General features: G+C 41.8%; 49 protein-coding genes (2 of these 49 cut by a window edge). 17 read left to right on the forward strand and 32 right to left on the reverse strand.

Annotated features, from left to right (window positions below):
• The 3 genes from CCS02_RS00555 to CCS02_RS00565 form a co-directional block, all read right to left on the reverse strand.
• Nucleotides 1-93, reverse strand: partial view of an efflux RND transporter periplasmic adaptor subunit gene (locus CCS02_RS00555; protein WP_100635273.1) — the 5' portion only. It extends 1,098 nt beyond the left edge of the window; 93 of the gene's 1,191 nt are visible here — the first part of the coding sequence; its start codon is at nt 91-93; its stop codon lies off the left edge, out of view.
• Nucleotides 93-1,469 (reverse strand): TolC family protein, encoded by a 1,377-nt coding sequence (locus CCS02_RS00560; protein ID WP_100635274.1) that lies wholly within the window; start codon nt 1,467-1,469, stop codon nt 93-95. The genes CCS02_RS00555 and CCS02_RS00560 overlap by 1 nt, the downstream gene beginning before the upstream one ends.
• Before the next feature lie 226 nt (nt 1,470-1,695).
• Nucleotides 1,696-3,120: an aminotransferase-like domain-containing protein gene (locus tag CCS02_RS00565; protein ID WP_072837788.1), complete on the reverse strand. Its 1,425-nt coding sequence runs from the start codon at nt 3,118-3,120 to the stop codon at nt 1,696-1,698.
• A 246-nt stretch (nt 3,121-3,366) separates the two neighbouring features.
• Here CCS02_RS00565 and CCS02_RS00570 point away from each other — a divergent pair, with 246 nt between their 5' ends.
• The 5 genes from CCS02_RS00570 to CCS02_RS00590 all read left to right on the forward strand — a co-directional run bounded on the left by CCS02_RS00570 (nt 3,367) and on the right by CCS02_RS00590 (nt 6,258).
• On the forward strand, nt 3,367-3,573 hold the full coding sequence (locus CCS02_RS00570) for a hypothetical protein (protein ID WP_100635275.1): 207 nt from the start codon (nt 3,367-3,369) through the stop codon (nt 3,571-3,573).
• Nucleotides 3,570-4,178, forward strand: a complete 609-nt coding sequence (locus tag CCS02_RS00575) for a LysE family translocator (protein WP_012069165.1) — start codon at nt 3,570-3,572, stop codon at nt 4,176-4,178. The genes CCS02_RS00570 and CCS02_RS00575 overlap by 4 nt, the downstream gene beginning before the upstream one ends.
• A 22-nt stretch (nt 4,179-4,200) precedes the next feature.
• Nucleotides 4,201-4,539 carry a GIY-YIG nuclease family protein gene (locus CCS02_RS00580; RefSeq protein ID WP_100635276.1) on the forward strand — a complete coding sequence of 113 codons (339 nt, stop codon included), beginning with the start codon at nt 4,201-4,203 and terminating at the stop codon, nt 4,537-4,539.
• Nucleotides 4,540-4,622: 83 nt separating this feature from the next.
• The gene (locus CCS02_RS00585) at nt 4,623-5,003 is read left to right on the forward strand and encodes a VOC family protein (RefSeq protein WP_100635277.1); all 381 of its coding nucleotides are present in this window, start codon (nt 4,623-4,625) and stop codon (nt 5,001-5,003) included.
• Between the two features lie 130 nt (nt 5,004-5,133).
• Entirely contained in the window at nt 5,134-6,258 is a 1,125-nt protein-coding gene (locus tag CCS02_RS00590; protein ID WP_100187423.1) for a glycosyltransferase family 4 protein, read from the forward strand.
• 47 nt (nt 6,259-6,305) lie between these two features.
• Here CCS02_RS00590 and CCS02_RS00595 read toward each other — a convergent pair whose 3' ends face one another.
• The 5 genes from CCS02_RS00595 to CCS02_RS00615 form a co-directional block, all read right to left on the reverse strand.
• On the reverse strand, nt 6,306-8,261 hold the full coding sequence (locus CCS02_RS00595) for a RecQ family ATP-dependent DNA helicase (RefSeq protein ID WP_100635278.1): 1,956 nt from the start codon (nt 8,259-8,261) through the stop codon (nt 6,306-6,308).
• Nucleotides 8,258-9,265 carry a serine/threonine protein kinase gene (locus CCS02_RS00600; RefSeq protein ID WP_100635279.1) on the reverse strand — a complete coding sequence of 336 codons (1,008 nt, stop codon included), beginning with the start codon at nt 9,263-9,265 and terminating at the stop codon, nt 8,258-8,260. The genes CCS02_RS00595 and CCS02_RS00600 overlap by 4 nt, the downstream gene beginning before the upstream one ends.
• Nucleotides 9,266-9,356: 91 nt before the next feature.
• Nucleotides 9,357-10,622 (reverse strand): response regulator, encoded by a 1,266-nt coding sequence (locus tag CCS02_RS00605; RefSeq protein ID WP_100187426.1) that lies wholly within the window; start codon nt 10,620-10,622, stop codon nt 9,357-9,359.
• 281 nt (nt 10,623-10,903) lie between these two features.
• Nucleotides 10,904-12,154 (reverse strand): response regulator, encoded by a 1,251-nt coding sequence (locus tag CCS02_RS00610; protein WP_100635280.1) that lies wholly within the window; start codon nt 12,152-12,154, stop codon nt 10,904-10,906.
• Between the two features lie 173 nt (nt 12,155-12,327).
• Complete coding sequence (locus CCS02_RS00615) at nt 12,328-12,978, reverse strand: 2OG-Fe dioxygenase family protein (protein WP_100187428.1); 651 nt, start codon at nt 12,976-12,978, stop codon at nt 12,328-12,330.
• A 411-nt stretch (nt 12,979-13,389) separates the two neighbouring features.
• Between CCS02_RS00615 and CCS02_RS00620 the strand changes: the two genes are divergently transcribed.
• Nucleotides 13,390-14,961 (forward strand): methyl-accepting chemotaxis protein, encoded by a 1,572-nt coding sequence (locus tag CCS02_RS00620; RefSeq protein WP_100635281.1) that lies wholly within the window; start codon nt 13,390-13,392, stop codon nt 14,959-14,961.
• Between the two features lie 102 nt (nt 14,962-15,063).
• Nucleotides 15,064-16,881 carry an ABC transporter transmembrane domain-containing protein gene (locus CCS02_RS00625; protein WP_100635282.1) on the forward strand — a complete coding sequence of 606 codons (1,818 nt, stop codon included), beginning with the start codon at nt 15,064-15,066 and terminating at the stop codon, nt 16,879-16,881.
• Here CCS02_RS00625 and glgX read toward each other — a convergent pair.
• The 4 genes from glgX to CCS02_RS00645 form a co-directional block, all read right to left on the reverse strand.
• Nucleotides 16,878-18,917 carry a glycogen debranching protein GlgX gene (glgX, locus tag CCS02_RS00630; protein WP_100635283.1) on the reverse strand — a complete coding sequence of 680 codons (2,040 nt, stop codon included), beginning with the start codon at nt 18,915-18,917 and terminating at the stop codon, nt 16,878-16,880. The two genes, CCS02_RS00625 and glgX, sit on opposite strands and share 4 nt — an antisense overlap.
• 62 nt (nt 18,918-18,979) lie before the next feature.
• Nucleotides 18,980-21,175, reverse strand: a complete 2,196-nt coding sequence (gene glgB / locus CCS02_RS00635; protein ID WP_100635284.1) for a 1,4-alpha-glucan branching protein GlgB — start codon at nt 21,173-21,175, stop codon at nt 18,980-18,982.
• 26 nt (nt 21,176-21,201) lie between these two features.
• A complete protein-coding gene (locus CCS02_RS00640) occupies nt 21,202-24,327 on the reverse strand; it encodes a glycoside hydrolase family 15 protein (RefSeq protein ID WP_100635285.1) in 3,126 nt (1,041 codons plus the stop codon).
• Between the two features lie 351 nt (nt 24,328-24,678).
• On the reverse strand, nt 24,679-26,295 hold the full coding sequence (locus CCS02_RS00645; RefSeq protein ID WP_100635286.1) for a methyl-accepting chemotaxis protein: 1,617 nt from the start codon (nt 26,293-26,295) through the stop codon (nt 24,679-24,681).
• Nucleotides 26,296-26,529: 234 nt separating this feature from the next.
• Between CCS02_RS00645 and CCS02_RS00650 the strand changes: the two genes are divergently transcribed.
• Together CCS02_RS00650 and CCS02_RS00655 are read left to right on the forward strand one after the other, a co-directional pair.
• Nucleotides 26,530-26,928: a YqaA family protein gene (locus tag CCS02_RS00650; RefSeq protein WP_232617137.1), complete on the forward strand. Its 399-nt coding sequence runs from the start codon at nt 26,530-26,532 to the stop codon at nt 26,926-26,928.
• 68 nt (nt 26,929-26,996) lie between these two features.
• Nucleotides 26,997-27,710 (forward strand): SPOR domain-containing protein, encoded by a 714-nt coding sequence (locus CCS02_RS00655; RefSeq protein WP_100187436.1) that lies wholly within the window; start codon nt 26,997-26,999, stop codon nt 27,708-27,710.
• Between the two features lie 99 nt (nt 27,711-27,809).
• On the opposite strand, the gene CCS02_RS00660 is transcribed toward CCS02_RS00655, so the two are convergent.
• From CCS02_RS00660 to CCS02_RS00690, 7 genes are all read right to left on the reverse strand, one after another.
• Nucleotides 27,810-29,162 carry a YdgA family protein gene (locus CCS02_RS00660; protein WP_100635287.1) on the reverse strand — a complete coding sequence of 451 codons (1,353 nt, stop codon included), beginning with the start codon at nt 29,160-29,162 and terminating at the stop codon, nt 27,810-27,812.
• Nucleotides 29,163-29,383: 221 nt separating this feature from the next.
• A complete protein-coding gene (locus tag CCS02_RS00665) occupies nt 29,384-30,655 on the reverse strand; it encodes a TRAP transporter large permease (protein WP_012069183.1) in 1,272 nt (423 codons plus the stop codon).
• Nucleotides 30,655-31,218, reverse strand: a complete 564-nt coding sequence (locus CCS02_RS00670; RefSeq protein ID WP_012069184.1) for a TRAP transporter small permease — start codon at nt 31,216-31,218, stop codon at nt 30,655-30,657. Before CCS02_RS00670 ends, CCS02_RS00665 begins: the two co-directional genes overlap by 1 nt.
• Nucleotides 31,219-31,287: 69 nt before the next feature.
• The gene (locus CCS02_RS00675) at nt 31,288-32,277 is read right to left on the reverse strand and encodes a TRAP transporter substrate-binding protein (protein ID WP_100635288.1); all 990 of its coding nucleotides are present in this window, start codon (nt 32,275-32,277) and stop codon (nt 31,288-31,290) included.
• A gap of 63 nt (nt 32,278-32,340) precedes the next feature.
• Nucleotides 32,341-33,306: a hydroxymethylglutaryl-CoA lyase gene (locus tag CCS02_RS00680; protein WP_012069186.1), complete on the reverse strand. Its 966-nt coding sequence runs from the start codon at nt 33,304-33,306 to the stop codon at nt 32,341-32,343.
• 9 nt (nt 33,307-33,315) lie between these two features.
• Nucleotides 33,316-34,551, reverse strand: a complete 1,236-nt coding sequence (locus CCS02_RS00685; RefSeq protein ID WP_100635289.1) for a CaiB/BaiF CoA transferase family protein — start codon at nt 34,549-34,551, stop codon at nt 33,316-33,318.
• Between the two features lie 121 nt (nt 34,552-34,672).
• On the reverse strand, nt 34,673-35,560 hold the full coding sequence (locus CCS02_RS00690; RefSeq protein ID WP_012069188.1) for a LysR family transcriptional regulator: 888 nt from the start codon (nt 35,558-35,560) through the stop codon (nt 34,673-34,675).
• A gap of 186 nt (nt 35,561-35,746) precedes the next feature.
• Here CCS02_RS00690 and CCS02_RS00695 point away from each other — a divergent pair, with 186 nt between their 5' ends.
• A complete protein-coding gene (locus tag CCS02_RS00695) occupies nt 35,747-36,427 on the forward strand; it encodes a hypothetical protein (RefSeq protein WP_100187439.1) in 681 nt (226 codons plus the stop codon).
• 39 nt (nt 36,428-36,466) lie between these two features.
• Here CCS02_RS00695 and CCS02_RS00700 read toward each other — a convergent pair whose 3' ends face one another.
• Nucleotides 36,467-37,264, reverse strand: coding sequence for a transglutaminase domain-containing protein (locus tag CCS02_RS00700; protein ID WP_012069190.1), 798 nt, complete (start codon nt 37,262-37,264; stop codon nt 36,467-36,469).
• A gap of 284 nt (nt 37,265-37,548) precedes the next feature.
• Between CCS02_RS00700 and CCS02_RS00705 the strand changes: the two genes are divergently transcribed.
• Entirely contained in the window at nt 37,549-38,937 is a 1,389-nt protein-coding gene (locus tag CCS02_RS00705) for an MATE family efflux transporter (protein WP_100635290.1), read from the forward strand.
• A 220-nt stretch (nt 38,938-39,157) separates the two neighbouring features.
• On the opposite strand, the gene CCS02_RS00710 is transcribed toward CCS02_RS00705, so the two are convergent.
• Nucleotides 39,158-40,021: a LysR family transcriptional regulator gene (locus CCS02_RS00710; protein WP_100635291.1), complete on the reverse strand. Its 864-nt coding sequence runs from the start codon at nt 40,019-40,021 to the stop codon at nt 39,158-39,160.
• Nucleotides 40,022-40,157: 136 nt separating this feature from the next.
• Here CCS02_RS00710 and CCS02_RS00715 point away from each other — a divergent pair, with 136 nt between their 5' ends.
• Complete coding sequence (locus tag CCS02_RS00715) at nt 40,158-40,559, forward strand: carboxymuconolactone decarboxylase family protein (protein WP_100187442.1); 402 nt, start codon at nt 40,158-40,160, stop codon at nt 40,557-40,559.
• Between the two features lie 80 nt (nt 40,560-40,639).
• On the opposite strand, the gene CCS02_RS00720 is transcribed toward CCS02_RS00715, so the two are convergent.
• Nucleotides 40,640-42,253 (reverse strand): NAD(P)/FAD-dependent oxidoreductase, encoded by a 1,614-nt coding sequence (locus CCS02_RS00720; RefSeq protein WP_100635292.1) that lies wholly within the window; start codon nt 42,251-42,253, stop codon nt 40,640-40,642.
• Between the two features lie 222 nt (nt 42,254-42,475).
• Here CCS02_RS00720 and CCS02_RS00725 point away from each other — a divergent pair, with 222 nt between their 5' ends.
• Entirely contained in the window at nt 42,476-43,303 is an 828-nt protein-coding gene (locus CCS02_RS00725) for a 5'-nucleotidase, lipoprotein e(P4) family (protein WP_100635293.1), read from the forward strand.
• 103 nt (nt 43,304-43,406) lie between these two features.
• On the opposite strand, the gene CCS02_RS00730 is transcribed toward CCS02_RS00725, so the two are convergent.
• The 3 genes from CCS02_RS00730 to CCS02_RS00740 form a co-directional block, all read right to left on the reverse strand.
• Nucleotides 43,407-44,843 (reverse strand): SLC13 family permease, encoded by a 1,437-nt coding sequence (locus tag CCS02_RS00730; RefSeq protein ID WP_100635294.1) that lies wholly within the window; start codon nt 44,841-44,843, stop codon nt 43,407-43,409.
• 57 nt (nt 44,844-44,900) lie between these two features.
• Nucleotides 44,901-45,839: an N-acetyl-gamma-glutamyl-phosphate reductase gene (gene argC, locus CCS02_RS00735; protein WP_100187445.1), complete on the reverse strand. Its 939-nt coding sequence runs from the start codon at nt 45,837-45,839 to the stop codon at nt 44,901-44,903.
• Between the two features lie 165 nt (nt 45,840-46,004).
• Complete coding sequence (locus tag CCS02_RS00740) at nt 46,005-47,225, reverse strand: MFS transporter (RefSeq protein WP_100635295.1); 1,221 nt, start codon at nt 47,223-47,225, stop codon at nt 46,005-46,007.
• Nucleotides 47,226-47,387: 162 nt separating this feature from the next.
• Between CCS02_RS00740 and CCS02_RS00745 the strand changes: the two genes are divergently transcribed.
• On the forward strand, nt 47,388-47,756 hold the full coding sequence (locus CCS02_RS00745; RefSeq protein WP_100635296.1) for a Fis family transcriptional regulator: 369 nt from the start codon (nt 47,388-47,390) through the stop codon (nt 47,754-47,756).
• A 41-nt stretch (nt 47,757-47,797) separates the two neighbouring features.
• Here the strand turns inward: CCS02_RS00745 and CCS02_RS00750 are convergent, their stop codons facing one another.
• From CCS02_RS00750 to aguA, 4 genes are all read right to left on the reverse strand, one after another.
• On the reverse strand, nt 47,798-49,666 hold the full coding sequence (locus tag CCS02_RS00750; protein WP_072837818.1) for a cation:proton antiporter domain-containing protein: 1,869 nt from the start codon (nt 49,664-49,666) through the stop codon (nt 47,798-47,800).
• Between the two features lie 95 nt (nt 49,667-49,761).
• Nucleotides 49,762-50,289: a menaquinone-dependent protoporphyrinogen IX dehydrogenase gene (hemG, locus tag CCS02_RS00755; protein WP_100635297.1), complete on the reverse strand. Its 528-nt coding sequence runs from the start codon at nt 50,287-50,289 to the stop codon at nt 49,762-49,764.
• 214 nt (nt 50,290-50,503) lie between these two features.
• Nucleotides 50,504-51,481 carry a GTPase RsgA gene (gene rsgA, locus CCS02_RS00760; protein ID WP_072837820.1) on the reverse strand — a complete coding sequence of 326 codons (978 nt, stop codon included), beginning with the start codon at nt 51,479-51,481 and terminating at the stop codon, nt 50,504-50,506.
• Between the two features lie 293 nt (nt 51,482-51,774).
• A complete protein-coding gene (gene aguA, locus CCS02_RS00765) occupies nt 51,775-52,884 on the reverse strand; it encodes an agmatine deiminase (protein WP_072838061.1) in 1,110 nt (369 codons plus the stop codon).
• Nucleotides 52,885-53,347: 463 nt separating this feature from the next.
• Here aguA and CCS02_RS00770 point away from each other — a divergent pair, with 463 nt between their 5' ends.
• On the forward strand, nt 53,348-53,620 hold the full coding sequence (locus CCS02_RS00770) for a hypothetical protein (RefSeq protein ID WP_012069204.1): 273 nt from the start codon (nt 53,348-53,350) through the stop codon (nt 53,618-53,620).
• 70 nt (nt 53,621-53,690) lie between these two features.
• Here the strand turns inward: CCS02_RS00770 and CCS02_RS00775 are convergent, their stop codons facing one another.
• Nucleotides 53,691-55,040 (reverse strand): sigma-54 interaction domain-containing protein, encoded by a 1,350-nt coding sequence (locus CCS02_RS00775; protein WP_100635298.1) that lies wholly within the window; start codon nt 55,038-55,040, stop codon nt 53,691-53,693.
• A gap of 166 nt (nt 55,041-55,206) precedes the next feature.
• On the opposite strand from CCS02_RS00775, the gene CCS02_RS00780 reads away from it, so the two are divergent.
• Complete coding sequence (locus tag CCS02_RS00780) at nt 55,207-55,677, forward strand: hypothetical protein (RefSeq protein ID WP_100187450.1); 471 nt, start codon at nt 55,207-55,209, stop codon at nt 55,675-55,677.
• A gap of 54 nt (nt 55,678-55,731) precedes the next feature.
• Here CCS02_RS00780 and CCS02_RS00785 read toward each other — a convergent pair whose 3' ends face one another.
• Together CCS02_RS00785 and hisA are read right to left on the reverse strand one after the other, a co-directional pair.
• The gene (locus CCS02_RS00785; RefSeq protein WP_100187451.1) at nt 55,732-56,532 is read right to left on the reverse strand and encodes a hypothetical protein; all 801 of its coding nucleotides are present in this window, start codon (nt 56,530-56,532) and stop codon (nt 55,732-55,734) included.
• A 197-nt stretch (nt 56,533-56,729) separates the two neighbouring features.
• The gene (hisA, locus tag CCS02_RS00790) at nt 56,730-57,491 is read right to left on the reverse strand and encodes a phosphoribosylformimino-5-aminoimidazole carboxamide ribotide isomerase (RefSeq protein WP_100187452.1); all 762 of its coding nucleotides are present in this window, start codon (nt 57,489-57,491) and stop codon (nt 56,730-56,732) included.
• A gap of 137 nt (nt 57,492-57,628) precedes the next feature.
• Here hisA and arfB point away from each other — a divergent pair, with 137 nt between their 5' ends.
• Nucleotides 57,629-57,671 carry the 5' portion of an alternative ribosome rescue aminoacyl-tRNA hydrolase ArfB gene (gene arfB / locus CCS02_RS00795; protein ID WP_100187483.1) on the forward strand. 371 nt of this gene lie beyond the right edge of the window, so only the first 43 of its 414 coding nucleotides appear in the window; the start codon lies at nt 57,629-57,631; its stop codon lies beyond the right edge, outside the window.

Here is a 57,671-nt window from a genome sequence, read left to right on the forward strand (position 1 = left end):
CTGTGTTTCAATAGCATGGATAACATAAAAGTAGACACCTGCTATTGCAGCACCAGCCAACAATAAGGTTATCCATTGAGAAAGATATTTCATTAAGGTTTTACTCCAAGCCCGAGTGCGAGCCCCAAATCAACTCTGTTTGATAGGTGCTGATAAATTAAATTGTCCAATTGTGCTTCTAAGTCAAAAGCAGTGGTTTGCGCATTGATTAAGTCATTCAGTTCGACCAAACCTGTGCGGTATTTTTTCTCGTATTGAGTGAGGTTCTTTTTGGCGCTAAAAAGTGCTTCATTAATGTGGCGGACTTGCTGTGATAGGACGCGTTCTTGCCCCAAGGTATTTTCTACTTCGTTGACGGCAGTGAGCAGTGTGTCACGGTAATCTTGATAGGCTTGAGCAGTTTTGAGTTTGGCGATTTCTGCAGCGGCTTTTAGTTGTCCACCTTGATAGAGTGGCTGAGTTATTTGTGCTAGCAAAGACCAAATAGGCGAACCAAACAAAGCCGCTCTTGGCGATGCTGCTGTTTCGCTTAGTGTTGCGCTTAGGCTGATGCTGGGAAGCATGTCTTTATAGGCTACAGAGGTATTTAAATCGGCGGCTTCAATAGTCAAATACGCAGCTTTTAAATCCGGTCTGCGTTGTAAGTTTTGTTGTGGTAGGTCGCTTAATGTAAGGCTGACATTGGGGTAGTTTTGGTTGGTAATGAAACTCAAACTATCTGTTTTGCCTAAGTAAAGTTGCAGGTTGCGTATTTCAATAGCTAGGTTTTCTTTGTATTCCACTAGGTCAGCTTTAGATTGAGAAGTGGAAGTACGAGATTCGTCTAGTTCTTCTAAGTTGCCAAGTCCATTTTTAAAACGTTTTAGAATTAATTGCTCGTTTGCTTCTAACAGTTTTAGGCGTTTCTGCTCAATATCAATGGCATGTTGTTTCGCAGTAATAGCCAGCCAAGTTTTAACTACATTAGCAACTAAGGTGTCACGGCTGGCTTGATATAAGGCCTCGTCACTGGCAAGCGTTTTGGCCGAAGCTTGTTCTGCTTGAGCGAGTTTTTGCCATAAATCGGCCTCCCAACTAATGCTTAAACTGGCTTTGTAGTCGGTATTGCTGCCTTCTGATTTGTTACCAGAAAAGCCTGCTTCGACGCTAGGTAGAGAATCGCCCTGTTGGCTTTTTAAACTCCATAAACTGGCTTGTAGAGTCAGCTGCGTTTTTTGCAAACTAGGATTCGCTTCTAGAGCTTGGGTAATTAGGCTATTTAGTTGTTCATCTTGTATCAAATCTGTTAAATAGCTTGCAGGAACGACGTTGTCCATTGTTTGCCATTGGGAAGTTTTAGTCTTGCTCGTTGAATCTAGTTCCTGTTGCGCTAATTCAGCGTAGTCTTTGCGTTTCTCTGTATTACTACAGGCCGCTAATACCAGACTGAGGCAGAGCAACCCTATATTTAAAAAAGGCCGGTTGAGCATTTAATATGTCCTAGTAAAAGAGCTGAATCAGTGACGTTTTTTTACACGCTATATTTTTAATATAAGAAAAGTAAGTCGTTGGATTATTACGTTTTTGGATCAAGGCTTTAAGTGTATTTGCGTTTCTTTACAGTTTACCTATCTAGCTGAGAGCAATTACAGATAAAGCAATTACTTATTAGACTGCTTTATCTGTATTTTTTACGTCATGATAAGATTATTTGGTTCACCCTGCTTTTGCCCGTTGTTCGAAATTTTGCAAAATCATTGCTAAGGTTTTGATTGCCCACTCGCGCCTTTCCATACTTTGCTCACTGAAGTTAAGTCTAAAGCAATTACGATACTTACCAGTTGCAGAAAAAAGCGGGCCGGGTGCAAAGCCTACACCTTCTTCGCGGCAGCGTTCAATTAGCTTCATGCTGTCAATACTGGGATGAAGCTCTACCCATAAGATAAAACTACCGACAGGGTAGCTAACTCTGGTGTCACTGGGTAAATAGTTTTTTATCACGCTAAGTAAATGGTCTCGCTGTTGCTCGTAGTCTTGTCTCATTTTGCGGATGTGCTTAGCGTAGCCTCCTAAGCGAATAAACTTCGCAATGGCAAGCTGGGGAAGAACTGGACACATAGAACTACTTACGTACTTGATGTGAGTAACTTTGTCTCGATAACGCCCCGGTGCAATCCAGCCAACCCGCATGCCAGGCGCAATGGTTTTGGAAAATGACGAACACAGCAGAACTCTGCCATCTTCATCAAAGGATTTGATGGTTTTAGGACGTGGGAATTGATACGAGATATCACCGTAGATGTCGTCTTCTATTATGGCAATATCATAGCTTTGCGCGAGTCGATAGAGCTGCTCTTTTTTGTCTTCTGGCATGGTATAACCCAGCGGGTTATTGCAGGTTGGTGTGACAAAAATCGCCTTAATTGGCCATTGATCTAACGCTAACTCTAATGCCTCTAAACTGATACCCGTTTCGGGATGGGTTGGAATTTCCATTGCTTTAAGGTTCGCCGCTTTGATCGCTTGCATGGAGCCGTAGAAACTTGGAGATTCGATGGCAATAATATCGCCAGGTTCTGTCACCGCTCGTAAGCAAACAGATAGTGCTTCTTGGCAACCTGAGGTAACGACTAAATCGTCTGGGTGTAACTGGCAACCGGATGCTACGGCTAGACGACAAAGTTGTGTGCGTAATTCTTCCGTACCACGAATATCAGCGTAACCTAATCCTAATTCTGGTTTTTGCTTGGTAAGGTCTGACAGGGTTTTGAGTAAAGGCTTCAAGGTTGTCGCTTTCATATCTGGCATAGCATGCTGCAACTGTACGCCTTTGTTACCACTGCGATTCATTAGCATATTGAGCACTTCTTCCCATTGGGAAACTTCCAAAGGGCGCTGTGGTGGTCTTGAGATGCTGGGCAGATTGTCCTTTTTGCGTGAGCAAACAAAGTAGCCTGATTTTGGTCGAGCTTCTACCAGTAGTTCTTGCTCAAGTTGCCTATAAGCTTCTTGTACAGTTGAAATGCTGACACCATGTTCTTGGGCTAATTGGCGTACAGAAGGCAGCTTGTCGCCAGACTTATAAAAGTCATGCTGTATGTGTTCACGTAAGCGGTTGGCAAGTTTTTGATAAAGTGTCATAGCATCTCCCTTAAAGCCTTCTTGGTATCTGTATTGATTATAAGGTGTGTATTTGCCATGTATGACCATACAGATTCAGATTTATTTGGCCATACAGTGCAAAAAAACCTCTCACTGTATGTTTAATAAAGTGATTTTTTGAATCTGTATCGTATTCCTGTCTTCTCTTAAAGTAGTTACTCATACACATAGTGCTTGTTAAGCCCTAATTAGTGCAGTTTACAAGTAGTCTAAAAGGAGAGGGTTATGTTAGTTGTCAGCTTATTTGTTTGTATTCAACAAAGTATAGAGCGTTTTCAAACTCGTAAAAAATTGGCATCTCTAACTCCTCAGCAGATGATTGACATAGGCATGACAAAAGAACGCCATCAGGCTGAGTTGTCACAAGTGACTATTGTTGGATTTATGCGAGATGTGATGTTCCTTATTAAAAATAAAGGGCAGATGTCATGATAGATGTATCTTTTTTCTTAGCGCTTGCCATGTTTGCTTTTGTGACTTCCGTGACACCGGGCCCGAATAACATTATGTTATTGGCGTCAGGGGCGCAGTTTGGTTTTCGTCGAACCTTACCGCATATGCTAGGGATTGTACTTGGTGTCGCAAGTTTGTTGTTGTCTACTTTAATGGGGCTAGGTGCGTTGTTTACCTGGTATCCGCCTCTATACAGCGTTTTAAAATGGGTTGGTTGTGCCTACTTACTTTGGTTAGCATGGAAAATTGGCAGTGCTCCAGTGGGAAATTTAGAAACTAAAAAAGCGCCATCTTCACCAATGAATTGGTGGCAGGCTTTGCTTTTTCAGTATGTTAATCCAAAAGCTTGGATGATGGCGATTGGTTGTGTTAGCTCGTTCGCAATTGCTGGAGATTTATATGTTCAGTCTGGTTTTTGGATGATCGTATTGTTTGCTGCGATGGGGTTTCCTGCAATTTCAATTTGGGCGTGGGCTGGAGTGAGTATTCGACGTTGGTTAACTGATCAAAAACGCCAACGAATCTTTAATTTTTGTATGGGGATTGCCACAGCCTCTACATTATTACTGATTATTGGTAATTAAACGCCCGGAAGAGGAGCATCAAGTGACAGATAAACAGGAAGGGCAAAGTGTCTCTAAGGATCACGAGTGGAGCCTTTATATGATAAAGACTCGCTTGAATACGCTTTATACTGGCATTAGTACCGATGTTGATCGACGCTTTAAAGAGCATTCCGGCGTAAGTAAGCGAGGAGCTCGCTATCTGAAGGGCAAAGGGCCGCTTGAACTAGTATGGCATCAATCTGTTGGTTCAAAGAGTGACGCCTTAGTATTGGAGCATAAAGTAAAAAAATTGAATCGACGCCAAAAACTGAGCCTCATAGAAGGCGGAATAGACTTAACAGCATTAAGCCAATCATCTCGAAAAGAGACTAGCCTCTAATAGATAATATAAGCTTGTTTTTCCTGTCGATCATTCGTAGCATGTCATATATTTTGTGATGCTTGCTCTGGGAGGCAGGAGCTATGATAAGTCATTTTGACCACATTGTTTTGACCGTGGCAAATATCGACAAAGCCGTGTCTTTTTACGAAACCGTGCTAAAAATGGAGCCTATAACGTTTGCTAACGGACGCAAAGCGATGCGTTTTGGTCAACAAAAGATCAACTTCCAATTGCTGGGGCAAGAGCTGCGAAATCATGCAATGGAAGGATCTGGCGATTTATGCCTGATTACCAACTGGACCATTGACGAAGTTGTCACTCATTTGAAAGCTTGTAAGGTGACTATCTTAGAAGGCCCAGTGACGAAATCTGGCGCACTAGGGCCAATCCAATCTGTCTATTTTAATGATCCAGACAATAATCTAATAGAAGTCAGTGTTTATTCAGAAATCACAGAGTAACCGTTTAATAAAACCATCTAAGAGTCAGTAAGGCAGGCACTATTTTTTGTTAATACGCCGCTTTTTTTAGTACTTCTTGTTATCATGAATTTTTTACTTTTTATTTATTGAAGGGACTCCCAGCAAGACTATGAAAACTGTATTAATAGCGAAACAGAATCTTGAGAAAACCTATTCAGGCGCTTGTCGTAGTGTTCATGAAGAGATCAAGTATTTTTCTTCAGTTGGGTGTGAAGTACATACTATTTCTGAAAATGCCAATGTAGAAGATATAAAAAAGAGCGGAGGCATTTCACATAAATCAAAGCGTTTTTTCTGGCAGAAAAAGTTTAAGCGTAGAATTCAATTTAGTAATGAAACTTTAAAGTTAGCTAAAAAAATCAAAGCGGATTTGCTTATAGGTCATGGGGATTTACAGCATCCAGATGTTCATTTTATTCATAACTGCGTACATTTAGCAGCAGAAAAAATTCATAATAAGCCACTATCTAAAAATGATGAAATGTATTTAACCCATACGCCTATTTTTCAAAATCATCAGTTTAAGCATATTGTGGCGAACTCTTATTTGACAAAAAATGAGCTAATTGCACGTTTCTCTGTACCTGAAAAAGATATATCGGTTATTTATCCTGCCATAGATGAAAGTCAGTTTAAGATTTTGTCTAACGAGGTTAAGGCTAGAATTCGAAAAGACCTAGATGTAAAAGAAGATGAGCTTTTAGTTGGTTTGGTTACCTCAGGTAATTTTAAAAAACGTGGTATTGACCGCTTTTTTGACGCCATTAGTCTCTTGCCAGAAGAGATTGCTAACAAAACTCACTTTGTTTTCGTCGGAAAAGATCAATTGACTCAAGAGTTTCAGGCGATTTTAGACCGTTCTCCCTACAAAAATAGAGTGCGCCAACTTCCTATTATTAATAATGTCGAAGAATATTTTAATGCTCTAGACATCTTTGTTTTACCGGCGAGAATAGAAGAATTCGGGCGCGTTGTTGCTGAAGCTATGGCTTGTGGCGCACCTGTGATTACGACCAAATGGGTTGGTGCAAGTGAACTTATGAAAAATGAATCGGCTGGCTTTATCTACGATGGAGAAAGTAATCAAGTATTAGCTAATCTAATGGATGCTTTGCTAAGTGATAAGGCGCTGCGTGACCGAGTATCTTTGGAAAACCAAGAGTCTGCTAAAGATGTATATGAATCTGCATTAGATGAAAAATTTAATGCTGTTTTTAATGCTTATCTTCGTTGAATTTTAAGATACAGTGCATTTTGTTAATGCACTGTATCTTTGCTAGTTTATAAGTCTTGTATCGCTTTTAGAACTGACAAATAACTTTTTTCTTCATACGCACCAAACCCGCTAAGTTGGCGGGCTTTTATTTTTGTGAAAATGGGTTGTGTTAAACCCGTTAAGAAGCGCGTAATCAATATCGCTGTGACTTGAGTCGCTGGGCTTTTGTTTCCAACATGTTGAGCGAATTCTCGAGCGTACTCTGCTAAATTATCCTGCCACGTCACATCACTATCTATGTCTGCTTGCTGTGAAAAGACCAGAACCTTTCCTCGACAAACCGAGCAGTGACCACAATGTTCTGGTGAATTCTGATCACCAAAATATCGTGCTAAATTATTATTTAAGCAGCGATCCAATTGGAAGAAGCGAATCATGGTAGCGATTCGTGCAACTTCAGCACTTTGTTTTTCTTCCACATATTGATGCAATTGGTTTGCTATTGTCTGATGGTGAAAATGCTCGGTATGGACTTGATACACTTCAGTCAGGCCTTTGCTTTCTAGCGTCAGAACATTGTGATCCGCTGCAAATTCCAAGACTTGCAATACGTCGCCTCGTGATAAGCCCGCTTCGTTAAATAGCTTATCAAAATCAGGTGTGCCCCAGATTTTCTTGTATTGGATGCCTTTTAGAATTGCTTGGTAGGCAGCTTGCCACTCGGTTGGGATTTGGTTGGCAAAAGCGATTCTATCGCCTTCCCATTTAATTTTGATATCCGCGTAAAAACTGTATTTTGGCGTGAGCGCACCGAATAATTCGAGCTGCACCAATAAGGTTTTGAGCGGTAAAGAGCGAATGTTAGTGAGATTGGATAATCCGTACAGTTGTGTTTCCCATTCGTATTCAACTGTTTGCTCGGTAATGCAACGTAGTAAAGTGTCGATGTCTTGTGGCTCAGGTGTGTCACCATAAACAAAGTTTTCCAGGGTACTTAAACCTTCCAAACTGGCGAGCATTACACATCGGCTCGGTTGGTTATCTCGCCCCGCACGGCCAATTTCTTGGCTGTAGTTTTCGATTGATTTGGGTAAATCAAAATGCACGACTAAACGAATATCAGATTTATCGATGCCCATGCCAAACGCAATGGTCGCAACGATAATGCGTGTTTTACTATTCATAAAGTCGGCTTGAATAGCGCTGCGAATATCACTATTCAAGCCTGCATGGTAGGCGACTGCTGAGTAGCCATCGGCTTGTAGAGCGCGAGCGACATCTTCGGCCGTTTTCTGCTGAGTCACGTATACTATGCTCGCGCCTTGGATTTCATTGAAAATATTTTTTAAGACGTTTAGCTTTTGATGGCTTTGTACGGGTATAAGATCAATATCTAAGTTGTGTCGATAAAAGCCAGTTTGCACTATATGTTCAGGGTAAATAGCAAACTTTTGTGCCATATCTCTTTGTACTCGACGTGTTGCCGTGGCGGTTAACAGCAAGACTAATGGAATGGCTAATTCTTGTTGGTAAGAGGGTAGTTTTAGATAGTCTGGTCTAAAGTTATGGCCCCACTCGGAAATACAGTGAGCTTCGTCGACTACTAACATAGAAATCGGAACGCGCTTGATAAAACGACGAAAACGCTCATTTTTAAAGCGTTCAACCGAGATCATTAAAATCTTAATAGCGCCACTCTGTACTCCAGACATAACAGCTTGGCTTTCATTTTTGCTTTGACTGGAATCTAAGCAAGCAGCGGGAATGCCTTTTGCGGTTAAAAACGCTAATTGATCATGCATCAAGGCAATCAATGGTGAGATCACCAACGTCAAATTAGGGAGTTGAGTGGCGGTGAATTGGTAACACAATGATTTACCAGAACCCGTTGGGAAAACCGCGAGCGATGAGTATCCAGTCAGAAGCTGTTCAATAGTTTGCTGTTGACCTTCACGGAACTCGTTGAAACCGAACAAAGAATGAAGCGAGTGTTCTAATGGTGCTGTATTTGAAGGCATCATCGTGAAATTTGTCCCCATTCTAATTCGCAGTTTTTTAGCTCGTTTAAGTGATTTATCCAGTAGTCTTCACTGCCAAACCAAGCAAAAGCTTTGGTAAAAGCAGGGTCATGCCAACGGCTTTGTAGCCATGCAGTGTAACTAATGACACGCACACATTTAAAAACATCGACTAAATCCAATTCACGAGTTTCAAAAGGCAAATAGGTCTCGTAACCTTCAATGATTTCGCTTAATTGTTGTCTTGGATTTTCTGTTTGAGTAATGTGTAACCATAAATCTTGAACGGCAACACCATTCTGGCAATCATCAAAATCTAATAAATGAAATTGACCGTCGTGCAACATCAAATTACTACGGTGACTGTCACCATGAATCGGTCGAAGCTGCCTTGGCCAATAGCTCTTAATGCTGGCCTCGCACATATCTCGCAGCGTAGCGATTTGTCTTATATAAATAGGCTTGAGCTTTTCAGGCAGCTGTAATTCTTCTGCTAGTTCTGATTGTCCAAATAAAGTACGCCCCGTCAAAATCTGATTAGCTGCATCATCCATTTGTGATAAAGGAGAGACACTGATGCGCTCTTTAAAGGGGGGGGTTGGCAGCGTTTTGTGTAGCTGGCCAATGAGTTCGCCAATTTGATAAAGCTGATCAAGGTTGTCTGCTTCAGGATGTTGCCCAACTAGACGTGGAGACAAGCAAAAATACATGTCGTTATGGCGAAGCAAACTCTCACCATTAAATTCTAATGGAGCGACAACGGGAACGCCCGCCGCTTTGAGCTTTAATAATGTTTGGTGCTCTTCTCGAATCTGCGCTTCGTTCCAGCGTTCTGGGCGGTAAAATTTTGCAATGACAGGTGATGCCTCTTCAATACCAATCTGATAGACCCGATTTTCGTAACTATTTAAAGGGTAAATACGAGAATCGCTCCACAAACCAGTGGACTCTACGGCATCTAAAATGACATCTGGAATAAGGGACGAAAAGGAATGAGTAGCCGTCATAAAGGATGCTCTGATATTAAAGGATAAACGTGTGTAAGTGACGATAACGTCAATTTTTAAATTAGCGCATGACCATAACGGTGTGGGGGGATTATAGCAAGCCGAGGCGTTTTTTAAGTGTGTGTTTTTGAGCGTCAGTAAGGGGCGTAGCTTGTCCTGATTTAATCAAACGATTCCATTGTTTCCATGACTTTATAGCTTCACCAACATGGTCCCGGGTAAGGTATTGCTGGATTTCTACACGAAAAGAGTTGGATATCGCTGCAGGGTTGGCTTTTCCAAAGGTTCGCAACCGGATAAGTGTGCGTTTAAACTTCTCTGCTAGCTTTGAGTTGTCCGAGCTGTTTGCCATTATATTAGTTAGGCACTTTAAATACTCATAATAGTATTCGACCTTTTCATGGCTGGTTTCACGAGTTAATCGAATGACTTTTGAATACGCTTGTTCAGCAGTAGGCCAATCGTTTAATTGCATACTGATTTGAGCAAGTCGAAGAGCGCGTTCTGTAGAGCGTGGAGAGACTTCTAAAACGCTGATCATAGCCGCTTGAGCATCTTCTAGATTGCCTAAATCTTCGTGTGCGTCGGCAAGTAAATCATAAGCGGATAAATAATGACGGCTTAAAGCAATCGTGTGTTCTAGCTTTTTTATAGCGGCAGCAACTGTGCCGAGTTTGAGTTCACATAATGCAATGCCGTAATGTGCCCAAGCTAGGTTTTTGCTTTTTTGAATGATAAGCATGTAGTGGCTTTTGGCGTCTTTGTATCGACCTCTAGCATAGAGTGATTCGCCAATGATTTTTAAACATTGACTAGCAAAATGAGGGTATTGCAGCATGACTGCTTTGGCTTGCGCTTCCATTTTTTCAAAATCATTTTCCTTTCTAGCAGTATTAATGCTTTCGAAAGTTTTCTTTTGTTTTTGTACTCGCTCGAAACGACGAAAAAAAGCCGCTGGTGGGAAGGGTTTAACAAGATAGCTATCTGGTTGATATTCCAGCACGCTCACAACACTTTCATAAGCAGTGTCTGCGGTAATCATAATAAAAATAGTGGAATGGTCTTGAGAATAGTTCTTGCGAGAGGTTTCTAAAATTTGCTGGCCGTCAATGCTACCGCCAAGGTTATAGTCTGACAACACTACATCATAAGGTCTTTCTAGAATTCGCTTGATAGCAGATTGTCCAGAAGGTTCCACGTCTATATTAGAATAGCCCATTGACGTCATTAAAGACTTCAACATGAGGCGCATTTCACCGATATCTTCGATGATCAAAACACGCTTTTTTGATAGGTCGATAAGTCCTTGATGGATATCATTTGTGTTTTCAACGCCAAGGGCGATTACATCTGTCAAAGGTACTACCTGACTTTAATGAGCTTGCAATAAGTCTAATGCCTTATTTATATCACTTGAAAAACTAAAAAACTTATAGTGATCGTAATTTTATAGATTAAATCTGGAAGTTTTCAGTTTTTTTTATTTAATATCAACAGGGTAAGAGATATTTAGATTTGTTACAGAATGTAACTTTTTGGGCGCTATTTATCTAATGATAAGATTTTCTAGGAATTGAACTTTTCTGTGTCCATCAGAGTTGGCGTAAAAACGATAGCAACTTTTTTTACGCCAACTATTTATAAGCCTAGTTTTCTTTTCAAAGTGAGCTCTTGCTCGTGCGATATCGATGAGGCTTTCCCTGATAGTATTAATTGTTTCCATTGTTTCCATGATTTAACAGCATCATTTTTACGCTCACGATTAAGGTGTTGCTGAACTTCTACACGAAAGGAGTTTGAAACAACAATAGGGTCGTCTTTTCCTAACATACGTAATCTCGTCAAAGAGCGTTTAAGTTTTTCTGCTGTTTGTGGTGCCTGATCGTCATTTTCTTGTATCGCAATGAGGCATTTTAAATGCTCATAATAATATTCTATTTTCTCATGTTGAGTGTCTTTGGTTAAACGAATGACTCGTGAATAAGCTTGCTCTGCCATTTTCCAATCTTTTAGTCGAACGCTAATCTTTCCAAGTTTTTTTGTTCTTGCTAGAGATCTAGGAGTTATCTCTAGGCTTGCTATCATTGCTTTTTGAGCTTCTTTTAAGTTGCCTAGCCTTTCTTGTGTATTAGCAAGAGTGTCATACGCAGGTAAAAAATGACGGGTGATGCTGATCGTTTTTTCTAAGCTTTTCACTGCAGATAATGGTTGTTCTAAGCCTAAATCACACTGGGCAATCCCGAAGTGAGCCCAAGATGTCTCCTGATTGTGTTTGAGTACTCGCATGTAATGTATCTTTGCTGCTTTGTATTCTTTTCTGGATAGCAATGATTCGCCAATAACTTTTAGACATAAACTGCTGTATTGAGGGTGTTTGATCATGATGGCTTTGGCCTTACTCTCCATCATCTCAAAATTCATTTTACCTCGATGTTCATCCACCTCAGAAAATATATTTTTTTGTAGCTTAATGCGACTGAGTCGTCTGTGTAGAGTCGCAGGAGTAAATGGTTTCACCATATAGCTATCGGGGCGATGCTCTATTGCGCTGACGACACTGTCATAGCCTGTATCGGCGGTAATCATGATGAAAATAGTAGAATGACTTAAAATGTTATTTCTTCGTGAGGTTTCTAAAACCTGTTGGCCATTAATGCGGCCACCAAGGTTATAGTCAGAAAGGATAATGTCGAAATGTTTAGCTGCAATGCGCTTGAGTGCACTCTGCCCAGAGGCTTCAGCTTCTATATTTGTGTAGCCTAATGAGAGCATCATTGATCTCAGCATTAGGCGCATTTCATTCATGTCTTCAATGATTAGTACCGATTTTTTTGTAGTATCTTCTACGCTATTTTTCTTACTATCCTCTGCTGAGCTAATATCTGTCACTGTTTAACTTTCCCGGCCTGATCTATTACAAAACAATTAATAAAATTACAAATGGTTACATTCGCGTTTTATACCATGCTTGGCTGAGTCGCCCTAGTGTTTTCAGGTTGATTTAACTAGGAAAAGTTGTAAGTAATAAGGAAGTCATATTTTTAGGGCATCTCACTTATTGCTCAATGCATTAAGTTCGCCGTCAATACAAAAATATCCATATAGCCTTGGTCACCATCGATTGGTTTAATGGGCTGAGCACTGTGAAAAAACTTACGGTCGTTCAGAACGACAAACTCCCCTTTATCAAAATCATGGCTAATGAGTGCTGGGCTGTTTCTATCTAGGTGAATATTGATATTGCCGCCTTCAATATTATGACGTTGCATTACATAAATACCGATGCGATCAAAGCCATCCTGATGAATTCCTTCTGGCGCCACTTCAGCGACCTTATGATCAGCAAAAATACGTAATTGATGTACTTCGATAGGGGTGCTATCAACCACACTAGCCATTTTCTGAAAGTGTTCAAATAATTCCACAAAGGCTGGGTCTACGACTATTCTGTCGTCAATTTCTTCATAACTGCGTACAACGTTGCCTTGGAAGTGGTTGATGTTTTCATCTTGGACAAACGCTTGTGAAGGCAAACGCTTTAGCAGCCCTTGCTCAAGTGTAAAGCGAGAATAACGACGTAAACGGAACTCACCATCAGCGTAAGGATTTGGTGGTAAATGATCAAAAGAAGGCGTTAGGTGATCAACGCTATCTGGGGTTAGTTGTCCCAACTCAAGGTAGAAAGATTCTGTTTTAACTTTGTTGGTGATCATGACATTTATCCTCAGTATGTTCGTTGGCAGATTATGCGCAACGACGTTCTTATTTTTGTTGTGCTTCGTGAGCTTGCTTTCTAGTGTAGTTGGATTGCGGGAGAATTTTTCTGCTTTTTATGTGTTAAAAAGCAGTTTTATGGGTTTTATAATTCTTTTTAATCTATTTTTGTGCATTATTTATCTAATTTTGAAAAAACGATGTATGTACTTCTATGAATGAATGCTTTCCTAAAGAGAAGGTATATTGCTAGGTGAAAATAGTTGTCTTTGATAATAGGATTATCCCGATAGCAAGCATGTTAATTTTTTCAGTGCGACTTTAGTCTTATGTTCTTCGTTTTGTATTGACCTTCAACAGCCATAGTTAAACACTGGGAAGAAATAATAATGAAAAGGAAGGAAAGAACGATGGTTTATTTCCAGTGGTGTGGTGTTGTAGGGCTTCTCGTAATTTTTATTTTAGGTTACATACAAGGCACTGTTCCTCAAGCTTATGCTGGTGCAGGTCTTTTACTATGTGTCTTTTTAGTCTTGCCAAAACTAGTGCGAAGTACGTTTACTCCGAGCTCTAAAGAGGCCGATGCCGCCAAGGATAATGCATCAACTTCGTTTTCTGAAGTGAGTAAAACAGTTACTCGTGCCACATCAAAGATGGCCATGGGGGCGGCCGAAGTATCTCATTTTGTCGATACGTTAAGTAAAGACATACATCTTACCCATCATGATAGCGAACAGATTTCTCAAGCAGTAGAAACGCTGTCAGATACTGGATTGACGCTGTCGACTAACCTAGGTCAGCTAGCTCGTACTATGAGTGAAACGGCGCAATCGAGTAGAACAGCCCAAACAGCCTTGTCACAAAGTGCCGATCAGATCCATGAGCTCACAGGGAAAGTGCAAACCGCCAGTGAGCAATTAGCTTTATTAACCAAAAGTGCCGATGATATCGACAGTATTACAGCGGTTATTAAGGGCGTTTCTGAACAAACCAATCTATTAGCACTCAATGCCGCAATTGAAGCTGCTCGTGCTGGTGAGCAAGGTAGAGGCTTTGCGGTAGTGGCGGATGAAGTGCGAGCGCTAGCTGCTAAAAGTGCTAGTGCGTCAGAGCAAATCTCGAGTTTATTGACAGACGTACGTCGTAACAGCGAATTAACCAATCACGAAATGTCGTCATTAAAAGGCTTAACCGAATCTTTATCAACGACCTTGTTAGGAGAAACGCAGCGCTTTATTTCTTTAACGGAAGAGGTTCAAAATGCCTCTGCCGTATTGTCGGAAGTCGAAAGTGCAGGAGAGGAATTAGGCGCAGCCAGCACGCAGATAAATGGTTCTATTTCGCGTATTCGTCATTCTTTGCAAGATATTTCTCAGCGCAGCGATAAATTGTCAAAAGAAGCGTCAGGTTTAAGCAACGGAGCTGAAGTGGTTTTTAGGGAGCTAGACAAGGTTGATCAATCATTGTTCTTTTCTGAGTTACTTATGGTTGCCAAAACATCTGCACAAGCTATTGGTCAGCTATTTGAAGAGGCAATCAAAAAGGGTGATTTAACTCAGCAAGCGGTTTTTTCTAGAGACTACCGACCAGTCAATAATACTAATCCACAGAAATACAATACTTCCTATGATGCTTTTAGCGACCGTGCTTTTCCAGCTATTCAAGAAGCGGTTCTAGAAAAATATGAGCAGGTTATGTTTGCTGGTGCGGTGGATGTAAATGGCTACTTCCCAACTCATAACAAAAAATTTAGTCAGCCATTAAGTGGTGATTATGAAAAAGACTTGGTGAACAACCGCAGCAAACGTATTTTTAATGATGCCACTGGCAGCCGATGTGGTTCTCATACTGACAGTTTTTTACTGCAAACTTATAAACGTGATACGGGAGAAATTCTCCATGATCTTTCCGTGCCTATTTTTGTAAATGGTAAGCATTGGGGTGGTTTCCGCATGGGATTCAAATCTGCAGCTTCATCCTAATAGTGAAAGCTAGTAAGAAATCTCTACTTGGTATTTACCCAGTTGTGTAGACACAGATACGCTATAGTGACGGTCGTTATTACTTTATGGTGGTTATGACTGATGAGCAAACCGGAAAATGTTGAGAATGCAATTGTTGATAGGGAAAGAGTTGATAGTGGAATAAAAACATTCTTGCCTTTTTTGCGTCCATATCGACGTCATATAGTGTTGGCTTTGATCGCCTTAGTGGTCACCGCTGGAACCATGCTGAGCTTAGGCAAAGGCGTGCAGTTGCTTATTGATCAAGGTCTAGCATCTGGTTCAGAGGCTGGCTTGACTCATGCCTTGATGATTTTCATCGCTTTGGTATTTTTATTGGGTATTGGCAGTTTTTGTCGCTTTTACTTGGTGTCGTGGATAGGTGAGCGAGTGGTGGCCGACATTCGTCAAGCCGTGTTTGCGCATTTGCTCACTTTGTCGCCTTCCTTCTTTGAAGATAATTCTCCTAGTGAAATTCAATCCCGTATTACCTCTGATACCACGCTTTTACAAAGTGTGATTGGCTCTTCTTTGTCGATTGCCTTACGCAGCAGTTTGATGTTGATTGGTGGGATTTTATTCTTGCTGGTGATGCATTTTAAATTAACGCTTATTTTGCTGACCTGCGTACCTTTTGTGATTGTTCCCGTAGTGTATTTTGGCCGACGAGTGCGACGACTATCTCGTGATAGCCAAGATGAAGTAGCTAATGTGGGCCGCTATTTATCACAAGCATTGCGTCACATAAAAGTGGTACAAGCCTTTACCCACGAAAAGCATGATGCGCAACGTTTTTCAGCAACGGTTGATCGCGCCTTCAATGTAAGTGTGAAACGTATTCAGCAGCGCTCTTGGCTAACTCTGATGGTCATTTTGTTATCGATGAGTGGCATTGGGGTGATGTTGTGGTTTGGTGGTAAAGACGTCATCTCAGGGGCTATCAGTGCTGGTGATCTAGCAAGCTTCTTGTTTTATTCCATTATTGTCGCTGGCGCGGTTGGTGCCATTTCTGAAGTAATGGGCGAGTTGCAGCGCGCTGCGGGAGCAGCGGAGCGCATTATGGAATTGCTTAGTGCAAAAAGCGTTGTGGTAAGTGGTTCTACCGAATTTCCTTCTCAGCGTATGGCTGAAATTCGTCAAGGCGAAGAGGTCATCAAGTTTGATAATGTCGAGTTCCGTTATCCAACAAGACCTGATTATGCCGCGTTGAAGAATCTTTCTTTTTCTATCAAGCAGGGTGAAATGCTGGCTTTAGTTGGGCCATCAGGAGCCGGTAAATCTACCTTGTTTGAATTGTTGCTGCGTTTTTATGATCCTCAGCAAGGCGGTGTTTATTTGGCTGGTGAGAATATTAAAGAGTATTTCTTAGACGATCTGCGCCAGCACTTTGCTTTGGTTCCACAGGAAACGGTTCTCTTCGATCAAACAGTTTACGATAACTTGGGTTACGCCAATCGCAATGCCAGCAAGGAGTCTATTCAGTATGCTGCTTCGCAGGCGAATGCCCATGAGTTTATTGCTCGTTTGGATAAAGGCTATGAAACTCGTCTAGGAGAAGACGGCGTACGTTTGTCAGGTGGTCAAAGACAGCGTGTAGCGATTGCTCGGGCGATATTAAAAGACGCACCGATTTTGTTATTAGACGAAGCAACAAGTGCTTTAGATGCAGAAAGCGAAAACAAGGTTCAAGCCGCGCTTGAACCTTTGATGAAGGGTCGAACCACCTTGGTGATTGCCCATCGTTTGGCAACGGTATTGAACGCAGATCGAATTGTTGTGATGGATCAAGGGGAAATAATCGCCCAAGGAACGCATGTCGAATTACTCGAAACCTGTGCCTTGTATAAACGATTAGCCGACTTACAGTTTAATCAACATGATGACGCTCAATCTGATTAAAATTTACCAACAAATACTCCACGATAAGCGCAATGGAGTGTGTTGTCTGTAATGGATAATCCAGGAGTTTGGTAAAGCGTTTCTATGTTGTCGTTTTCTGTAGGTAACGGAATACTAAGTGGCGCATCGTCACTATAGAATACTATCCAAAAACTGCTGGAATGGTCGGCTGGTGTTAGTGTTAGCGCAATGAAGTGTCGGCTGTCATCAGCCCAGTCTTCTATCGTCATTGCTTCGCTTTGTTCGTTGAGCCAATGGATTTTATCTGACGACGTATGTTGATAAAGCGGATCATCTTCTAAATGAATTTCTGCCAAGATAGGGTAGGTTTTACGCAATGCCATAAGCGTTGAGATGGTATCTTGGATTGTCTTTCTCGCATGGCTTGTTTCGGTGTCTAGGTTTTGCCAAGTTTGCCACGCAATGACGTTATCTTGGCAATAGGCATTGTTGTTACCTTGTTGGCTATGGGACAGTTCGTCACCACCTAAAATATGTGGTGTGCCTTGGCTTAATAGCAGCGTTGCCATAAAACAAAGCTGCTGATTCAAGCGCTGTGCTTGAATATCTTTGTCGTCTGTTTCGCCTTCTGCACCAAAGTTTTGACTGATATTTTCACCATGACCATCACGGTTTTCTTCCATATTGGCAAGATTATGACGATGATGATAAGACACTAAATCCTTCATTGTATAGCCATCGTGGTAAGTGATGTAGTTAACCGAGTTTAGCGCGCTTTTTTTGCCTTTATGGAAGTAGTCTCTTGATCCCATAAGACGTGTGGCAAATTCTGGCACTAAGCCATCATCACCACGCCAGAAACGACGAATGGTGTCGCGATATTGGTCGTTGCATTCGAGAAACCCTTTAGGAAACTGCCCAACTTGATAACCGTTTGGACCAATGTCCCAAGGCTCCATGACAAGGCAAGTTTCGCTTAAAACAGGATCTTGAAGAATGGCTTGTAATAAAGGCGCTTGTGGCGTGAAATCGTGATTTGTGCGACCAAGATCCACACCTAAATCAAAGCGGAAACCATCGACGCCCATCACGTCAACCCAATAACGCATACTGTCGCAGATAAGACGAATGCTGGTGGGATTGTAGGTATCGACGCAGTTACCACAACCTGTGTAATTCAAATATTGACCATCTTGATGGCGATAGTAACGCGCATTGTCTAAGCCGCGATAACACACGCTGGATTGATCTAATTCACTTTCAGCTGTGTGGTTATACACCACGTCTAAAATCACCTCAAAACCTGCTTGGCGCAATCCATCAATCATTTGTTGGAACTCAACAATCGCGTCTTTTATGGCGTATGAAGGCTCGACGGCAAAAAAGCTAATCGGGTTGTAGCCCCAGTAATTGTTGAGCTCCAATTGCTGTAAATGACGTTCTGTCATAAAGCTAAAGCAAGGCATTAATTGAATCGTAGTAATGTTAAGACTTTTTAAATGCTCGATGCCTGCGGAAGAAATGACACCAAGGTAAGTGCCTTGAAGCTCGCTCTCGATTGGTAGGTTTTTGCTAAAACCTTTGACATGTAATTCATACAAGGCACGACTAGACGGTCTGATTTTGGCTCTTGCAGGTCGATCTGATTTTACTTCAACGGTACGGACAATAGATTTAGGAACGCAATACGCTGAGTCTGTAGGATGCGGTTGACCTTCTTTTGTTATCGCTGCTTGGTCTTCATGCCAAACCAGTTTGGCACTTAACTCTTTTGCATAAGGGTCAATAAGCAGTTTTCGCTCATTGTAGAGCAACTGGAGTTCTGGTTTGAATTCGCCTTTGGCTCTAAGGCCATAATGCTGACCTTCTTTTAAACCAAGTACTTCCATGTACCAAATGCCCTTATTTTTATTAATAAAGGGCAGGGGTTCTTGTTCATTATCTTCTTGATCAAATAAACACAAATACAGCTGAATAGCGTCTTCAGCGACAACGGCGAAATTAACACCGTTTTCGGTCACTGTGGCGCCTAGAGGAAAAGAGGAGCCATCGGAAATCTGGTGTGCTTGGTTCATTAATACCTCTAGATGCTATTTATGTTGCTGTTGTTATTACTAAATGCTGTTAATGCTAGCGATTAAGACTCGCCTAACCATTTTAATAAAACGCCAGCAAGTGGTGGTACTTGCAGTTCAATACTTTGATCACGGCCATGGCTGATAATAGTCTGTGTATAGTATTCTTTACTTTTAGCGAAGCCACTGCCTGTATAGCTTGTTTCATCCGTATCTATAATGACTTGGTAGCGACCTGCCTTAGGCACACCAATGCGGTAGTTTGCATGAGGTGCTGGCGTAAAGTTAATCACAGCGACCGCATGCTCATCACTGTCTTTGGCTTTACGTGCAAAGGCCAAAATACTGTTGGCGCTGTCATCGTAGCTGATCCATTCAAAGCCTTGATGGGAATGATCAAATTGCAAACTCGCTTCGTTTTGATAAAGATGATTTAGGTCTTTTGACAGTGTTTGCTGAGCTTTATGGAAATCGGTGTCTAACAAGTGCCAATCCAAAGAGCGTTCATGGCTCCATTCTTGACCTTGCGCAAACTCGTTACCCATGAAGTTGAGCTTCTTGCCAGGATGGAAATACATGTAAGCCGAAAATGCGCGTAAATTAGCGAATTTCTGCCAAGCATCTCCGGGCATTTTAGTGATCATCGAGCCTTTGCCATGTACTACTTCATCGTGAGAAATCGGTAAAACAAACTGCTCGTCAAAGGCGTAAACCATACTGAAGCTAAGTTCGCCTTGATGATGCTGGCGATAAATTGGATCTTTTTTAATGTAAGCTAGCGAGTCGTTCATCCAGCCCATATTCCATTTGAAACCAAAGCCCAAACCATTCATATAAGTTGGCTTAGACACACCTGGAAAGGCGGTAGATTCTTCCGCTACTGTAAAGCAGCGCGGATGATTCAAATACACGGTTTCGTTTAAACGGCGTAAAAAATCAATGGCTTCGTAGTTATGATTGCCGCCGTCTTTGTTGGGAATCCATTCGCCGTCTTCACGGGAATAATCCAAGTACAACATTGAGGCCACGGCATCAACGCGCAAACCATCGATGTGGAATTCTTCTAACCAATAAACGGCATTACTGATTAGGTAATTCACTACATGCTCTTTACCAAAATCATAGATCAACGAATTCCATTCTGGATGCCAGCCTTTTTTAGGGTCTGGGTATTCGTACTGTTTGGAACCATCGAAGTTCGCCAAACCGTGGCTGTCGGCTGGAAAATGCGCAGGAACCCAATCCATGATCACGCCGATGTTGGCTTGATGAAGCGCATCGACAAGGGCTTTGAAATCTTCTGGTGTACCAAATCGAGATGTTACAGCATATAAACCGACAGGCTGATAGCCCCAAGATCCATCGAATGGGTATTCAGTAATCGGCAATAATTCGACGTGTGTGTAGCCCATTTCTTGAATATAAGGAACCAGCTGATCTTTGATCTCAAGATACGTCAACGGTTGATTGTCACCTTTGCGACGCCATGAACCTATGTGCAATTCATAAATGCTCATGGGTCTTTCATAGATGTCTTCGATAGAGCGTTTAACCCAAGCGTCGTCTTGCCATGCGTGCTTATTGTCAAAACAGGTTACGCTGGCAAAGGATGGATATTGTTCAATACGCTGTGCATATGGGTCGCTGCGATGAGGAAGAATCTCGCCGGATTTCGCGCGAATCTCGAACTTATAACGGGCACCGTGATTAACGTCAGGAATAAACAATCGCCAAATGCCATCGCCATTGCTCGACATTGGGTGAATGCGACCATCCCAAGCATTAAAGTCGCCAACCACAGACACAGAGCGTGCTGCTGGCGCATAAACCGCAAAGCGTGTGCCTTGAATGGTGAGTTTATCGTTTACCTTGGCACCAGCACGAATTGCACCTTGGCTTTTGTATTGATTTGCTTGATGGTGCTCTGGGTCGACAAAGGTCGTATTAGGGAACTGGTATGGGTCGACCAGCGTATAAGTGCTTTTGTCTTTATAAGTAATTTCAAGACGATAATGAAAGCGCGTGTTTTCTTTTGGCCATTCGGCGTGAAACAGGCCTTTATCATTGGTCTCGCTCATTGTGGCGAGCACTTTGTCTGATTCTATGGCTAATACACGAATAGAGATCGCTTCCGGTTGCCAAACAAGTAGCGACAAACCTTTTTTAGAAGGTGATGTTTGTAGTCCTAAACAGCCAAATGGGTCTGAACAATGAGCATTCAGCACATCGTTAATTAGGGCATTTTTTATTAAATCCATTCACTTCTCCAGCAAGAGTGAGTGTGTTAACTCGATGAGTGTTGGTGCTGATGACTGTGAAGTTTGCTCACTGCCCAACGCAAATATTGGTTTACTTTATTTGGTGTTATTTGTGCAAATTCATCCAATGCGGCTTCTGCCCAGCTTTCTTCCGGGTGTTCTGCTTGATGTTGCTTGGCGTGATCCAAAGCGGCTTGGGAAACTAGCACAGGCAAGTTGATTTCTTGATCAAACTTGCAGTTTTTATGTTGCTGGCAAAACTGTATGAAGGCATACAAACCTTCAAAAATAAGGCTCTTATACCAGCTTGGATGAATATCTGATGTTAAGGTTTCAATCAGCAGGGCAAAGGTGTCTTCACCTGGTGTCATTGAACTTAGCGCACGTTTGCAATCCAGCGCGGTATTACTCTGAGAATCACCAAACACAATGGTATTTGCATGACTTAAGCTTCCCCAGAGTTGCAATAACATAGATTCTGGGAGCTTAGTGATCATACCTTGCTCAGAACGCCAGTCAAACCAGTCAACATCTTTCATCTTACTTTGTGCATCGGTACTGTTGTGATAACGCATATTATTTGCCACATGTGCGTATTCATCGTGCTTCTGTTGTAACACTTGAGTGAGTGCTTCGTAAAGCTCACTAGGGGAGACCTTAGATAATGTGTCAAAAACTGGTGCATCGTCTTCTGGATCAAATTGTCGAGCGCAAAGCATGGCCAAATTGTGAATACGAATAGTACGAACACCTGAGAAAAACTCAGGGTGTACTTTAATTAGCGTACCTGCGATAGCAATTAACTCATGGCAAATAACTAAACCAATAGGCGATGACGAGACACTTCTCAGCATATCTAAAATGGCATCTTGATGCAGTGGTGAACTGATATCGACTTCCGTTTCCGGCGTTTCACCTATCACCAACAAGCGCTGACGAACGGTAATGTCGGCAATGTAGGTTGCAAGATCCGTTGATGGTTTCAAGATCAAAGAATACAGTATTCGTGCAGGGCGCCAATTTTCTGATAATAGCGCTTGAAGGTAGACACTATTCAATACTTTATAAGCTGTAATTGCAGGCGTTGAGCCTGGTATGGTACTCATTAATGCGCGACGACCACCAAGCTCCATTAAGCAATCTACCGCTTCGTCTAAGCTAGGTTGATCTACTAGGCGAGCAAGCAGAGCATCGGTTTCGGCTGCTTTAATGCTAGCAGTATCGTAGGCTTTTGGCTTGTCAGCTAAAGGCCAAAGGGTATCGTGAACCGGTAGTTTGGTTTCTAACTGTTTATGGTCAAGTGAGCTAATTATAATGGCGCGACGATTTCCTGATTTAAAGGCATTCTTAGCAGATTGAGGAATTACACGGAATTCTTCGTGCTCACGTTTTTGCAGTAAGCGAATAAATTCAAACAGTTCATCGCTGCCTTTCATCTCACTCATTGCTTCATCTATGAGAATGCTGAAAACAGCATTGGCTTGATAATACCAATGATTGGCGATGGTTTTTAATTCGTTACGAATGTGTGCTTGGAATAGGCTAGGATCAATTTTTCGATAGTCTTTGTCTTCATTTTGAATCCAAGACAAACACAAATAACTTTCGTCATTGATACTAAATGCCTGAGAGGTTGCCAAGCTATTCAACGCACGATTAGGGCGACCAGTAAGGCCCAGTGTCTCGGAAGCACCAAGATGACGGTAGGTTTCAACCAATTGATCGGCACTAATGGCTTTCAGTGGCGCAATGTCTTCAAGTGTTTGGCAAAGACATCCAGCGTTTAGTAGCTTTTGTTTGACCTTGTCATTTTGTGCCAAGATAACCATGGATGTGGTGACTTTGTTTGGTCGGTGCTGGACTCGATGTAAACCAAGAGGATCGAGATCATCAGTGGTGATCAGCTCTTCATCGAGCATTTTACCGACTAAAAATAAACTTTGTGCCCAAACCAAAGGTAGGTTGTCATTGGGAACACGTTTTTGAGATCCAGGCTTTTCTTTCTCCGCTAAAATATTTTCTTGCGGCACATAATAAAGTTCTGGCAGCAGCATCTGGCCGTCTTTTTCAACCATAAGTGACTCTAGTTTATGGCGATAAAAGTTAGCGCTTTCCCAATCTCGGGCAAACAAGCGATCAATATAAAGATAAGTAAAAAATAGCGGCCATTCGGATTCAATGTGCTCGAAATTAATTAACTCATCGTACTCGTAATAGATTCGGCTTTGGTCTTCAAGCTCGGATTGGTGACCGTCTAATAAAAAGCGTTTACAGCCGTATTCGCCGCCCAACTTGCTAATGATTTCTTTGCGTGTGCGGCGAGTTAGTTTTTCATCGTTTACCGCAAAGGCTGGGAAGCCAATGATACTAAGAATGGCGCTGTCGACTTCTTTTGAGCGAGACTCTTTCGGTAACAAGGATTGCAATACAGAACCTGCTCGAGCAACGGCATCTGCAAAGGAATGTACGACTGCCCACTCGGGACCTTCTTCACCAAATAAATTTAGTCCATCCATGGCTTCCATAGCAGCTTTTGCCATGCCTACTGAGCTGGCGTTTATTTCGGCTTTGCCGTTGTTTACTTTATTGCCTCGCTCCCAAATACCGTAATCTGGGGTGCGATAAGTACGCGAAATATAATAAATAAGGTTTTGGATAAAGTTGAATTCGTCACGAGAAAAGATCAGCTTGCTGCCAGCTTTGGTCATTTGTGCCAACATCAATAAATAAAAGCTGGTGGCATCAATTTGTAAATGTCCCCAAGCGTCATCAGCGACGGCTTCTAAACCCGTTTTAGTATCGTATTTAGCGTGTAGCGCGTCTTTAGGGTCTAGGCTGTGCTTAAAGGCTTCTACTTTATGGGATTGACGCATCATGGCAAATAATAAGCCGCGCATCATTTTTATACAGGCGAATTCAAGTTCATTGGCACGCTTTTGAGGGTTGGAAGCGCGCTTATAGGCTAGATGTAAGGCCCATACGGCTTGAATACTGTAAACATTGTCTCGTACCCAAGCATCGGTGTAGTTACCGTGATTGTTAATGCTGGTGCTAGCAGGAAAAAGCCCTGTTACTGGGTGCTGGCGGGATAAGATAACCGCTTGGATGTGTTGATAAAGAGAATCTAGCTTATCTTGCGTATCAGACGCCATGTTCGATCCTTTATGAAACTCTGTTGTTTAAAGGCCTAAAGCTTAGTTCGTACTATAGTACTAATTAAGTCTAAAACCACTATACCCAAACATAATGTGACTCACCAAGAAGTTAAAGTACTAAAGAAGCTTCTTTTTTACTTAATTTTTAAAAATGTCGTGATTTCAATTAAGTCAGGCATTTATGCACAATTTTTGAGCAGAAAATATTGCTTAAGTGCAGTTTAAGGTGCGTTATTTAATGTTTTATGAAGCAAGGACAAGATCTTAGAAAGGTGAAAGAGGTCATGGTTTTTTAAGTGCATGACCTCTTTTTATATTTATACAAAAAGAGGTATAAAACGCTAACAGTTAAGTACTGAACTGATGAACCAATTGACGCAATTGGCTGGCACAATCTTGTAGGTTGTTTACCGATGTTTGAATGTCCGTGGAGTTGTGGTTTGTTTCTTCACAAATATTAGCAATATTTTCTAGGGTTTGATTCACTGTTTGTGATGACTCAAATTGACGATCTGCGGCTTTACTAATGCTGCTGTTCAGTTTGGAAATAGAGAGAACGCCATTGGCAATCTGAGTAAACGCTTGCCCAGCCTGAGAGGTTTGCTCTGCTCCTTGGTTAGCCGTGTTTCTGGCAGATTCCATGACTTCCACAGTATTGAGTGTTTGCTGAGTTAGTTGATCAATCAAACCTCCGATTTCAGTTGCTGCGAGTTGTGAGCGCCTGGCAAGTTGACGCACTTCGTCAGCAACAACCGCAAAGCCGCGACCCTGTTCACCAGCACGAGCAGCTTCAATCGCTGCATTCAGCGCTAGTAGGTTTGTCTGGTCTGCTACTTCAGCAATGATTCCTAGCCTTTCATTAATATGAGTAACGTCTTCTCGTAATTGTTGAATTTGTTTAGCTGCATCGCCTACTTCAACCGATAGTTGCTGAATATCTTGGTTAGCTTTATTCATAACACCAAGACCTTGTTTGGAATGCTGGCCAAGTTCTTGTGTTGTGTTGTTGGCTTGTTCAGCAATGGCAAGGGTATCCTCAACTGACGTCATTACGCTTTGCATCAGCTCTGTCGCTTTACCTGTATTGGATAATTGTCTGGCGACGCCTTGCGCTGTTTTGGTTGTCGAATTATTCGTTTGACCAACGATACTGTCTAAGGTTTCGCTGGAATAGCTGACATTGCGCACGATGGATTGGAAATCGTTCATCATGCTGTTGAACGCACGCGACATTTCCCCCATTTCGTCTTGGCCAGTAAATTCAACACGTTGAGTAAGGTCACCCGAATGTTGTACCGACGTCATTGTCTTGCATAGAGAAGTCACACGGCTAGTAACCAAGTGAATAATGTACAAAGCGGTTCCGCCGACCAGTACAGTTAATAGACCAACGACAATGGCGTAATCTATTAAAGCTTTTAAGAAAAAGCTGAACACGGCATCCATAGACGCGGTAGCAATAATGGTAATGTTCCAAGGTGTGAACGTAGATGCGCTGGCAATCATTCGATGAGCTGCGCCATCGTTACCTTGATACTCAAATTCTATAGTTTGATAATTCTTTTTAGACGTCGATGGTTGTGACCTGTTTAGTTCGTCAGTTAGGGATGAAGGCGAAGTGCTACTTTTATAGTTTGCTGGAGCGCTAAGTAAAGTACGGCTGTTTTTGTTGATAATCCATAGGCTTTGTTGATCGCCATAACTGAATTCAGATAACAGTGTAATAGCTTGTTGCTTTGCTTGTTCTGCTGTTAATTCACCAGATATTTGTTTTTTATAGATAGGAGATAGTGTGGTGTTTACGATATCTAATATGTCTTGGGTTCTATCTTTTCTGGCGTCTACATGGCTGTTAAACAATGAAGAAAGAGATACGAGAATAAGTGCCGTGGTTCCCATGGACATTAGTCCAATAATAGCCCATAACTTGTAACGAATTTTTATGTCATTAATGCGATCCAGCATGTCGCCTCCGTTAGGTTGGTTTTGCGTATTTGACGCCAATAAATGGAGCTATTGAAATGGCTGCTTTGAGATAAAAAATGGCCATGATTCCTAGAGTAGTTGTTTTTCTATATATTGCCTAGTGGGTAAAATTGAGATGGGTCATTGTTTTTGTATTTAGATATTTAATTACTCGATGAACGTAGGTATAGAGAGATAGTGTTAAGTTATTTATTTATTTTTTTAGTTTCTTTTTTGTCAGCTACTATTTTGCCCTTGGGCTCAGAAGGTTTGTTGCTTTATTATGCAAATGACGCAACCTTGTCGGTATTTTATCTATGGATTTGGGCAAGTTTGGGGAATACATTAGGGGGGGTAACAAACTGGTTCTTAGGGCTGTATTTGATTCGTTTCGAGCACAAAAAATGGTTTCCGATGAAGGCGCCCACTCGACAAAAAGCAGAACGTTTTTTTAATAAGTATGGTATTTGGAGCTTATTATTTACTTGGCTGCCTGTTGTTGGCGACGGGATTGCTTTAGTATCGGGAATGTTGCGTACACCTATTTGGTATTTTTTACCTTTGGTTTTGATTGGCAAAGCGGCTCGTTATGCCTTAATTTTGTGGGGACAGCACTTACTATTGACTCTGTAAGAGGTACGGATAAAAAAGTCCATGATAGTAAGCGCGAAGTTCTAATGATGTACATGGAGAATAGAATAATGGGAATGTCCAAAAAACTGATCGTAGTGATGGCAGGATTATCATTAGGTGCTTGCTCATCTCTGGACGATAAAAACACCTTTATGACCTATGGCGATTTGCAAGATAAAGTTCGTACTCATGATGAACAATGGCAAAACGTACAATCGAAATTGGATAGAATTGACGAGCTAGAAGCTGAAGTCGCAGCATTAAAGCAAGGTAAGGCTCTGCCAACCAAATCTGCAGCAATGTCAAATAACATGGCTGGTAATGGTATGTCGACTAGTGCAACTATGGCGGCTGTAAATGTAGCTCCTGCTGTTATGCAGGCACCTATAGACAGTCAAGGTAATGCTGATCCAATGACTATCGATCCAGAAGAAAACTTCGAGATGGATAGAGCGGCTCCTCCTGTTGTCGTTGCGCCGGTGATGGCAACAAAACAAACGACAGTGACTGGAGACGAATACGGTGTGCAAGTGGCTTCTTATGGTAATCGTGATGAAGCTGTTCGTGGTTGGAGAGTACTGCAGAAGTCCTATCCAACAGTTTTTAACGGTTTAGAGCCATTAGTGAATCAAAAAGAAGTCAATGGTCGTACTATGTATCAGCTTAAAGTAGGGCCATTTGTGAATAAAACATTTAGTTCAGACTTTTGTAAAATGTTAAAAGAAAAGGGCAAAGATTGCCTAGTTACGCAATATAATGGTGAGCCTTTCGCTAGCAACTAAATTTTTTAGTGAAATAAAAAAGGCGCGTTTTATTTCTGTAAACCAGAATATAAGACGCGCCTTTTTAGTTTGGAGCTAGGATAAGTTTAAATAAGTAACCTACATCAAAGGAAATGCAGAATCATAGATTTTGCCTTGACCATCTTCGATGGTGATTTCGCTTTTATATTTATCATCTTCTAATTTAATCAAACCTTGTTGTACAAAACTATCGATGATCATTAATGCCTGTTGTTTTACTTCTGGTGCATTCAATGGTGCGCGCATTTTACTGGCAATGAATTGCTCTGCTAGGCTGCGTACCAAGGGTTCATCTGCTTCAAGGTTGGCTGTAACAATCGCGTTGTACAACCAAAACTCAGGAATAGAAAGCTCCTCAATAATTGGTGTGCCAATATCGGCAAGCTTGCTCGTTAGCGTTGCATTGAAGCTACCTTCAGGGAAAGTTCCACTGAAATCAGTGATGTTGAATTCTGGTTTCGCTGCAAGTAACTCACCAATATTATCTTGCATAAAAGCCAATATTACTTCGTAAACAGCATCTGACGAATGGGTTTGAGCTAGCAGGTTGTCAGAAAAGTTTTTGTAATCAATAAAGAATTTATTGCTCAGCTTGGTCAGCTCAGTGACTAAAGAAAGATCACTCGCTTTAAACTCTCCAAACATGGCATCTTTAATAAGATAACCAATTTCAATACTACCTAGTTGCGTTTCCTTATCTAAGCTAGAACCCATTTCAATATTTAGACCTGAAAGTTCAGTATCAGCACCTATATTAAGCTTTTCAAGGTTGAAGTCTGTTGTGCTGTCATAAAATCCACCTTGCATGATGGTGGCTAAGTTTGCGTTCAACTCAATAGACAGTGTGAATCCTTCTGCTTTAACTGGAGTATAACCGTCAACTATATCAATTTGATCTAAGGTGCCTTGGTAGATGAATCCTTGATCTGTCATTTCACCTTGGCCTGTGTAACCACTAAATTGAAATGTATTAGCTGGGTTACTAAAGGCAGGAATACTATCGGCTACTTTGAAGTTACCTGTAAAGCCGCCAAGCACAGAAAGCTCATATAAAGGCAGGTCTTCATTCCAGTCTATGAAGTTACGTTGTTTGTCACCTGTATAACTAATTTTAGTATCGTACAAACCAAATAAGCCTTGGCTTGCAAACAGTAGAGGGCCGTAATGCGTATCAATAATGAGTTCGGCTTCAAGAACTCCTTCTTGAATTGTTGGATCGATTTGTGTGGTATCAAAAGTTACAAGCACTTTATTTTCAGAGCCGAACCACGCTAAATCTGTAGACACAATATTCGCTGTATAGCCTGGAGCTTTATTAATATTTGAGATCAGTTCCGCGACTTTTTCTTGATGCTTAGGAGCGATAAATTTAGGTGCCACTAAGCAAGCAGCAACAAGCGTGAAAACGAGCACGGAAAGTATTTTCTTCACTGGAAGTTCCTTTTCATAGGATGGGTTAAGGTGCGCGTATGATACAGACTAATTCTTATGAAACAAAATGAAGACGGATGTTTGTGAAGAAACTTAAAGAAAAGTTGGAGTGTTTGAAGTGTTTTGTTTTTTAAAAGGTTTAATGCACAGAAACATTAAGTTCTTATATAAAATTCACTACCCAGCGATACTGTGAAAGCTGGATAGTGATTTAAGTTAACTTATAACTGAAAGGGAATATAAAGAGCGATAGCCGGGAAAAAATATACAGCTAGCAAACAGCCAAGCATGATAAGTATAAAAGGCCAAACGCCCTGAATGACTTCCGAGGATTTCCCTCCAGACACCGATTGAATGACGAAGAGATTTAACCCAACGGGCGGTGTAATCAATGCGCACTCAATCATGATCACAAAGATGATAGCGAACCAAATTGGGTCGATACCTAACATGCCAAGCGATGGGTAAAGTACTGGCATCATGATCAATAGCATAGATACAGACTCAAGAAAGAAGCCCATAATTAGCAAGACAAAACACACTGCCGCTATGAACAAACCTACTTCAGATATATTCTCACTGACTAACATCGAAATATCTTGAGGAATTTGGTACAGAGTAATGGCTTTACCAAAGACTTTCGCGCCAGCAATGATAAGAAAAATCGTCACCGTATTTTTCATTGTGCTCATAGCTGCGGCTTTGAATTTCTCAAGGCTAAAGGTTCCCATCATGATGACAATAATCAGAGAAACCGCAACACCGACACCTGCAGATTCAGTTGGCGTGAATACACCAGTATAAATACCGCCAATGATGATGCTAGCTAGTAACAGCGTTGGTATTGCTCGTAAGCTGGCACTTTTGCGTTCAGCGCTAGTAGCCTTTTCACTTGGCGTGTAATCTTTGCTGAAGCGTGCGTAAAAAAAACAGTAAACAATGAAGCTACCTGCCATTAATAAACCGGGCACGATACCCGCTAAAAATAAATCGACAATGGATTCTTCGGTAATAACGCCATATACGATCATTGGAATAGAAGGCGGAATCAGGATACCTAAGGTACCGCCCGCGGCGATTAAACCGTATACGAATGGTTTGTTATAGCCTCGGTCAGTCATTTCTTTGATAGCTACGTTTCCTATGGTTGCCGCTGTAGCGACAGATGATCCAGAAATAGCCGAAAATATAGTACAAGAAGCGATTGTGGCAATGCCAAGACCGCCAGGCCAATGACCGACCCAAGATTGTACGGCTCTAAATAAGTCTTTGCCTATGCCACCTTGCAGCAAGATATTCGACATCAATAGAAACAGTGGAACAGATAATAAAATAAAGCTGTCGAAGGAAGAGTAAAGCGCTAGCGGCGCCATCATTGGTGAGAAGCCAGCTAATAACAGCATCCCTAAACCTAACCCACCTAAGGCAAAAGCAACAGGTACGCCGATTAACAACGCTAAGACCATGATAACCAGTAACAGGATAATCGTCATTATAGTGAAACCTCTTCGTGTTCTTGATAATCACCCGCGAACATCAAAAATATTTCCATGACGGCTTGTAATGTTAGTAACCCAAATCCAATAGGGATGGCTGATTTTGTTGTCCAAAGTGGTAGCCCCAGCATACTTGCTGATGCAGAGCCCATTTCAATGGATTCTTTTAATAGTTGATAACCATAAAAGGTAATAAATCCCGCGAAGAAGATGATCGATAATAGCGCGACGAAGTCAGACAGTTTTTTCGCTTTTTCACCCAGCATATTGGTTAGAAAATCGATGCGAATCAGTGCTTTGTTTTGCAATACCCAACTGGCGCCTAAACAGGTTGCCCAAATCTGACAAAGCAATGATATGTCTTCTGACCAGATAGTAGGTGCAGTAAATATATAACGGGCAACGACTTCATAAGTGATAATTGCAGCGATGAAAACAAACAGTGCTGCAGATAGCTGGCCGCATAATCGAATTACTCGGTAGTTTATACGAACCCAAAGAGCGGGGTGTTCTGCTCGCCAAGCTGACAAGTCCTGCTTTTTTTCTTCATGGTTGGACATAAGCCAATACTCCAAAAAACAACGAAATATCGCGGATGAAGGGCTCATCCGCGATATATTTTTATAAGCTTAAAGGTTTTCGGCAGCTTGAATGACTTTAAAACCGAGTGGACCTGAATTATCTAAGAAAGATTCTTTAACAGAGGTGGTCGCTTTACGCCAAGCGATGATGTCGTCATCAGTAAGATGAATCACCTTCATGTGTTTTTCAGCATCTACGATAGCATCGCTCTCGATTTTTTTGATTTTATCTCTTAGCTCAACTTCAACTTTACGAGCTGCATCAGACAGAATTTTTTGATTATCAGCAGATAAAGATTCCCATACTTTTTCATTGATAACAGTTAAGAACTCAATGTCAGCATGATTCGTTAGAGTAAGGTAATCCATTACTTGGTAAAGCTTACGTGGGCCAACCGCAGATACGCCTGTCATGCCTGCATCTACTGTACCTCGTTGGTAGGCTAGGAATTGTTCAGAGCCAGATAGTGATGTTGGTGCGCCGCCTACTGCGTTAACAAATTCACCTAATGTTTTACCAAAAACACGAACTTTCATGCCTTTCATATCTTCTGGTAGTTCAATTGGTTTTTTCTTAGAAAGTAACGCTATGCCACCATAAGCTTGCCACCATAATGGACGCGTACCGGTTTTTAGAATGGCTTCATCCAGTAATTTGCGAACTTGGCTATCAGGGCGAGTTGCAGCTTCTACCTTGTCTTGAGAAGGAAACATGAAAGGCACATAAAAAACATCTACTGCTGGAATAGTTCCTGCAAGCTGAGAAAGACTCATCACACCCATTTCAATGGCGCCAGAACTCACTGCTTGGTGCACTTCGCTGTCTTTAAACAGTTGTGCAGAAGGATAAATTTTGATCTTAATATCACCATGGCTTTTTTCTTCTACTTCTTTTTTGAAGTCGACAAGGTTTTGACCAAGATGATGTTTAAGAGGTAATTGCAGCGAAATCCCTAACGTTGTTTCTGCTAATGTTGGCAAAGAAGCCATCAAAGTAGACGTTAATAAGCCAGTTTTTAGAAGGGTTTTATAATTCATGGTAAAGTCCTGTTTTCTTATTAATCATTATTTTTATAGTTTTATTACTGCTAGTTTTTTATTTTAGTGCTTTTCAATACGAGCTTTAAGATCAATGACACTTTGTGATAAAGGTCTTGTTTCAGTTCGTAAGCCTGCCTTGGCAACTTGTCCTGATATATCGTGTTCTAGTAATTCTGGTAGCTCGCGAGCCATGACTAATAAAGTAGTCAAATCTACACCCGTATCTAAACCGATGGATTCTAGCATGTGAACTAGGTCTTCTGTACAGATGTTACCTGTGGCTCCTGGTGCGTAAGGGCAACCGCCGATGCCACCTAATGACGCATCTAGTTGAGTGATACCAGCAGACAAACCAGCAAGCGCGTTCGCTAATCCCATACCGCGCGTGTTGTGTAAATGCAACGTCACATCGAGCGCTGGAAAAATATCGCGAACTTGCGAACATAACTCATAGACTTGTCTTGGTGATGCCATACCTGTTGTGTCAGCAATCGAAATACTCTGAATGCCAATATCAATATATTGATGAATGACTTTGATTACACGCTCAGGAGCGATAATGCCTTCAAAAGGGCAGCCAAATGAAGTGGCTAATGAAGCATTAATTCGAGTGCTACTGCCTTTCATTAACTCGCAAATACGTATGAACTGCGCCAATGACTGCTCACATGACATACGCATGTTCGAAAGGTTATGCGATTCACTCACCGACATAACCAGGTTTACTTCATCCGCCTTGGTCGCCAGTGCACGCTCTGCGCCTTTTTCATTGGGAACCAGTGTCACATAAGTGACTTTGGGATTACGCGTAATGCTATTCATGACTTCTTCAGCATCACGCAGATTAGGAATTGCCTTTGGCGATACAAAAGAGGTGACTTCGATTTTATTTAAACCAAGTAAAGATAGGCGGTCGATGATCTCGATTTTCTTATCTGTTGGTATAAAAAGCGCTTCGCTCTGAAAACCATCGCGAGTCGCCACTTCGTTAATTCGTACCTTGGTTGGTAGATTCTGCATGAACATAATAGGCTCCTAAATCACACCCTTGGCACGTAGCACGGCAAGCTTGTCTTTGTCGATTCCAACTGAGCCTAAAATTTCGTCTGTGTGCTCGCCCAGTTTTGGCCCTAGCCACTGAGTTTTGCCAGGTGTTAGGCTTAATTTTGGCACTATGCCAGGAAGTGATATTTTATCGTCACCAGAAAGCGGATGTTCAACAATCATTTCTCGGGCATGAAAGTGTGGGTCGTTAAAAATATCTTCCGCATTGTTTATGCCGCTAGACGGCACGGCGGCTTCTTCTAAAATAGCAAGCGCATCTTTAAGAGAATGCTGAGATGTCCAAGCTTGAATTGCTTCATCTAGTTCGTCGGAGCGTTTAGCTCGACCGTCATTTTGCGCTAACTCTGGATCGTTTGCTAAATCTGGTCGTTCCATTGCATTCATTAAACGCTTGAAAATACTGTCGCTGTTAGCGGCAATAACAATGTAGCGTTCGTCTTTGCTCATATAAGAACCAGATGGTGCAATGCCCGGCATACTGGCGCCAGTACGTTCTCGTATAAAACCGAACATACCGTATTCAGGGATCAAACTTTCCATCACACCGAATACAGATTCGTATAAGGCTACATCGATAAACTGCCCAGTGCCTTTATTTACTTTTAAGTGATGCATCGCCATCATGGCACCGATTACGCCGTAAAGTGATGCAAGTGTGTCGCCAATGCTGACACCCACTCGAACCGGAGGTCTATCTGGATAACCAACAAGGTGACGTAAGCCACCAATGGATTCTGCAATCGCAGCAAAACCAGGACGCGAAGAATAAGGCCCATCCTGACCATAACCTGAAACACGTAACATGATGAGTTCTGGTTTAATAGCAGATAATTGCTCCCAACCAAGATTCCATTTTTCTAAGGTGCCAGGACGGAAGTTTTCGATGACTATGTCGACGTCTTTTACCAAGTCATGGATGATGGCTTGGGCATCCGCCGATTTAAGATCGAGTGTAATAGATTTTTTATTGCGGCTTTGTGAGTACCACCAAAGAGAAGTGTCTTTGTACATTTTGCGCCATTTGCGCAATGGATCACCGCTTCCGGGAGGTTCAACCTTAATTACTTCTGCGCCGAATTGAGCAAAAATGCTGCCAGCATAGGGACCGGCGATGAGAGATCCCAGTTCTAAAACGCGTACGCCCTTTAAAGGTAATTCGGTTTCATTGTTAGAATTTGTGTTAGATGACGAGTCGCGTTGGTTCATTCTCGTTTCCCTTAATTATTTTTTGTAATTGTTGTAATTATCATCTTTTAATCTAGAGCAAGAGCAAAGCGCCTAAATGTTAGGCTGCCATCTCTTTAGGATATGGCAAGATTTATAGTCATTAAGTTGTACGTAAATGGGTTAATAAATGGTGAGCGGCGTCGAGCAGTTGATCCGAACTGCGAACACAGATCTTAAGTTCTCGATGTGCCCAGCTGTCTAATAATGGCAAAGCCTCTATTCGTGAAGCTTTTATATAGGGGCGAGCAATGTCGATAGGCATAAGTCCTATACCAAGTCCTGATTCCACCATGCTGCAAAGCGCTTCATAGCTGGTGACTTGAATGCGCATATTTAGTGGTAAATTGGCATTGGTAGACGCATTAATCATTTGGTTATTGATAGCACTTCCTGTATGTAAACCGACATAGTCATGCCCTAAAGTGTCTACAAACTTGACCTCTTTGTATTGTCCAAGAGGGTGCCCAACCGGAGTGATGACCACAAGACGGTCTGTTTTATAAGGATAGATAGAAAGGTCTGGGTATTCTCTTGAAGCGATGGTGACAATACCAATATCTGCTGCATTCTCTGCTACGGCACGAATGATTTCGCTACTGATTTTCTCTTCCAAATGAATTTGCACCAAAGGGTTTTGGTTCAGAAAAGAGCGCAGTTGTTTAGGGAGAAATTGGCTGATAGCAGAAATGTTGGCTACCATTCGAACTTGCCCTCGAACACCGTGGGAGAACTCATTCATTTGGTTATAAATATCATCTAACTGATGCAGCACGCCGCGGGACATCTGTAACAAAGCTTGACCAGCTGGAGTGGCAACTACGCCGCGATTGGTGCGCATCATTAATGGGGTATGAAGCAATTGCTCTAATTCCTTGATGCGTTTTGATACAGCAGAAGCCGCAATGAAATTCAATTCGGCAGCGCGGGCAATTGAGCCTTGCTCTATGACGCAGACGAACAATCGCAGGGAAGTTGGGTCAATTCGCATTCAGGATTCCATTCATATTTTATTGCTTTTTGTGGCTGATTCTTGCTTTTATATGATGTTAAGCGTGCAAAGATCATATCTCATCTTACTTTTTTCTCATACTATAGCGGCGCCTTTACTACGATTAAATGTTTGTGGTGTTTGGCTATTTTTGCCGCTATTAATTTTTACAAGGGTTGTCACAAAATGGTTTTCGAAGAATATTCTCGGATAGTAAAAGGATTTCAGCTTGAGGCGTCATTATCGTTAACTGATAGTTTTGACGCAGTGTGCGCCGCGCAGGATGCTCTGATTACTAAAATTGTCGAGAAAGGTGCCACGATCGCCGGTTGGAAAATTGTCGATAAAGATGGCGTGATTATTCTTTCTCCTATTTTTGACTTCCAAGTATTCGCCAATCTTGGCGACACCATTCCACATCAAGCATTTCGCGGTACTGAGTTAGAAGTGTGCTTTCAATTGACTGTACCAAGTACGACAGATGCAATTAATGAATTGGTTGGTGAATTGACATCTTTTGCAGCTGTCGAACTGATTCGTCCGGCTATTCACCCTACGAACCATTCAGCGTGTGATTTCTATTTCAACTACGGTGTTTTTGTCTCTCAAAAGCCAGTAGCTGGTGAGATACTTTTTGAAGGTGGTAATCAAGGTTATACCTACTCTGCAGGATTGGATCAGCTTGTAGAGGCAAAGAAAGACGTGGTGAAGAAAGGTATACTTCAATGTATTCAACGAGGCTACGGCAATAAAGACTACTTTTTTATTACCGGAACCTTAAATGGATTAGTGTCAGCCGCTGAGTCTTTAGGTGTGAACCGAGTTATGAATCAGGGTAATGCTATTATTCAATTTGAGATAGTCTAATAGCTTCATTAATTGTGTCGCTTCATAAAAAGTGCTGCTTTATCGCGTTGGTCCTTGCGTTTCTTGGACCTTAACATCGAGATTGAGCAGCTCTACCGGTGGCCCGAACTGGGTGTAGATTGCCACATCAGCAGCGTCTCGCCCAAAAGCGATAGCGACGCGACCACCTTGTAAATCCGCTTGCGTTGGATCAAATGTGTACCAACGATTGCCAACGTAGGCTTCAAACCACGCATGTAAATCCATCGGCTCTAAGCCTTCAAGATAACCGACCACCATGCGTGCAGGAATGGCAAGCGCTCTACAGCAAGCAATGCCCAAATGTGCCATGTCTCGACAAACACCTCGTCCTAATCCGTTTAGCTCTGATGCACTTATGTTTTGTTCGCCTTCACCCGGTGTGTACTGAATATTTTTGCGAATATAATCGACGATAGCACTGCATTGGTCATAGCCTGGAGTTAAGCCTGCAACAATGGATGACGCCATTTCGGTAAAATGATCGGAGTCGCAATAACGACTAGGGTGCAAAAAAGGTAAGGTTTCGTCGGGTAGTTGCTGGATGTCAACAAAAGGCGCGCCGGGTGCAGTATCTGAAGCGTTGGCGGTTTCTATTACCACAGAAATACGAATCGAAAAATGTCCGACAGGAGCGACTAATCTTTGGCATAAGTTTCCAAAGGAATCGGTAAACTCAACTGCTGGCACACTAGGCGACAACACATATTCTTCTCGAGCAATCCATTGTTGCATACCGCTACGAGGTCGTAACATAAGCACAAAAGGTGACGGTGTCTCAATGTTGAACTCAAGAGTACTGGATGCTTCTAACCACATAAAACAACTCCCGAATTGATGGTTTACTCATTACAGTAGCAGCTATAAGTATGATCAGCTATAGGACATCTTTATATCTACGTTAAATAAATGAATGTGTGTTTAACTTATTCAGGTCTAAGCATCTAATGATGAAACATGGCTGATATTGCTGTTTTTAATACTTCTTATGATAAAAGCTCCCGTTTGATCTTTGCTTAGAATAATATCCTGGGACCCAATGATAAGAGCTTATGCTCTAAATACCTTTACCTATGGTGATGATCTAACCGGACGTATTTCGAATGACGACAGAATTACATAAAAATAATAATTTTCTTAATGCGCCTTTACCCTTTGTGTTTCTAAAAACAGCGGCACCGATTATTTTGATCATGATGGTGAATGGTTCGTTTGCGCTGGTGGACGCGTACTTCCTTGGTGTGTTTGTTGGCGCCGATGCCCTAACTGCCGTTACTTCTATGTTTCCTGCTTTTATTCTGATTGTTGCTTTGTCAACGTTAGTATCGAATGGTTTTGCCAGTTTGATGGCGCGGCAATTAGGCGCGGGAAATGGATCTAGTGCCGTGGAAGTGTTCTCGCAAGCGATTAGTTTGTCTTTAGTGGTCTGTGCTGTGCTGATCGGTTTGTTTTTACTAGGTGGACACGCGTTAACAGATGCAGTGAGTAATGGCTCAAATCTGATTGCCGATATGAGTTATCGTTATATATCTATTTTGGTCTTTTTCTCTCCCTTGGTCTTTGTTCTAGCTATTAATGGTGACAGTTTACGCTGCGAAGGGCGTGTTTCTTTCATGGCGTCGGTCTCTCTTTTGTCAGTGCTACTGAATGGCGTATTTAACTATTTGTTGATTGTCGGTTTGAATTGGGGGGTAGAGGGTTCTGCTTATGGCACTGTTTTGGCACAAGCTGTCTCTTTAGTTATTGTTTTTTGCTATCGGAAATATCAGAAAAACGAGCTTAACCTTCAGGTTGTGTCGTTTTCAAAATCTCGACAGCATTGGCTGACGTTTTTGTCTTTAGGAGCACCTTCGAGTTTAAATTATATCGGCTTGGCATTAACGTCTGGCGCTATTTTATACAATTTGCAAACGTGGGATGCTGCTAATTATGCAACGACAGTGGGAGCTTATGGCATTATCACGCGTTTAATGACGTTTATTTTCTTGCCTTTGCTTGGGCTTAGCATGGCGTTTCAAGCGATTGTTGGTAACAACTTTGGAGCGAATGAGTTGAGCCGAGTAAATGTCAGTATTAAAATTGCTCTGACTATTGCCTTTGTTTATTGCCTGCTATTACAGACGATAGCGTTTGTTTTTAAACGTGATTTAGGGATGTTGTTTGTTAGTGATCAAGCTGTGATTAGTGAGGTAGTGCGAATTTTACCGTTTTCTACTTTGGCGCTTTTTCTGGTTGGCCCGCAAATGATGATTAGCATGTTTTTCCAAGCCATTGGTGATGCAAAAAGAGCGGGCATTTTAGGCATCATGAAAACCTATGCGTTCTCTCTGCCGTTGATTTTTATTCTACCGTACTTCTTTTCTGAGTGGGGAATTTGGTATGCAGCCGCGAGCACTGAGTTTCTTGCTTTGTTGCTGACTGTTTTTGTATTAAGTCAGCGTAATCGAACTCAAAACACAAGTCTTGGATTGTTTTTTAAAGAAGCACAATGAGCTTTTAAAATACTGATTGCGTTTATTGTTCTTAAAGGTTCCCAACACCGCTAGCTCCATTGAGTTTGAGTGCTAAAGAAAGCCCTAGATTATCTATCGAAAAATGATGATTGGTTTTTTCAACAGAGATTTTTGTTAGACGAGCTAGAACACATCCGCTGTGTGACTACGAGTGACCAGTTTAAGTTTATGGTGAGAATGTGTAAGGTGTGGCCGTACCCTAATTAAGGCGATCTTGATGTGTCTTTACCAGCTCTGAAAGAAAATCCGCCACAGCGCGAGTGCGTTTCGATTGGGTTAAATCACTCTGGATAACGAGGTAAATTTCTTGATTGACCTCTGGTGTGTCGATAAGGCAAACAAGTTCAGTGTGCCGTGCTACTAGGTGTGGCAACACCGCCACGCCGATTCCCGCAAGGCAAGCACTTACTTGTGTTGCTACCGATGTGGTGGTGATAATGGGCTCTTTTCCTGCTAATTGATTGGCTATCCATTGTGCTGCGGGCAAATGCTCGTAATGCTCTCCCCATTGAATAAAATTGTCATTAGCGTCATCGCGTTCCTTTTGGTAATGAGTGCTGCAGTAGAGTCCGTAGCCTAGCGTACCAACATGTTGGAAGCTGACATTGCCATTAGTTGGACGCACCATACGTAAGGCAAGGTCAGCATCTCGACGATGTAAATTGGCTTTATGAATGTCAGTGACAATATCGATGTGTAAGTTAGGGTAAGTTTGCTGAAAACGGCCTAGTGCTGGCAAAATGAGGTGAGTGGCGAGGTTTTCAGCCGTAGCGACTTTGACCCTTCCGATCAGTTGAGATTCCTTTTTCGCACTCTTGGTAAACGCAAAAGCGGCGGCTTCCATTGCCTCTGCTTTATTTAATAGATTCTTGCCTTCATCCGTCAGTTGGTAACCTGTTTGAAAACGCAAAAAGAGCGGTGTTTGAAGACTGTGCTCAAGACGCTCTATTTTTCGTGATAGTGTAGCAATTCCCATGTCTAGGGATTTTGCTGCTACGGTAAGCGTGCCGAAACGGGCAAGCGCCAAGAAAGCTTTTGTATCATCCCAAATTATCTCTTTCATAAGATATTCCGCTAAAGTTGTTTTTCAATATTGAAAAATGACTTCTCTATTTTTTCTAAATATTTCGATTATAAAAAATGACATAGTAACAAGCAATGCAACTGGTGTCCTTTTATGAAGTGTTTAGGAGAGAAAAATGAGTGAAGATCGTTATCAATTAGGTTTGAAAAAACTCGCTGAAATAGACGGTGAACAAGGCCAGAAAGTCGTCGATGCACTACAACCTATCGCGCCAGATTTCGCTACCTTGATGATCGAGTTTGGTTTTGGTGATATCTATAGCCGCTCTGGCTTGGATTTAAAATCACGAGAAATCGCTACCGTGGCGGCGTTAACTGCATTAGGCAATGCTGCACCACAACTTAAAGTCCATCTTCATGCTGCGCTTAATGTTGGCTGTTCCCCCAAAGAAATCATCGAAGTGTTGATGCAAATGGCACTTTATGCTGGCTTTCCAGCCGCGTTAAATGGCCTTTTTGCCGCCAAAGAAGTATTTGCTGAGCGAGGTATTGATGTGACAGAAGGGTCTGATAAATAGCTTGTTAGCAAAAAGAAGAAAGGGCTGTCTATTCATTAGAGAGCCCTTTCTAGTTAGTTTCTATAAGCGATGTCTAATGGTTATTTGACTGCTTTAGCGTTAATACTCAATGCCATGGCTTCGGCGATTTTTATACCATCTATTGCCGCTGACATGATACCGCCAGCATACCCCGCGCCTTCTCCTGCAGGATATAAGCCTTTGGTGTTGATGCTTTCTAGACTGTCGTTATCACGTTTGATATTGATTGGTGCTGAGGTACGTGTTTCTACGCCAGTCAATAAAGCATCATCGAAAGCAAAACCACGGATTTTCTTATTAAACGCTGGAATAGCTTCGCGAATCGCTTCAATACAAAAATCGGGTAAGGCATCGGCTAGGTTAGTAAGTTTAATACCCGGTTTGAAAGAAGGCTCAACTGTACCGAGTTTTTCTGGTGTTTCGTTACGCAAAAAGGCACCGACGGTTTGTGCTGGCGCATCGTAGTTGCTGCCACCCAATTCATAAGCAAGGCTTTCTAGCTTGCGTTGGAATTCGATTCCTGCAAGCGGGCCACCCGGGTAATCGGATGGATCAATACCCACAACAATGGCGCTGTTGGCGTTGCGCTCATTACGAGAGTATTGACTCATACCATTGGTAACTACGCGATTTTCTTCTGATGTAGCTGCAACGACGGTGCCGCCAGGGCACATGCAGAAGCTGTAAACGGAACGACCATTTTTACAGTGGTGAACCAGTTTGTAATCCGCCGCACCCAGAATCTCGTTACCCGCATTTGGGCCAAAGCGTGCTTTATCAATAGAGGATTGCTCGTGCTCTATACGAAAGCCCACCGAGAAGGGTTTGGCTTCGATGTATACGCCTTTGTTGTGCAGCATTTCGAAGGTGTCGCGAGCACTGTGACCAATGGCGATAGCAATGTGCTTGGAGTGTAATTGTTCGCCATCAGCAAGGGTAACGCCAGTGACTTGGCCATTTTCGATATGTAAATCATCGACGCGGCAGCTAAAACGAATCTCACCACCTAATTCAATAATCTGTGCGCGCATTTTCTCCACCATGGCAACCAACTTAAAGGTACCAATGTGAGGTTTGCTGACGTAAAGAATTTCGTCCGGTGCGCCTGCAGCAACAAATTCGTTAAGTACTTTACGGCTGTATTGTTTTGGATCTTTCACTTGGCTGTAGAGTTTGCCATCGGAGAAGGTTCCCGCGCCGCCTTCACCAAATTGCACGTTAGATTCTGTGTTAAGAATCTTCTTACGCCAGAAACCGAATGTGTCTTTGGTACGTTCACGTACTTCTTTACCACGCTCCAACACGATTGGCTTGTAACCCATTTGCGCTAAGACCAAGGCTGCTAATAAGCCACATGGACCAAAACCAATAACGATAGGGCGTTCTGTCAAAGTTACCGGTGCCTGAGCAACTGGATGATAATCTAAGTCTGGTGTGACTTTTATTTGCTGGTGATCCGCAAATTGGCTAAGCAAAACATCGTTACACGTCGTTTCAACATCCAAGGTGTAAATCAACATGATATTAGTTTTCTTACGCGCATCGTATCCGCGACGAAAAACGTTAAAGCTAACGAGTTTCTCTGCTGGAATTTCAAGCATGGATAAAATCGCGCTTTCTATTGCGCTAGCGTCGTGATCAAGAGGAAGTTGGATATTGGAAAGTCGTATCATAGGAATCAATAGTTAGAATGCTGGGTCAATGGCTAATAGCGGGGATAATACGATATTTTCGTTGAAAAAGCTGTTCTCAAATGGCAGCGAGATGGTTTTTCTAACAAGATTGACGTTCTTTATTGTTTGAATAAAAGAGGAAGACGAATAGACAAAGAAGGTGTATTTTTTGCAAGAAGCGTTTATTGAGTTGCATATGTGTCTATAAATAAGAGGTTTTTAATGTTTTCAATCACTTTTCGTACACTGGTTCTATCAACTGCACTGCTAACGGGCAGTTTTTCGTTCTCCGCTCTTGCCCAAGAATCTGATTATTCGGCCAAAGACTTAAACGAACAGTTGGTTATGTCGACCTTGTGGATGCAAGCCTCTGCTGAATATAAGGCTTTGTCTTATCAAGCGTTTAATTTGGCAAAAATGCAATTTGATCAATACGCTAGCCAACATAAAGGCAGCAAGAAAATCGCGGTGATTGTCGATGCTGACGAAACAGTTATCGACAATAGTGGCTATCAGGCTTGGTTGATCGGCAAGGATTTTGGCTATTCAAGCAAAACATGGGGCGAATGGATGGATGCTGCTCAGGCGAAAGCCATGCCGGGCGCGACTGAGTTTTTGAATTACGTAGCGAGTAAAGGCGGGGAAGTATTTTATATAACTAACCGTAAAGCATCAGGTTTGGAAGGCACGCGTAAAAACCTAAAAGACCTAGGCTTTCCCAATGTAGATGATGCGCACTTAATGTTGAATACGTCCACCAGTAACAAAGAACCTCGTCGACAAGAAGTGGCAGAAAACTACGATATCGCGTTGTTGATGGGAGACAATCTAAATGATTTTTCGACTGATTTTAGAACCAAGGGTTTAGCGGAAAGTGATGCTGCTGTAGAAAAAAATAAAGCGCTGTTTGGTACAACATTTATCATGTTACCTAATCCGGCTTACGGTGATTGGGAAGGTAAAGTTTATGATGGTAATTGGGGCGCTTCTGCAGCAGAAAAAGACCAAATGCGTAAGTCTAAGCTTAACGTTTGGCAGCCAACGAAGTAGGTTTCATATTTTGAAATAGGTTTTTTATTAAATAGCTTCGCCATTAACAAGCCGCTTATCTGAATGGATAGGCGGCTGTTGTCTATCTTTGCTAAGAAATTACCTAAAACATACCGAGAATATGCCACCAGATGAAGTTCAGTGGCAGCAGTATGAAGCTTGTTAAAACAAAGGTCGCTAAGCAAACCTTAGTGACGGCGCTGATGGATAAATTGCCAAGCGCAATCGCGGTAATCAGTGGCGGCGCCTGATAAGGCAGCAATACGTTTGAAAAAGCCAATACTTGCGTCATTAGCACTGCATGGTTAGAAAGGCCGGTGATGTTGGCTAAATGCTCTGCCATTGGGGTCATAATAGCGGGAACACCAGCCAAATTAGTCACCACAGCCACGCAAGTGGAAATAAATGTCAGCAAGCTCAAATTCAGTAAAGCTGAATCTTGTGAGAAAGGAATGACTTCGGTTAAATAATTAACCAAGATATTACCAAGGCCTGAGTAAGCAATGATCGCGCTTAATCCTATAATGCCTGCCGCAAATAGCAGTGTGCCATATTGAATGTCTTTGTCGATGCTATTTTTTGCCATTAATCCAAGACTTGGCCATAGGCAAACTAACGCAGCAATAAGCCCAACCCAGCCCGCTGAAATATGATGCAGCGAGTCTGTGAACCAGAAAGCAAAACAAACACAAAGCACAATTAACAACCGTGTTTCTATTTTTGTCATGGCTGACTTTTCGATTGTCGCTTGTATCGCTTGGTTTGGTGCTTTATCTGGAAAAAGCCACAGAATAACGCCCATAGTCATGATTAATTTCCCAAGCCCCAAGATAGGGAAGTGCAAAAGTAGATACTCACCATAAGAAAAGGGTGCGTTATAAAGAGCTTCGGTCATACCCGAAAGCAGCATGTTAGGCGCGTTCGCAGGCAAGATAGAAAAGGCAGGTAAAAACGTTCCAAATGCCGCGGCCAATAACATGCCTTTTCGACCATTAGAGTCTTGATCATAACCAAAATGATCTGCAAGGGAGGCAATGATCGGTATGATGAGTACGATACGACTCACGCCAGAAGGAATCAAAAAGGCCAATCCCATCGCAAACAACGCAATTTTGATAATAGTGCCTTGGTAGCTATTGCCAAGAATTAGCATCAGCAAGCGTGTAGCGCGAGAATTGATCCCCGTATGATTGATCGCTGCACCGAACACCATACCGCTGAACAGTAACCAAAATGTCGACGATTGGAATCCTGCGAATATGACTTGTGTCGGAGCAAGCTGTGTTGCCGTCGCAAAAGCAAATAAGCCCAATGCAGGCCAATAAGCTGGCACCAGAGACGTCGCCCAGAAGGCGATACAAATGAACAGCAATCCAGCAGTTAGCGATTGCGGAAGCGTTAGAAATTGATAGGAAACAGCACCTATGGCAAATGTCATCGCTAAAATTAGATAAAGCGGCCAGCTAGGTTTGCTTGGGATATTCAGTGAAGGTGTCGGTGTTGTTTTGGTGACATGTGGAGACTTATTTTTATTATTCATTTGAGGCTCTAAGGCATAAATCCCGCCTTCTTTGAAAAAGAAGGCGGGATAAGATGACTAGCGAAGGTTAACTGCGGTTGCTTCGTCAAAACCTAACATGATGTTTAGGTTTTGTACGGCAGCGCCAGACGCGCCTTTACCGAGGTTATCCAGTTTTGCGACAAGAATGCCAGACTTGTTGCCTGGTTCACTTAGAACCGAGAGTTCGATTTGGTTGGTATCTTCAAGACCATGTGGCGTCAAGAATGGTGCTGAGTTATCGGCAACCACATTAAAGCCATTTACCGTTACAAACGTGTCGTTGGCATACACTTCGGCCAATTTAGCTTGTAACTGCTCCATGGTGACATCGCTTTTTAGCTGAATTGGCAAGAAGGTCAACATGCCCTGGCGGAAGTTACCAACACTAGGAACGAAAATGGGTGCGTTATCCAAACCTGACCATTTTTTCATTTCAGCTAGATGTTTGTGGTTGAAAGACAAACCGTAAGCACCGAATATCGGCGCATTGTTGGTGCTTTCATAACGGTCAATTAGCGCGTTGCCGCCACCACTGTAACCAGATACGGCATTGATTGAGTAATCATAAGACGCGGACAATAATCCAGCTTCAATCAATGGTTTCAATAGCAAGATCACGCCAGTTGGGTAACAACCGGGGTTAGAGACAAACTGCGCATCTTTGATTTTGTCGCGTTGAGTGACATCAAGTTCAGGCAAGCCATATACCCAGCCTTCGGCGACACGATGGACAGAACTCGCGTCCAAAATACGACAGCCTTCTTCTTTTGCCAAAATAACGCTGTCTTTTGCGGCATCATCTGGTAGGCAAAGTACTGTTACATCGGCTTCTTTCATCAGACGACGCTTTTCTTCTACGTCGCGTTTTTTATCTTGGTCGATACTGATGATTTCAATGTGTGGGTGGTTAACTAGACGGTCTTTTACTTGAAGACCTGTTGTGCCTGTTTCGCCATCAATAAATACTTTTTTCACAGCGTGATTCCTTACTGGATGTCTTAAATCAAAGCAAAAGCAGGAGGTCGATGTGAGTTTCCTGCTTTTTATCGAATGTTTGGGTCGAATGTTATCGTGAGCAAATAGTGTAATGCATCATGGTGCAGCTTAATAGTTGAGAGCTTTGCTTAATCTTAAAAAAACTTATTTATCACCTCTTTGATGTAAATAGCGTAAGCCAAGTGCAGCGGTTAGCAAAGCAATAATGCCTCCACAGGCGATAGCCCAACGAGCACCGAGTAAGTCGGCAGTCCAACCGACCAAAGGCCCACCAATTGCCGAACCTCCCACAGAGGTTGCTAACAAAATAGCAATGACTCGACCGCGTATGTATTTTTGTGCACTGAGTTGAATTAGGCTGTGTACGGATGTGGTAAAAAGTTGAGTAGTCATGCCTATTAAACTGAGTGAGACCGCAAATAACCAAAAATTAGGAATGATCGAGGCTATCAAGGCAATTCCCCCAAAGCCGATAGCTGAAAAGGATATAAAATGAAGATTAGGTTTTTCTCGGTTAGCGGTAATCATGGCGCCGACAATAGAACCTACTGCCATAATAGACATCAGAATGCCAAATTGCTGAGAGTTACCAGTAAACACATGAACGGTCATTGACGTCAGATAGACAGTGAAGTTTAGCCCAAACATAGCGAAGAAAAAGAACATGGTGATGGCAATGATCATGTCTGGACGTTGGCGAATATAATGAAATCCATCAAATAAGGTGGCTTTACTAGATTTGCTAGAATCACTTTCGACGCTTGGAAGTAAATTTACTGGTTTGGCCTTTATCATATAAGTGATGGCTATAATTGGGATAAAGGACAAGGCATTTAGCGCAAACACCCAGCCAGCACCCATTAATAGAATTAAAAAACCTGCGATAGCAGGGCCAATCATCCGAGCGCTATTAAATGAAATAGAATTCAAAGAAACGGCGTTAGCTAGATCTTTATCAGCAACTAAATCGGCTACGAATGCATGTCTCGCTGGAGTGTCGAATGCGGTAAAGCAGCCGAGTAAAAAGGCGAAAATATACATGTGCCACAGTTCAAGGTGACCATTTAGAATCATGATGGCTTGAACCAGCGCAAGAAAACCGCGCAAGCTTTGTGTGACGATAAGTAGTTTGCGGCGATCGAAGTAATCAGCAGCCCAACCAATGATAGGTAAGAAAATAAATTGCGGAGCAAATTGCAGAGCGACAACAATACCTACTGCAGTGGCGTTTCCGTTAGACAGTTCTGCAATCACAATCCAATCTTGCGCAGTACGTTGCAGCCATGTGCCAATATTTGAGACAAAAGCTCCCATTGCCCAAAGTCGATATTGCGGGTTGCTCAATGAGCGAAATGTTTTATGCAAGGTTATCTCCAATGATGAGTCGCTTTTTATTGAAACAGTGTTTTGAAATTATAGCAGGTTATTTTTTAGAAGAAATGCATGATAGGGAATCTGCTTGATCAACTTGGTAGAGGTAGTGCGACAGGTTACACTTTCGGCTTCTTAAATCAGTAATGTATTTTTATGAAGAAATCCGATAAAAAAATCGATAATGCACTTCGCGAAGCGTTAACGAATGTTTGTGAAGGAGCGCTGGATTCTGTGAAAGGTTTTGTCTGGCTAACGCATTTAGTTAATTATAATGCGTTTCCTAATTCGCTAAAGATCGTTTGTGTTTTCGAAACCGATGAGGCCTTGTCTAAAGCCATTGAGGCGAAGCAAGATGATTACTTTTATACGCTTATTAATAATGAGTTAAGCACCGTAAACATCAAGCTAAATCAGCTTCGTCAGCAAGTTAGCTTTGATACAGAAGAAGCTTGCGAGCGCTCCCATGCGGGAAAATGGAATGAACGGCTCGCCAAACTACAAAGTAAAGTGGCGCTCCATTAATGTATTTAGCACTAACTTTTTAGTGCTAAATACGAATATTTTTAGTCATCTGCTTGAGCTTGAATGTCTTTCATAGCTTTTTGAAGTTGTGGGTTTTTCTCTTCAAGGTATTTTTTTAGACGAGCAATAAATACGGTGTTTTCATGGAAGGGTACACCTATCTGATGTGCATCGGCTACTTCCACCATAGATACTTTGTCGTGCTGATTAAACACGTCAATCATCTGTTCGGCTTTTTTATGAGAAATGCCAAGTGCTTCAAAAGCAGACCGTCCCATACGCAAGCTACTGTCGTAGTTTTCTCGAATAATGTCGCGACATCCCGAAGCCCATAAATCGTAAACGTGATTGTTGTCGAAAGCTCTCGCGATAACGTGTAGATCAGGGTAGTGCTCTTTGACATATTTGACGAGCTTGGTAATTTGCTCTGGATCATCAATGGTAATAATCAACAATGATGCTTCATCTATGCCTGCGGCTTCTAATAAGTCTGGACGGGTGGCGTCACCGAAGTAGTTTTTAACGCCAAAATGCTGAAGTGCTCTTAATCGCTTTACGCTGAAATCAATCACTGTTGAATGATAACCAGCCAAACGCAAAAGGTTGTCTATCGTACTTCCCATTCGTCCGGAACCAGCAATAATGATTTTATTGTCATCGGGTAGTTCATCGTGTGTGCCGGCCGTTTGGTCGGTGGCATAACGAGGCGCGATAACACGATCATAGATGATGAATAGCATTGGCGTGAGCAACATAGACAACGCCACGACAAGCAGTAGAATGTCGGCAACTTCTTGTGATATCACTGCATTACTGACAGTAAAAGACAGCAAAACAAAACCAAACTCTCCGGCTTGGGCAAGGCCTAGTGCAAATAGCCATTTATTTGAACCACGAATGTTAAATATCCGTCCTAATATTAACAGCGTGGTAGCTTTCAGCAGAATTAGACCAACAGTTAAGCCAAGAATAGAGAAAAAATGACTAGAAAGTAGGGCGAAGTTTATGCCAGCACCGACGGTCATGAAGAATAATCCCAGCAGCAAGCCTTTAAAAGGAGCTATATCACTTTCTAACTCATGTCGATAAGGTGAGTTAGCCAACACCACGCCAGCTAGAAATGTTCCGAGTGCAGGAGAAAGTCCAACCAAAGACATGAGTAGAGTCGTGCCGATAACGAACATCAACGCGGCGGCAATAAAAAGTTCTCTTAATTGTGTGACTGCGATAAAACGAAAAATAGGCGTAACTAAAAAGCTACCGCTTAAAATCACTATACCAATAGCGCCGATGGTGACTAATGCAGTTTGCCATGCTTCTAAACCATCGACTAAAGATACTGAATGGCTTCCACCCTGAGATATCTCTGCCGCATGACTTAAAGATTCGATGAGTTCTGGTGTGGCAAGCAGAGGAATAAAGGCCAACATTGGGATAACGACAATATCCTGAGCGAGCAATACGGCGAAAGATGATTGGCCGCCATCTGATTTCATTAAACCTTTTTCAGTCAATGTTTGAATGACGATGGCGGTTGAAGATAGAGCAAGTACTAAACCAATAGCTAAACTGGTACGCCATTCTTGGTTTAACAGCATTCCTAATCCCATAATAAGAAGGGCTGTTAACACAACTTGCCCACCACCTAAGCCTAATAATTTAGACTTTAATGCCCAGAGTTTTTTAGGGTTTAGCTCTAGTCCGACAAGAAATAACATCATGACAACACCAAGTTCAGCAAAGTGTTGAATAGAAACAATGTCTACTTCTAATAGGGTTAGTAATGGACTAATAATGATGCCAGCTAACAGATATCCTAAGACAGACCCCAGTCCTAGGCGTGACGCAATAGGAACAGAAATGACCCCCGCAACCAAAAAAACAAAGGTTAATAGTAGTGCGTCAGTCATTTCATTTTTTCCTTTTCTAATAACTGAATAGAAGAACTAAATGTTTTAATACTTTAAATCGCAGTTTTTGCTGTGAATTGTTTGTTATCGTTTTATTACATATCGCAAACAGCTTGAGCAAACTGATCAACACTATTCCAATCGGTAAATTCTATATTGGTTTTGGGATCTGTTGGCCCTTTTGTCATCCACATTATAAAGCGGATCATGTTGCGATCGATAAAACCGTATTTTGGATAGTTTAACTTACCAGCAAAAACACCTTCTAAACTTGGCTTCCAATCTAGTTGAGCCAAAAGTTTAATAATGTACGGGTTGGTATCAGGTTGGCACTTTTCAGGTTTACGAGCAACAAGGTTAACAGTGTAAAATGCACTTGGTTTGCTTTTAAGCTGAGTTTTATTCTGCTCAATAAAATCAATCACAACTTTCTGATGTTTGCCATAACGTATGCTGGCACCAATGACTACCTTGTCGTGATTGGCTAAGGTTTCAGCGCTTGCTTCTTCTACTGGTAGAAGGGTGACGGTATGGCCTTGGCTCTCGATAATGGCTTGCATTTTAAGGCTTATCTTTTTTGTGTGACCGTCTGTTGTTGAATAAATCAGTAAAGTATTAGACATGGTGATTCAGAAAAGCTGCCTCTGTTGGAGTGGAGTGAAAACGAATAGAGGGACTTGTTATAAACACTCAAAGGCTTGCTGTAAAGGACACTTGCTTTTCTTCCCGAATTTTATCTACTGTTGCATAAAAAGCGTATAAAAATATCACATAAAAAAAGCGGACTATTGAGTATAGTCCGCTTTCTGTTTTGCTAATTTGAGATTGCTCTTAATATTACTCAGCAGAACTGTGTTTTCGAGCGCGGATATCGGATTGTGCGCTACGGTAAAACTTTTCTTGTGGTTTAGATCTGGTCACTTGATCATCATCGCTGTCTTCATTACGAAGTAACATAAAGTCAGCCACACGTTGCTCATCTAAACGATTTGCCTTAACTGCACCTTTGATGGCACAACCAGGTTCGCCTTGGTGATGACAATCACTGAAACGGCATTCTTTTTCCAATGCAATGATGTCAGCGAAATTGGCAATAGCGCTGCTATCGAATTCAGCAAGTTGTAGTTCACGCATGCCTGCAGTATCTAGCAAAATAGCACCTGATGGCATGATCTTTAAGGCACCCGAATCACCAATGTTTCTTTGTGCTTTGCCTTCGGCCGTAGTTTGCATCAAGGTATTGATCAATGCAGATTTACCTGAACCAACCGCGCCAAGTAAGGCAATGGTTTTACCTTTCTTAAGCAAAGGCGATAAACAGCGTAGGCTGTCAGCATCTAAAGCATTAACTGTTTCTACGATGAGTAACGGATCAAGTTTTTCTACTTGGGCACGTTTTTCAGCTGCATCATTACAAGTATCTGCTTTTGTAAGTATAACAACTGCATCTGCTTGAGCTTCATGAGTAAGTTCTAAATAACGTTTAATCAACGCTAAATTGAAATCTTGATTTAATGCACAAATTAAAAATACAGTGTCTATATTTGAAGCGATGTTTTCAAATATAGAACTTGGTTCTAAAAGGCGTAGGAAGTTTTGTTCAGTGTCAGTAATAACCCAGTCACCGACAGCCATGCTTGGCATATCGGAATGGTTTTCTAAAGTGAAAAAGCCGAATTCACTGACAAGCTCGTAGCTGCTGTCTTTTTGAGAGCAGATACGTGCAATGCGGTTAGATTCTAAATCATCCAATGATAACTGTTGTTGAAAGTAAGCCTGCCAGCCTAAGTCCAATAAAGTAAACGTGGAATCCATTGATATTACCCCAAGCGAAATACGCCATCGTAAATAAGAAGCAATGCGCTTCAATTAGTACAACCGAACATAAGCAAAACTTTGATTATGTTCTAGCCAGAAAATACACAAAACACCAATGCGTTATAAACCGTTTTTACAAGGCGCTAATACACGAGATTAGCACAGTGTGTGTGCGCCACAAACAGAAATATTAGTGCCATAAAAAAGGTTTATCATCTTGGTATTTATATTGAATATAGGCATAACATATATAACCAATATAATAATCCGTTAAGGGCTTATTAGGGCTCTTAAACTGCTTTAATAGAGCACTTTTCAGGAACTTGCTGAGTAATACAGTGGATGTTTCCGCCACCTAATAATATATTTCTGGCGTAAACACCTATTACTTTATGCTCAGGAAATGCCTTTTGTAGAATCTCCTTTGCTTGTTCATCAGTTTTTTCGCCGAATGTTGGAAATACAACACTGTTATTCGTAATTAAAAAGTTGGCGTAAGAAGCTGCAAGACGTTCTCCGACTTGGCGATTCATATAATCACTTTCTACTAAGTTTTTTGCTTCATCTTCTGATACAAAAAGCGGCCCCGGCATCGGAAGCTTAATAATCTCTAGTGTTCGGCCTTTTGCATCGATTGCTTGGCTTAGGACTTTTAGCGCCGCTTTACTGATGGCATATTGTGGATCGTTTGAGTCTTCACAATCGGTTAATGCGACAACACCTGGACGAACAACATGCATAATGTTATCGACATGGCCGTTAGTCTCATCATTATAAAGCCCATCTTTAAGCCAAATGATTTTTTCAACATTTAAGTACACCTTTAATAGGTCTTCGATGTCTTCTTTGCTGAGATGCGGATTACGGCTTGGGTGCAGCAAACATTCTTCAGTTGTATATAAGGTGCCTTCACCGTCCACATGAATGGAACCGCCTTCTAAAATTAACGGCGCGTGGTAAACATAGTCACCTGTGACAGTGGCCATTTTTGCGGCGACCGCATTATCTTGCTCCCAAGAATCGTATAAGCCGTCTAGTTCGCCACCCCAAGCATTAAATTGCCAACTATTTGCACGGCGTTCGCCTTGATCGTTCACCACATAGGTCGCACCTATGTCACGCATCCAGCAATCATCGGACGGCATCTCAATGACTCGGATTTTACTAGGCAAAGCGAGGCGAGCTTGTTCATAATTCTTGGCATCGGCAATGAAGGTGACGTCTGTTGATTGTGCGATTGCTGTAGCAACAGCAACAAACTCTTTTTGAGCATGTTTGCCTTTTTCTCGCCAGTTGTCTTCGCGGGTTGGCCAAGCCATCCAAACTTGCTCTTGCGGTTCGTGTTCCGCAGGCATACGAAAGCCATCTAATCTTGGTGAGGTGTACAGCGTAGAGCTCATTAATATGTCCTTAAAGGTCGCTTTTATAAATAAAGCATAGATTTTGGCCAATTCTATGGCAGACATACAAACATTCAAGAGTCTTTTTGTGTATTCCATGAAATTAGCTGTTTATTTCGTGATTTTTCCTGCTTATCTCAGAGCATTGATGGCTTATGAGCCACATTTTTTGCGTCTTTACAATTACTCGACGGAAACAGTTACCGAGTAGTTTTGTAAAAACTACTTATTAGCTTGCTGTCTAGTAGTTATGTTGGATGAATGTTTTTTAATAAAATTCTTTAATATCAATACCTTGTACGTTTTTTTAAAAGTTGGCACAAGCTTCGCAATACTCTAAGGGAAATCAACGATATGAACTTCAGATCTTTTGTTCAGGTCGTTGAGTTGATTACTTGGGAAGGCTGGATATAAACGCAGCCATGACGCCCAAATTTTAAAAAACTAAATGGAGGTTACCATTATGAATATTAAACGCACTCTACTAAATACCGCTTTGGTTCTTGTTACTGCTGGTACATTGGCAGCATGTGATCAGAGTTCTGATGACAACAAAGTAGAAGACGCTATGTCCAATGCTGGTGATGCTGTTGAGCAGACAATGGATAATGCTGGTGAAGCGCTAAATAACGCGGGCAATTCAATTGAAGACACTATGACAGATACAGGTAATGCCATTGAAGACAAGTGTGAAGAAGCGAAAGAAGGCATGAACGCCAAAGACACTGATTGCTAAAACGAACAGAAAAAAGGCCGAGTTGATCGGCCTTTTTTCTAACGTTCTTTTTAAGGTAACTGTTATTGCTTTATAAAAAATCGGTATGTTCGTATTTATCGAGTTTGTTATATAGAGTTTTGATACTGATACCAAGTTGATGGGCAGTATCTGTTTTGTTTCCGTCATTGTTTTTCAGTGTTTTTAAGATGGCGATTTTTTCTATGTCATCTAGGCGCATACCAGTAGGAATACCTGCTGTTTTGTCTATCTCGGTTTGATCACTGAGATCATTGGTTATTAGGTGTTCTGGATGAATAATATGATCGGCTAGAATGTAAGCCCGCTCAATGGCATGTTTTAACTCTCGCACATTACCGGGCCAAGTATAGTGGTTAATCTTTTCTAGACTTTGTGCTGAAAATTGTTTGTGTTGGCCATCTTTAGCGTTGCGGTAAGACAAAAAGTGTTGAGCAAGGCCACATGCATCACCTTCTCGGTCTTTTAATTTTGGAACCATGATAGGAAATTGAGCTAAACGAAAATAGAGATCTTCGCGGAATACTTCATCGCGGATAGCATCGCTTAATGTACGGTTAGTTGCAGCAATAATTCGTACGTTGGCCATTTTTACTTGTTGAGCGCCGACTGGTTTGTATTCACTACTTTCGAGCACTCGTAAAAGTTTTACTTGCTGTTCGTATGGCATCTCGGTGACTTCATCTAAAAAGAGTGTACCGCCTTCTGCTTGCTCGAAAACGCCTTGATGATCTTTGTGTGCTCCGGTGAAAGCACCTTTAACATGGCCGAATAATTCACTGTCGATTAACTCCGGGCTAAGCGCACCGCAGTTGATGGCGACAAAAGGACCTTCAGCGCGTTGGCTGAAAACATGTAAAGTATTGGCGATAAGTTCTTTACCTGTACCGCTTTCGCCCATGATAAAAGCATTGGCTTTGGTTGCTGCGACTTTTCGAATAGTGCGATAAAGCGAATGCATGGCAGTTGATGAGCCGACTAATAAGCCAAATTGATCCAGATAACTGGTTTGGGTATTGGCATTTTCGTGAGAGCGGCTTAGTTCACTAAAGACTTCTTTTAAGGAAGATTCAATCAGCTTTAAATTGTAAGGCGCACGATAGTGAAATCCAGCACCTTTATGCATTAGGTGATCTAATATTGGATCTGGTTCGCCTTTGCTGAAAAATAAGAACTCTGTTTTATATAGAACAGGGCTGTTAATAAGTTCTTTTAAGGCAACATCATGCAATGAATTTACTTCGATAAGAGCAACATCACATTGAGCGACAGATAGCTGATCTAGCCAATTTTCATCTTGATGGCTAATGTTTAACTCATACTGTCGAACGCCATTTAAAGAAAGTAGATTTGAAGCTAATAATGGATCTTGAACATGCATAAATAGCTTTGGTGAAGACATTATTATTTTCCCTAAATAGAACAGAAGAGTGATCGTGAAAATTTATAGAGTTATGGAATCATAGGTAGATAAGCTTGTCCTAGCCTTTTGCAGTAACTTTGCATTAAACACGGCCTTAATTATCCTTATTTGCACAAAGCTCACCCTTTTTTGAAAGGAGACAGACATGCTTAAAGACCATAGAACAGAAAAAATGCTTTATCCCAATAGGGATTCACGTATTTTATGTGACATGCTTTCTATGTGTTTTGACGGTTTTTTTGCTAACTCGGCATTATGTGGGCGAGTAGGGAATACACTTGATAAGCATGTGTTTAAAAAAGTGTCGTCTTTGTATCGGCGGTTAGCTGAGCGCCTGCTACATAGTGTAGGAACGCTGCCGGAAGATACTGGTACAATGAACCCGGAGCCTGGCTATATAGCAACAGCATACTTATCTGCCCTTAATGCGGCGGATAAACATGCATCGAGTCGTGTCATGTCTGTGAATTGGCAGGTAATAAAGCGTATCGGGAAATTAGTTCGAGAGTTAGACAATAAGTTATTTGCCAGCATGATTGTTGATTATTTGGCGTGCATTCAGATGGTATTGGACAATGCGCAGAAACGCAGAAAAGCCGCTAAGTTGGTTAAATAAAAAAAGAGCCTAATTTAAGCTCTTATTTTGTTTGTTTACTTAACGATAATTAGGTTATTCGTTATCAACGACTCGATAGTCTAATTTACCAACAATAGTACCGTTATTACCTGATGTGGTTACATTGAAACTTGCGTTATTCTTTTCTTTTTTGGGGTTAACGGTCGATATGACTTCGCCATTAACAACAAGTTGATACGTTTCTGAAAACGTAATATGCATGTCTTCTGATTTAGGGTTCTCAAACAAAATATTGTCTTTTAAACGAATGACTCGACTTTCGCCGCGAACCCATTGACCCACAAGTGGTTGTGCTTTGAATGTCATGTTGTCATGAGTAACCGTCGCTTCAGATAAGAAAATTCGAATTAAGTCACCATTCATAGCGACTTTTTCTCGGTCCTCTACACGTGCATTTAGCAAAGCTATGGCGGTATTCGTCTTGCTGATGTATGAGCGTAACTGCTGAATACCTAAGTTAATTTCTTTCGAATTTAATTGCTCTGTCGCTAATAGTCTTGGTAGCTCGGGCGCGTTTCCAACTCGATTTTTGAGTTCTGTAAAGTTAGCGTTAGCCAATTTTCTTTGTGTATTAAGTTGCTCAGCCAGATCGGCATTACTATCAGGACTGCTGGCTTTCGAGCCGTTGCTATTATTTGTCTCAGTAATAACACTCGTTTCTACAGTAGCAACCTCGTTGTCTGTAGTTTTGCTTGGTATAGTTTGTTCAGTGCTTACTGTGTTTGGAGTAGAGTTTTTCTCAGTTTGCTTGTTTTGTAAATCTTGAAAAATTGGCATCGAGCAAGCACTTAGTAAAAGCGTTGCAAGTAAAAGGCCAGAACGAAATGTAGGCATTTAATAATCCTGAGATTAGAAGCGAAAATAAGTGACTAAGTATGCGGCATGGCGGATAGTATGTCGAGCTGAAGTACCTGTTGCCGATGCGAGTATCTTATTTAAAAGTGTAAATAAAATCTTTTATGAATCTTTGAGATAATAATGTAATACAGAGAGAGTGAGAGACAAGTTAACGGCTCGTCTCTCTTTGGACTTTATTTTTGTGACTGATTCCACAAAATACATTCGTCTAGCGTCACGCCTTTCCCGCCAAAAATATCTAGCGCACTGCCGATAGTTAAATCAACTAAGCCATTGGACAAGTCATTAACACGCTTAAGGTCAGCCAAAGAACGAGCGCCACCTGCATAGGTTACTGCAACCGGGCAGCCTTGACCAAGTAATTGAACCAAATCTTCGTCAATACCAGCCTGTAAGCCTTCAACATCTGCAGCATGAATAAGAAACTCATCACAGTGGTTTGCCAATTCAATAAGGTTTTCTTGGTTTACTTGAGTAGATGTAATGGTTTGCCAGCGATCGGTCGCAATATACCAGCCGTCTTTTGTACGACGACAGCTTAAATCTAATACTAAACGATCAGTACCTGTTTCGCGTTTGATTTTGTCTAAGCGATCCCAAGAAAACTCACCATTTTCAAACAAATAAGAAGTGACAATAACGTGAGAAGCGCCAGCTTTTAAGTAGCTTTCAGCATTGCTACTGTTAACACCGCCGCCAAACTGTAAACCATTAGGATAAGCGCGCAGTGCGCTTAAGGCTTCTTCTTGGTTACCTTTTCCTAACGCAATAACATGCCCTCCAACGAGCCCATGTTCACGATACATATTGGCATAATGCTCAGCATTGTGTTCGCTGATAAAGTTCTCTGTGGCGCCTTTGTCATTCAGACTGCCACCAACAATTTGCTTAACTTTGCCTTGGTGTAGATCGATACAAGGACGGAATTGGGTCACAAAAAACTCCTATTTGGTCAGAAAAAATGGCGATTGTAACCGATAATGTACTGAGAAACGATGTACCAAAGCAAACACTTCTTAAGCCTGTTATAATCGTCGGTCATTCAAATAGAAAGATATATAAAGCAATCATCATGCTACAAATTACCCTCGCCGTGGCGATCCCAGACCACGAAA

Source organism: Marinomonas sp. ef1, from assembly GCF_002806845.1.
Classification (GTDB): Bacteria; Pseudomonadota; Gammaproteobacteria; order Pseudomonadales; family Marinomonadaceae; genus Marinomonas; species Marinomonas polaris.

Bases quoted from the DNA above. Each gene is read 5' to 3' on its own strand.
- CCS02_RS00730 (WP_100635294.1), bottom strand. From the start codon at position 44,843: ATGAATAATAAAAATAAGTCTCCACATGTCACCAAAACAACACCGACA.
- rsgA (WP_072837820.1), bottom strand. From the start codon at position 51,481: ATGGATTCCACGTTTACTTTATTGGACTTAGGCTGGCAGGCTTACTTT.
- CCS02_RS00695 (WP_100187439.1), top strand. From the start codon at position 35,747: ATGGTTTTCGAAGAATATTCTCGGATAGTAAAAGGATTTCAGCTTGAG.
- CCS02_RS00780 (WP_100187450.1), top strand. From the start codon at position 55,207: ATGCTTAAAGACCATAGAACAGAAAAAATGCTTTATCCCAATAGGGAT.
- CCS02_RS00685 (WP_100635289.1), bottom strand. From the start codon at position 34,551: ATGAACCAACGCGACTCGTCATCTAACACAAATTCTAACAATGAAACC.
- CCS02_RS00775 (WP_100635298.1), bottom strand. From the start codon at position 55,040: ATGTCTTCACCAAAGCTATTTATGCATGTTCAAGATCCATTATTAGCT.
- CCS02_RS00705 (WP_100635290.1), top strand. From the start codon at position 37,549: ATGACGACAGAATTACATAAAAATAATAATTTTCTTAATGCGCCTTTA.
- CCS02_RS00690 (WP_012069188.1), bottom strand. From the start codon at position 35,560: ATGCGAATTGACCCAACTTCCCTGCGATTGTTCGTCTGCGTCATAGAG.
- CCS02_RS00560 (WP_100635274.1), bottom strand. From the start codon at position 1,469: ATGCTCAACCGGCCTTTTTTAAATATAGGGTTGCTCTGCCTCAGTCTG.
- CCS02_RS00710 (WP_100635291.1), bottom strand. From the start codon at position 40,021: ATGAAAGAGATAATTTGGGATGATACAAAAGCTTTCTTGGCGCTTGCC.
- CCS02_RS00745 (WP_100635296.1), top strand. From the start codon at position 47,388: ATGAAGAAATCCGATAAAAAAATCGATAATGCACTTCGCGAAGCGTTA.
- CCS02_RS00595 (WP_100635278.1), bottom strand. From the start codon at position 8,261: ATGATGCCTTCAAATACAGCACCATTAGAACACTCGCTTCATTCTTTG.
- CCS02_RS00625 (WP_100635282.1), top strand. From the start codon at position 15,064: ATGAGCAAACCGGAAAATGTTGAGAATGCAATTGTTGATAGGGAAAGA.
- CCS02_RS00675 (WP_100635288.1), bottom strand. From the start codon at position 32,277: ATGAATTATAAAACCCTTCTAAAAACTGGCTTATTAACGTCTACTTTG.
- glgX (WP_100635283.1), bottom strand. From the start codon at position 18,917: ATGAACCAAGCACACCAGATTTCCGATGGCTCCTCTTTTCCTCTAGGC.
- CCS02_RS00585 (WP_100635277.1), top strand. From the start codon at position 4,623: ATGATAAGTCATTTTGACCACATTGTTTTGACCGTGGCAAATATCGAC.
- CCS02_RS00565 (WP_072837788.1), bottom strand. From the start codon at position 3,120: ATGACACTTTATCAAAAACTTGCCAACCGCTTACGTGAACACATACAG.
- hemG (WP_100635297.1), bottom strand. From the start codon at position 50,289: ATGTCTAATACTTTACTGATTTATTCAACAACAGACGGTCACACAAAA.
- CCS02_RS00750 (WP_072837818.1), bottom strand. From the start codon at position 49,666: ATGACTGACGCACTACTATTAACCTTTGTTTTTTTGGTTGCGGGGGTC.
- CCS02_RS00715 (WP_100187442.1), top strand. From the start codon at position 40,158: ATGAGTGAAGATCGTTATCAATTAGGTTTGAAAAAACTCGCTGAAATA.
- CCS02_RS00640 (WP_100635285.1), bottom strand. From the start codon at position 24,327: ATGGCGTCTGATACGCAAGATAAGCTAGATTCTCTTTATCAACACATC.
- glgB (WP_100635284.1), bottom strand. From the start codon at position 21,175: ATGGATTTAATAAAAAATGCCCTAATTAACGATGTGCTGAATGCTCAT.
- CCS02_RS00620 (WP_100635281.1), top strand. From the start codon at position 13,390: ATGGTTTATTTCCAGTGGTGTGGTGTTGTAGGGCTTCTCGTAATTTTT.
- CCS02_RS00770 (WP_012069204.1), top strand. From the start codon at position 53,348: ATGAATATTAAACGCACTCTACTAAATACCGCTTTGGTTCTTGTTACT.
- CCS02_RS00590 (WP_100187423.1), top strand. From the start codon at position 5,134: ATGAAAACTGTATTAATAGCGAAACAGAATCTTGAGAAAACCTATTCA.
- CCS02_RS00645 (WP_100635286.1), bottom strand. From the start codon at position 26,295: ATGCTGGATCGCATTAATGACATAAAAATTCGTTACAAGTTATGGGCT.
- CCS02_RS00600 (WP_100635279.1), bottom strand. From the start codon at position 9,265: ATGACGGCTACTCATTCCTTTTCGTCCCTTATTCCAGATGTCATTTTA.
- CCS02_RS00655 (WP_100187436.1), top strand. From the start codon at position 26,997: ATGGGAATGTCCAAAAAACTGATCGTAGTGATGGCAGGATTATCATTA.
- CCS02_RS00700 (WP_012069190.1), bottom strand. From the start codon at position 37,264: ATGTGGTTAGAAGCATCCAGTACTCTTGAGTTCAACATTGAGACACCG.
- CCS02_RS00725 (WP_100635293.1), top strand. From the start codon at position 42,476: ATGTTTTCAATCACTTTTCGTACACTGGTTCTATCAACTGCACTGCTA.
- CCS02_RS00575 (WP_012069165.1), top strand. From the start codon at position 3,570: ATGATAGATGTATCTTTTTTCTTAGCGCTTGCCATGTTTGCTTTTGTG.
- CCS02_RS00615 (WP_100187428.1), bottom strand. From the start codon at position 12,978: ATGATCACCAACAAAGTTAAAACAGAATCTTTCTACCTTGAGTTGGGA.
- CCS02_RS00680 (WP_012069186.1), bottom strand. From the start codon at position 33,306: ATGTTCATGCAGAATCTACCAACCAAGGTACGAATTAACGAAGTGGCG.
- CCS02_RS00670 (WP_012069184.1), bottom strand. From the start codon at position 31,218: ATGTCCAACCATGAAGAAAAAAAGCAGGACTTGTCAGCTTGGCGAGCA.
- aguA (WP_072838061.1), bottom strand. From the start codon at position 52,884: ATGAGCTCTACGCTGTACACCTCACCAAGATTAGATGGCTTTCGTATG.
- CCS02_RS00785 (WP_100187451.1), bottom strand. From the start codon at position 56,532: ATGCCTACATTTCGTTCTGGCCTTTTACTTGCAACGCTTTTACTAAGT.
- CCS02_RS00570 (WP_100635275.1), top strand. From the start codon at position 3,367: ATGTTAGTTGTCAGCTTATTTGTTTGTATTCAACAAAGTATAGAGCGT.
- CCS02_RS00720 (WP_100635292.1), bottom strand. From the start codon at position 42,253: ATGATACGACTTTCCAATATCCAACTTCCTCTTGATCACGACGCTAGC.
- CCS02_RS00665 (WP_012069183.1), bottom strand. From the start codon at position 30,655: ATGACGATTATCCTGTTACTGGTTATCATGGTCTTAGCGTTGTTAATC.